The sequence below is a fragment of the Embleya sp. NPDC055664 genome (assembly GCF_053618075.1).
The window spans coordinates 1-56,848 of the sequence record NZ_JBSHGZ010000025.1 but is presented as its reverse complement, the minus strand read 5'-3'; the positions used below and the strand labels follow the sequence as shown (position 1 = coordinate 56,848).

The window sequence follows — 56,848 nt, the reverse complement described above, 5'->3', positions numbered from 1 at the left end:
GGACGGCATCCGAGCGAGGACACCCATGACCCACCGAACGCTCGACCCGCCACCCGCCCGGCCGCCGGCCGGATCGCCCTCGGTCCACACCGGACGGGGCTGAGGCCATGCTGAAGGCAACCCTGCGCGGGTTCCTCGCGCAGCGCGGGCGCATGGTGCTGTCCGGCCTGGCCGTGCTGCTGTCGGTGGCGTTCGTCGCCGGCACGCTCGTCCTCGCCGACACGGTGACCCGGGCCGCAGCCGAGTTTTCGGCGGCCGGCGCGGCCGACGTGACGGTGCAGGCGCCGACCCCGGACAGCGCGGCCGGCCTGCGCAGCGCCGCCCCTGGCGGGCCGCCGACGCTGCCGGTCGACGTGGTCGAGCTGGTGCGCCGCGTGCCGGGCGTGCGCGACGCACGCGCCGCGATCACGGTGGACAACGTCGCGCTGGTGGCCGCCGGCAACCGCCGGGTCGAGGGCGCGGCGGGCGGACCCACGACCGCCGCCGACTGGTCCCCCGACGCGCGCTCACCGGTACGCCTGGCCCAGGGTCGGGAACCGCACGGTCCGAGCGAGCTCCTCATGGACGCCGACTCGGCCCGGCGCGCGCACGTGCGCCTCGGCGATCGGGTACGGGTCGTCGCCGTCCCGGGGAGCTTCGAGGCGGCGGTGGTCGGCATCGTCGCGTATCGCACCGTCGACCCCGGGCACACGTCGGTTTTCCTGGACACGGCCGTCGCGAGCACGCGCCTGCTGGGCGTCCCCGGCGTCGTGACGTCGGTACGGGTGGAGGCGGGGGCGGGCGTGACCGACGACGAGTTGGCCGGGCGGATCGAGCGGGCGCCGGGGCTCGGTACGGATGCCGTGGTGCGTACTCGGGCCCAAGTCGCGGACGCGGAGACGGCGGAGACCGCCTCCGGCGTCGAGTTCGTGCGGTCCGCCATGCTCGGCTTCGGCGGGGTCTCGCTGCTCGTGGCCGGCTTCCTGATCGTCAACACGTTCTCGATGCTGGTGGCCCGCCGAACCCGCGAGTGCGGTTTGCTGCGGGCGTTGGGCGCGAGCCGTGCCCAGGTGCGCCGCTCGGTGTACGTCGAGGCGCTGCTGTTGGCGTCGATCGCGTCGGTCCTGGGGTTGGCCGCGGGCATCGGCCTGGCCGCCGGGCTCCGGGGCGCGATCGGCGGCGTGGGGGTGGGTCCGGCGGACGGGCCGCTCGTGATCACGGTGCGTACTCCGGTTGCCGCCCTGCTGGTCGGCGTGCTCGGCACGCTGCTCGCCGCGGCGGTGCCCGCGGCACGGGCGAGCCGGGTCCCGCCGATGGCGGCGTTGCGCAACGCCGCCGTCGGAGCGGGGTCGGGGTCGGGGTCGGGTCGGCCGGCCCGGCGGCGCGCCGTGGTCGGTGCGGTCCTGGTCACCCTCGGGATGGCGGCGGCGGTGGCCGGCGGACCGTTGGCGATCGTGGGCATCGTGCTCAGCCTGGTCGCCTTCGTGGTGCTGGGGCCGACCCTGGTCCGTACCGTGCTCCCGCCGATCGCGCGGGTCCTGGTGCGCTCCGGGGCGGTCGGGCGGCTGGGGCGCGGCAACCTGATGCGCGACCCGCGGCGGACCGGGGCCACCGCCGCCGCGCTGACCATCGGCGTCGCGGTGGTCGCGGCGACGGCGGTGGTCGCCGCGTCCGCGAGCGGTTCGATGGACGCGCGGATCGATCGCACGCTGGGTGGCGACATCACCGTGCGGAGCGACAAGAGCGGTGCGCCGTTGACCACCGAGGTATCCGACGCGGTCCGGCGCGCGCCGGGCGTGGGTCGGGTGGTTCGGCTGCGCGAGGCCCGGATCGAGGTGCTCGCCGACGGGCGCGCCGACCACGGGTGGGTGCAGGGCGCGGATCCCGAACTCCCGTCGGTACTGCGCCGGCGCTCGGCGTCGGGAGCGCCGGCACCCGCGCCGACGCCGGGCACGATCAGCCTGGGCGCCGGATACGCCCGCGACTTCCACCTGTCGATCGGCAGCGCCGTGCTCCTGCGCGGCCCGACGGGGACGGAACTGACGGTGACCGTGGCCGCGTTGCGCGAACCCGATCCCGCCGGGCAGTCCATCGGCCGCCGGGACGCGCCGCTGGTGGCCCTGGAGACGCTCACCGCGCTCGCTCCGGGTGCGCAGGATTCGATGATCTTCGTCGACGGCGCGCCGGGCACCGACCGCGCGAAGCTCAAGGCCGCGCTGAGGACCGCGCTCGCGCCGTTCCCGCAGGCGTCGGCACGGGACCGCGACGAATACAAGCGGCTCGTTCGCGGCGGGATCGACGGCGTGCTCGACCTGGTCTACGCACTGCTCGGTCTGGCCGTGTTGATCGCCGCGCTGGGCGTGGTCAATACGCTCACCCTCTCGGTTGTCGAACGCACCCGGGAAATCGGGCTGTTGCGCGCGCTCGGCACGTCACGCGGACAGATCCGGCGGATGGTCCGCGCCGAGTCGTTGGCGCTGTCGGTGTACGGCACGCTGCTCGGCCTGCTGCTCGGGGTCGGCTGGGGCGTCGTGGCGCAGCGCGGACTCGCGGACCGGGGCCTGGAGGTACTGGCGGTGCCGTGGGCAACCCTGGCCGCCCTGGTCGCGGGGGCCGGCGTGGTGGGCGTGCTCGCCGCGGTGCTGCCGGCTCGTCGGGCGGCCGGTACGGCGGTGCTGACCGCGATCGCGACGGAGTAGGCGACCCGGTCCGGGGGCGGGCCCGATCGCAGGAAGTCCGAAGAGATCGATTCACCGGGAAGAGATTCTCGATAGGGAGGAACCACCGTGCTGCACCGACGACTTCGCCTCGCCTGCCCGGCCTGCGCGTGCCTCGTGCTCGTGGCCTGCGGTACGTCCGGCTCGCCGAACCACACCACCACCCGCACCGCCCACTACGAGGTCGGCGGCCCCGTCCGCAGCGTGGTCGTCGCCGGCGCGGCAGGCGACGTCCGGGTCGGCCGGACCGAGTCCGCGAGCGTCGTGGTCACCGAGACCAAGCGCTTCGGTTCGGCCGAACCCGTCACCGAACACACCCTGACGGACGCGACGTTGACCCTGCGGCAGACCGTCCGCGACGGGGCCCAGGTGTCGTACGAGGTGGCCGTTCCCCAGGGGGTCGCGGTCGAGGCGGTGACGTCGTCGGGCCGCATCACCCTCGTCGGGTTGTCCGGCGACGTGTCCGCGCACACCACCGGTGGTTCGATCGAGGGCAAGGAGCTGACCGCGGGCACCGTCACCGCGAAGGCCGACGAGGACGCGCTCGACCTGTCCTTCGCGAGCCCGCCGGCCCGCGTCGACGCCGACGGCGACACCGCCCGCGTCCGGCTGCCGGCCGACGTCGGATACGTGGTCGACGCGACCAGCGACCGCGGCGCGGTCCAGGTCGAGGTCCCGCGGGACGCCGCCGCGCCGTATCACGTGAACGTGCACACGCGGTCCGGCGACGCGAGCATCCTGCGGGCATCGTGAGCGCCGGCCTCGGACGGCGCATCGGTCAGACGTCCCGGCGCCCCGGCAACCACCCGGCCGTACCGAAGGCGAGCACGAGGTAGACGCCGCAATCCACGGCCACCGTGAGCCGGGGGCGGCCGATAAGGGCATTCGCGCTTATGTGACGCAGGTCACATATTTTGGGTCATACCCATAGCCGTCACCGACCGTGTACGGGATGTCCACACATCGTGCTTCGAAGGGACATCGTCATGCGTCTCCGCAACTTCGTACTCGGGCTCGCCACCGGTGGCGCCATCCTCACCGGCACCGTGCTGGGTGCGGCTCCCGCCCAGGCCGCCCCCGCAACGGTCGCCTGCACCCACCCGTGCCACCCGCCGGCCAGCCCCGGCTACACCTACATCACCGACTACTACTGGGCCAGTGCGTGCAACGACACCGGCAACCAGGGGATCAACGCCCATCGCTGGTCGAGCTACCAGTGCACCGGCGGGGGCCAGTTCGAGAACTACGAACTGTGGGTGAAGTAGCCCTCGAATCCCTCAGGGCCCGCGCCCGGGACGTGCCACCGCCCACTCGAACGCCGTCCCCACCGCCACCGCACGCGGCGGGGACGGCACCGGGTTCCCGGTTTCACCAGCGCCGAACAGGCATCGTCTGCTGAACCGGGCGCGGAGCGCGAGCCACCGATCACGACAAACGGGGGACGTCGACCGGTCGACCGGCCCCACGTCGCGATTCCAGCGCGGCGCCGTTCCCCTCCGCGATCCGGACGACCCGTCCGGCCCGGTCGAACAGCGCCACGAGACACCCGGCGCGCTCCGCGAGCCATGCCAACACCCGTGCGGTGGAGGCTCGTTCGCGGCTCGTCGCCGAGTTCGACGCCGGCGGGGCGGTACAGCGGCGGTGGCCGTGATGGGTTCGATGATGTGTTCGGGGCGGTCGTGCTGCCGCTCGCCGGGTCGGATCAGGCGGCCGGGTCGGGGACGGACGCAAGGGTGGCCGATCGGGACGGGTTGCGCAGCAGGTCGAGGGTGATCTCCGCCGCCACGAGGTCTTGGGCCCCGAGTCCGATGAGCTTGGCGATGGTGATCTGCTCGCGGTTTTCCCGACCGACGTGCCTGGCCGACAGGAGTTCGCCGATCTCCGCGTGGATGTCGGCCTCGGAGATCGCGCCTTCGGCGATGGCGGCGGCCAGGTCGCCCGCGAATCGTGGCGCGTGCGCGCGGCTGTCGACGGCGATCAGGTCGGCGCGCCGGAAGCAGGCCGGGTCCAGTTCGGCCTTGGTGAGGTCGTCCGAGCCGATCGCGGTGATGTGTTGGCCCGGTCTCAGCCAGGAGCCCTCGACGATGGCACGCCTGCTGCCGGTCGCGGTCACGATGACGTCGGCGGCGCGTACGGCCCGTTCGGGGTCCTCCGCCACCGACACGGCGAGTCCGGGCGCGTCGTCTTCCAGCGCGGCACGCAGTGCCCGTGCCGCGTCGCGGTCACGGCCCCACACGATGACCGTGTCGAGGGGCCTGACCATGCGGGTGGCGAGAACCTGGAGGCGGGCCTGCGTTCCGGTGCCCAGGACGGTGAGCACTGTCGCGTCCGGCTCGGCCAACGACCGGGTCGCCACGGCACCGGCCGCGGCGGTGCGGATATCGGTGAGGTAGTGCTCGTCGAGCAGCAACGCGACCAGGTCACCGGTGGCCGCGTCGTGGACGGCGAGGTATCCGCTGTTTCCCGAACGATCGCCTGTCGCCCGGGCGGCGAACCAGGCAGCGACCTTCACGGTGAAGACCGAACGCCCGGGCAGCCAGGCCGACTTGACGTGTACGTCGCCCTCCTCCCCCGCAGGCGCGAATACCGAGATCGGCGCCTCGCCCAGGCCCCGGCTGACGTCGATGAAGGCCCTGGTCATCGGTTGGAGCAGGTCCGCGATCCCGACGGCCTTCCGGATGGACGCGGCGGTGAACACCTCGGGGCTCGGCGCCGCGCCGGCGGCGGTCTCGACTGCGCCCGCCGCGATCACCGCCGCCCCTCCGCCGGCAGGGTGCACAGCGTGCCGGTGCCCACCGGGGTCACCGTGCCGCCGACGGTCACCCGCTCGACGTCGTCCGGCCGACCGTACGCGGTGATCGTGATGGCGCTGGGCCGCCCCACGAATCGTCCCTGCTCCAGGGTCAGTCGACGACCGTCGACGGCGTGCCCGTGGCGCAGCAGATACGCGGCCACGCAGCCCGCGGCGCTTCCGGTCGCGACATCCTCCTGGACGCCGTCGTTGTTCCAGTGCCTGCCCTGGAGGGAGTCGACGTCGAGCACATAGACGAACTCGGCCCCGAACACGGCGATGAACGCGTCGAAGTCCGGGATGTCGATCCGCGCCCTGCCCAATACCTCGGCGTCGCGCACCGGCACGATCAGGTAGCGCAGGCCGGTGGAGTGCACCTCCGTCGGCAGGTCCGCCCGGAGGTCGTCCTCGCTCAGACCCAGCGAGCGGGCGACCGCCGCCCGGTCGATGGCGTGTTGATCGGTGACCAGTTCGGGACGGCCCTGGTCGAGCAGGGCGAACACCCTGCCCATGTCGTCGCCTCGGGTGTTGACCCGTACGGTCCGGGCGGGCAATACGAACGTCCACAGGAGTTCTGTGCCCGGGCCGACCGGGGTGCCCAGGTGGAGCACCGCCGCGGCACCGATGACCGGGTGCCCGGCGAAACCGAGTTCCTCCATCAGGTCGAACACGCGCGCGTGGTACACGTCGCCCACTCGGGTCACGAAGATCGACTCGAAGTGTCGAAGCTCCTGGGTGATCCGGAGCATCCGGTCCGCCGACAGCGGGGGCGGATCGACGAAGACGGCGAGACTGTTGCCCGTGTAGGGCTGTTCGGCAAATACGTCCACATGGTGGTAATCGACGAAAGAGGATGCCATGTGGTCAGCCTAGGTACGACTCCGATCATGGGGAACGGCAATATCGATGTGTTCGACATAATCGATCGTTATGGGCAACGATCTTCAGATCTCCGACCTGCGGGCCTTCGCCGCGGCGGTGCGGGCGGGCAGTCTCACCCGGGCCGCCGTCGCCCTGGAGTCGAGTCAGCCGGCGATCAGTCAGCGGATCCAGCGCTTGGAGCGAGCCGCCGGCAAACACCTCATGATTCGAGACACGCGCGGCGTGCGACTCACCGAAGCCGGTGAGTCGCTCCTGGCCTATGCCGAACGTATCCTCGCGCTCCACGAGGAGGCTCGCGCATCGGTCGGGCATCGCGGCGCGACACCCACCGGTCGACGCACCGTCGGCTTCCTGGAAGACCTCGCGATCACCACGCTGCCCACCGCACTCGCCGACTTCGCCATGCTCTACCCGCGCATCGACCTCGAAGTGCTCATCGGCCCGGCGAGGGAGCTGCGCCGGCATGCCGAACGCGGCAAACTGGACCTCGTGTTCGGCGACCCGAGCGTCATGGGCGAGGCCGAGCTGCGCTGGCAGCGTCGGGTGCCGCTGGTCTGGACCTGCGCTCCCGGCTTCGATCCACGGACCGATCCGCTGCCACTGGCACTGTTCTCCCAGCCGTGTCAATGGCGGCAGCCGGCACTGGACACGCTGAGCAGGCACGGCCGCCGCTGGCGGATCGCCTTCCAGAGCACCAGTCTGCACGCCGTACAGGCGGCGATCTCCGCCGGGATCGGAGTCGGCGCGCTGATGGCGGAGAACCTGCCCTCGGGCGCCGTGCGGCTCGGCGAACAGCACAACCTCCCGCCCGCGCCGACGGTCGAGATCGCCATCTCCCGGCGGGCCGACACGGACACCGATCGGTCCCTCGTCGCCCTGGAACGCATCCTGCGCCGTCTGGTGGCCGTCGCCGAGTGAACCGCTTCCGGCCATGTCGAACCGGTCCCGACCGTCACGGATCGCCGACGGCGCGGCGCAGGATCTCGCGGAGGTTCACCGGTTCGTCGCGGGTCGCGGTCCAGGCGAGATGCTGGTCGGGGCGCACCAGGGCGAGGGCGGTGGGCGGGTAACCTCCTCCCGGTCGCGGGGGCTACCTCGATTCGGCGTGGATGCCGGTCATCAATGCGGCCAGGTCCTCGGGGGCCAGGAAGGAAGGCGGGGGTGGCGGGCCCCAGTTGAACAGGCCCTTGGCTCCCTCCAGGACCTCCGGTGTCCACAGTTGGTCGTCGACCACGCAGTCCATGTCGGAGTAGTACTCGCTGAAGTTGCCCGCCGGGTCCTTGAGATACCAGAAGAAGTTCGACCCGGCGTGGTGGCGGCCCAGGCCCCAGACGTGGCGCTCGGGGTGGTCCTCCAGCATGGCGGCGGCGCCGCGGCCGACCTCGTCGATGTCGTCGACCTGCCACGAGGAATGGTGCAGGAACGCCACCGGCGCGGCCAGGACCAGGATGTTGTGGTGGTCGGTGGAACAGCGCAGGAACGCCCCGTGGTCCTTGATGTAGTCCGATGCCTTGAAGCCGAGCCCGTCACGGAAGAAGGCGGTGGTGGCGTCGAGGTCGGTGGTGCCGACGACGGCGTGTCCGAGCTTGCGGGGGCGGACCGGTTCGGTACGCAGGACGCCGGGTGCGCGGGAGCCCGTGCGCTCGACGCGGCCGGGACCGTTGTAGGCGGTGGGCGCGACCGGTTCCTGCGTCGGGCGTGGGGCGATTTCCAGGACGGCGCGCACGGCCGTGGGCGTGTCGTATGCGGTCAGTGCCCCGTCGGCGATGTGGCAGTCGACGCCGAGCCGCTTCAGGCGGGACGCGCTCGCCGCCAGGTCGTCGGGGGTGTCGACGCCGACCCTGACCTCCACCAGACGGCGGGTCGGCGCGTGCACGATCCTGAGCTGACGCCCGGCGTCCTGGGTGGTGAACCAGCCGTCTCCGTCCGGGGTCAGGCCGAAGTCCGCGTAGTAGGCGGCGGTCTCGGTGACATTGGGGACCCCCATGGTGATGGAGGTCAGTCGGTGCAGTGCCACGAGAGGACTCCCTTGTCGGTCGACGCCCGGTCTCAGGCCACGAAGGTCTGGCGCAGTTCGCCGATGCCTTCGATGGTGCTGACGAGTTCGTCGCCCGCGGCCAACCAGCGCTGCGGGTTCCGGCCGAGGCCGACGCCCGCGGGGGTGCCGGTGAAGATCACGTCGCCCGGCAGGAGCGGCAGCACGGCGGAGAGACGGGCGACAAGTGTGGGCACGGAGAAGATCAGGTCACGGGTGCGGCCCTTTTGGACCTGTTCCCCGTTGATCGCGCAACGCAGTTCGAGGTCGTCGGGATTGTCGAACTCGTCCGGTGTCACCAGCCACGGTCCCATGGGCGCGAACCCGGGATACGACTTGCCGAGGCTGAACTGCGGTGCCGGGCCCGCCAGTTGGATCACCCGTTCGGAGATGTCCTGGCCGACCGTCAGCCCGGCGACGTGGCTCCAGGCGTCCTCCTCGCGGACACCGTGAGCACGACGTCCGATGACCGCGACCAGTTCGACCTCCCAGTCGGTGTGGCCGTTTGCCGGCAACTTCACCTCGGTGACGGGTCCGCTGATGCTGGTGGCGAACTTGGTGAAGACCGGCGGGAGTTGCTCGGGCACGGTGAACCCCGACTCGGCGGCGTGGTCCCGGTAGTTCAGGCCGATCGCCAACGTCTGCCGCGGCGCCGGGGCCGGCGCGCCCAGTTCGCCGTGCTCGAACGCCACGCCGGCGGGAAGGTCGCCGGCGGCCCAGGTACAAAACTCCTCCCACCGCTCGTAGACGGCCTGGGGGTCGGCGGAGAAGCGGCCGTTGCTGCTCCGTTCGACGTCGACGGCCTTGCCGTCGACGATCAGGGCCAGTCGGCCGGAGAGGTTGGCGATGCGCATGACGGATCTCCCGGAGGAATGGGTGGGGCGGGTCACTCGCGCGCCTCACCCAATAATTAAGCATGATGATTATTCAGATTTTGCGGCGGCGAGAGCCACAGCGTCAAGAGCTGAGGCAGAATGAACATGGTGAATACAGCGGTCCGATACAGAGGGAGTGGACGTGCCAGTCGATCCGGACAGCCTCGCGCCGACCAGGAGGCCGGGAGCCGCCTCTCGTGACAGCCCCACCGCGGCCGGCCCGCGCCCGGGCGGCGGCTCGGCGGGCGCTCGAAACACCGGGAGATCTCCCCGACCGGCGGGCTCGGGGCGCGCCGAACGAGCGGCGCAGCAGGTCACGGAGTTGATCGAGACCGCGCCCCCCGGTTCCCGGCTCGGCACGAAGGAGGAACTGCGCACTCTCTGCGAGGTGTCCGTGGGCACCTTCAACGAGGCCCTGCGGCTCCTCCAGGCCCGGGGTCTGGTCAATGTGAAACCCGGCCCGGGCGGGGGGCTCTTCAGCGCCGAGCAGTCTCCCATGGTCCGTCTCGGCAACTCGGTCCTGGCACTCGACGCGCAGCAGAACGACGTCGCCGAGGCGGTGCGCATCCGTAACGCACTGGACCCGCTGCTCGTCGAGGACGCACTCTGGTACGCCTCCCCCGCCGAGATCGCCGCACTGCGCCCGCACATCACCGCCATGGAGAGCGCCGTGGGCGACGCCGACCCGGTCGCGTTCGTACACGCCAACTGGCGCCTGCACGCCGCGATCGCCGCGATCAGCCCGAATGCCTTGCTCGGTTCGCTGTACACGCACCTATTGGAACTGATCGAGACACACACCCTGTCGGTACTGCCGACCGGCGATCAACCCCTGGGCGAGTACATCGCCGACCGCCACGCACTGCACCGCGACCTGGTGGACGCCCTGGACCGACGCGACCGCGACGAGGCCCTTCGGCTCATCCACGAACACAACACCACCCACGACACCACTCCCGCGTATGCGGCGCCCCCCGAGGGGAGTTCGACCTCGCGCCGGCGGCCCTGAGCCCGTCCTCCGCCACGGATTCGGACTTACCGGCCGACCTCGAGACCGGGCGCCATTGGCTTGACGAGTTTCGGTTTGGTGGAACTTTGCCGGCCGGGTGTTCGATTTCGCCCTATTGGGTAGGACATGAGTCCATTGTCGACCGACTTTGAGCCCATTCCTCACCGGAGGTTTTGTCATGCGCCTGCATGCCATCACGTTTTATGCGCCCGCCGCTGCGGCCCTGCTCGCTCTGGCCGTACCACCGGGGACCGCTCACGCGGCCACCGGCAACTTCTTCTACCGGCAACAACCCGGAGACATCGAGCGCATCCTGACCAATCCCGTGAACGACGTGTGCATTCCCCTGGGAAACGGCGGAGGCCCGATCTCCAACCAAACCGACCGAGTGGCCAATGTGTACTTCGCGAACAACTGCACCGGCGGGATCTTCGGATTCTTCAACCCCGGCACCAACGGCACATTGCCCGAGTATCACAGTGTGAAGTTCACCGAGTTTCCGCCGTGATTGCCGTTGGATCGTCGGGGAGCGCCGTACCCGTGGGTGGTGGGTATCGGCGTGACCCGACGGTGTGAGAGGGCGCGTCGGCCGATCGGATGACTTCGGTGTCGACCGACCGTCGTCGGGGGATCGGCCGAGGCGCCGACGGCGGGTCGGGGGGACGGGCGCAGGATGGGAGACGCCATGCTGCCCCGTGGAGGAGCCCGTCATGACCGAACGTCCCCTGTCCCCGGCCGACCACGCCCTGTCGGATGCCGCCGGCCGCGGTGATCTCGACGGTGTGCGTGCCGCGCTCGCCGCGGGCGCCGATCCGGCGGCGCGGGACGACCGCGGTCACACGGCGCTGTTGTGCGCCGCCCTCGCCGATCACGTGGCCGTTGCCGAGGTGTTGGTCGAGGCCGGGGCGGACGTCGATGCCCGCGACGATCGACTGGACAGCCCGTGGCTGGTCACGGGGGTCACCGGCAGCGTGGCGATGATGCGCGCGCTGCTGGTGGGCGGGCCGGACGTCACGCTTCGGAACCGGTTCGGCGGGGTGTCGGTGATTCCGGCCGCCGAGCGTGGGCACGTCGGATACGTCCGCGCCGTGCTCGCCGAGACCGCCATCGACGTCGACCATGTCAACGACCTCGGCTGGACCGCCCTGCTGGAGGCCGTCATCCTCGGCGACGGTGGGCCGGCCCATCGTGAGGTGGTGGACGTCCTGCTCGCCCACGGCGCCGATCCGCTGCTGCCGGACGGCGACGGCGTCACCGCCCGGGCCCATGCCGAGCGTCGCGGCTTTCGGGAGATCGCCGCCGCTCTGCGGGCCGCGGAGCAACGCATCGACGACTCGCGCCGGGACGGGGCGTGACCGCCCGGGACCGCGCCGCTCGGGCCGGCGTACTCGCCGTGCCGGCCGCCGTCCTGCTCGCCGGCTGTGGTGGATCCACGCCCGCCCGGGCTCCGGCACCTGCCGCGACCTCCGCCGCCTCGGCCCCGGCCGCTCCGGGTTCGCCCGCGACGACCCTGCTCGTCACCGACTTCGGCGCCGACACCGTCACCTTCGTCGACCCCTCCCGCACCGGCCGCGCCGCCGACCTCGGCTCGGTCCGGGTCGGCACCGCGCCGTACGGGCTCGTGGTCGTCCCCGACGGCATCGCATGGGTGGCCACCGCCGAGGGCGTCGCCGTCGTCGACACCCGCACCCGCGCACTCGCAACGCGGATCCCCTACACGACCCGGACCGGCCGCGTCGGCACCGGCGAGTACCGGGGCGGCGGCATGGGCATCGCCCTCTCCCCCGACGGCCCCCGGATCCACGTCGGCGTCAACGTGCCCGGCGACGACGGCGCGCTGGAAGTCGTCGACAGCGCAACCCGCGCCGTCACCCGGGTCGTTCCGGTCGGCCGCCGCCCCTTCGACGTCGACGTCTCCGCCACCGGGCCGATCGACTCCGACGTCGACGCCGGCCCGTCGCTCACCATCCGCGCCCCCGACGGAGCCGAACACGTCGTCCCCCTCGACGGGCCCCACGAGAGCGTCACCCTCTCGCCCGACGGCCGCACGGCCTACGTCTTTGGCGGCTTCACGCGCGACGGCGGGTGGAATGGCCTCACCCTGGTCGACACCACCACCGGCACCACCACACGCCTACCCGTGGGCCGACTCCCGCTCGCCATCGCCGTGCTCCCGTGACGCCCGAGCCGCTCGGTGGGCCAGTACGTCGCCCATGTGCGCTTCGGCCCAGTGCTTGAGGTCGACCATGACGCGGTTCAGGGACAAGCCGAGGTCGGTCAGTTCGTAGGTGACGGTGACCGGCACCGTGGGTGTGACCGTACGCGTGACCAACCCGTCGACCTCCAGGGAGCGCAGGGTCTGGGTGAGCATCTTCTGGCTGGCGCCCGCGAGTCGGCGGGACAGTTCGGAGAAGCGCATCGACCGAGGGCCGTCTCCGTGGTCGACCCCGGGACGGTGCGGGCCGTCGCTGCCGAGCGCCGCGAGGATCAACGCGACCCACTTGTCGGAGATCCGGTCGAGCAGTTGGCGGCTGGGGCAGCCCGCCATGAACGCGTTGTAGCTCGCCTTCTCCTCGGCCCGTCGCTGGGCCGCCGTCCGGGTCGACATCGATCGCACCTTCCTCACCCGAGGGGGGCATAGGCACTTTCGAGTGCCTGCTTCCGCCAAGAGGTTAACGAAACCAGCATGGAGCTCGTAAACGATCACCCCTCCGCAAGGGAACAACGCCATGAATGCCGCCACTTTCCGCACCGCCGTCGTCCGCGTCCCGAACGGGCCCGACTCGATCGAGATCATCGACGTGCCCGTCGCCGAGCCCGGTCCCGGCCACGTCCGCGTCGCCGTCGCCGCGGCGACGGTCAACCCCACCGACCTCGGTGTCGCGGCCGGCTTCTTCCACACGATCGGACTGGTCAAGCAGCCCGAACACACCGGACTGGGCTGGGAGTTCGCCGGCGTCGTGGACGCGGTCGGGTCGGGGGTGGACCTGGCCGTCGGCACCCGGGTGGCCGGCCTGGTGGTCGGCTTCGACCGCGACTACGGCACCTACGCCGAGCAGATCGTGGTCGCGGCGGCCGACGTTGCCCGGGTCCCCGACGAACTGGACCTGGTCGCCGCGGCCACGGTCCCCCTCAACGGGTCGGCCGCCGCGCATGCCGTCGACCTGCTCGGCGACGCGCCCGCCGGCGCCGGCCGCCTGCTGGTGACCGGCGCGGCAGGGGCGGTCGGGGCGAACGTCGCGGTCCTCGCCCGGGAACGCGGTTGGCAGGTGACCGGGCTCGCCCGTACCGGCGACGAGGAGTTCGTCCGCGGCCTCGGCGCCGACTTCACCACACACGCCGAGCCGGAATGGGACGCGGTCGTCGACCCGGCGCAACTCAACGACCAGGCCCTCGCGTTGGTCCGCGACGGCGGCGCGTACGTCGGCCTGCGGCCCGGCCTCGAACCCGCCACCGAGCGCGGAATCTCGGTCGCCTCCGTGTTCACCGCCTCCGACCCCACCCGTCTCGCCGACCTCCTCACCCGCGCCGCCGCCGGCGAACTCCCGACCCGCGTCCACGCCGTCGTCCCGCTGGACCGGGCCGCCGAGGCACACCGGGCCACGGCCGAGAGCGGCCTCCGGGGCCGCTACGTCATCCGCCCCTGACCGGCCCGGCGCCGAGCGCACCACCCGCCCGCGATCACCGGCGCCGGCCGACCCTTGGCCTTGGCCGGCCACGACATCGGCGAATACGACTCCGTCGTCGTGTCACACCTCCAACGCGCCTGCCCTCCTTGGCCGGTCGGGGCAACCCATGCCGCTCCCGGGAGCCGATTCGGCGGCGCGTTCCGCTCCGTGCGGGGTGATCGCGGGCATGATGTGGGCCATGACCCACATCGCCCGTCGCATGTTCGAGCTCCTGGAGCCGATCTGCCTGGTCACCTTCTTCGCCGACGAGTGCAACGAGGAGTTGGCCGCGCTCGGCCACCGCACCTACTGGGACGGCTACTTCGCGAGCCGCGCCGCGCCGTTGGGGCGGGTGCCGGCGGAGGTCGTGCACGCGGCCTTCTACAGCTTCGCCGAGGGGGAGGCCGCGCGGCACATCCCGAGCGCATGGGAGACGATCCCGCCCGAGGCGTCCCTGGCCGCGCGCGAGCGGGGCAGCGCGGCATCCGTACGGCGCATCCTCGGCGACGAAATGGCCGACTCCCCGGGCCTGGTGCGCGCCGCCGACCTGGCCACGAAGGCCGCGACGAGCGCGCCCGTGGGAGGTCGGGTGATGTACGCCGGGATGCGCGCCCTTGCGGTGCCGAGCGACCCGGTCGCCCGGCTGTGGCATTCCGCGACCATGCTGCGCGAGCACCGTTGCGACGGGCACATCGCCTCGCTCGTCGGCGCGCGCATCGGCGGTACGGAAGCCCACTTGCTGGACGCGGCGGCGCAGGGCATCCATCCGCCGGAGTCGTTCGGGCGCGTCCACCACCTGCCGAAAGGGACACCTCCATCGAAGGCCGTAGCTCGTCGGCCCGGTACTTCGCCACAGGCGGTGGGCCCGTTCGATCGGGGCCTACAGATCAACAAGTGCGCGGTGGCGGCGATCGCGGAAGCGTCCGGCTCGTCGGGGTCGACGGTGCTCGCGTACACCGCCACCGACGCGCCATCCACGACGCCCCGGACCGGGTAAACGGCTTGTACATCACCGGGCCCGCGACCTCGATCGCGAACGCCCGTGCCGCGGCGGGGTTGTTCGTGATCAACGTACGCGGGACACTCAGCCCGCACTCGGCCGCCACGCGCAGTTGCAGCGGCTTGTACTCGGCGTCCGCCGCCTCGGCCGCGGCGCGGGCCGGATCGCTCGCAGTGGTCGGGGCGGGCGATCCGGCGGCCTGATCGGTGCTACGGCACGGTCAGGACGACCTTGCCGGTCACCCGTCCCGTGTCGCCCAGCATGTGGCCCTTGGCGGCCTCGGCGAGGGGGAACACGGCCTCCACGACGGGGCGCAGCGATCCGGCGTCGATCATGGCGGCGATCGCGCGCATCCCTTCCTGGTCGGCTTCGACGAGCATCGGCCGTACCCGGACACCCGCCGCGGCGCGTGTCGCCCGGTCGGCCAGGTCGTCGGGCAGTTGGGTCAGGGCGATCGACACGAGTTGTCCGCCCGGCGCGAGTACGCTCAGCGACCGCGCGGCGGTGTCGCCGCCGAGGGCGTCCAACACGATGTCGACGGGTTCGATCGTGGTGAAGTCCCGGGTCCGGTAGTCGATCATCTCGTCGGCGCCGAGCGAGCGGACCACGTCGTGCTTGGCGGCGCTCGCCGTCCCGATGACGTGGGCGCCGCGCGCCTTGGCGATCTGTACCGCGAAATGGCCCACCCCGCCGGCGGCCGCGTGCACCAGCACCCGCTGACCGGGCCGCACCCCGGCGGTGTCGACGAGGGCCTGCCACGCGGTGAGCGCGGCCAGCGGCACGGCCGCGGCCTGCGTGTGGTCGAGGCTTTTCGGCTTGGCGGCCATCGCCCGCGCGGGGGCCACGACGTACTCGGCGAAGGCCCCGGCTCCGGACGGGTACGGCAGCATGCCGAACACCTCGTCGCCCGGCTCGTGCAGCGTCACCCCGATGCCGATCGCCTCGACGGTGCCCGAGACGTCCCAGCCCAGCACCAGCGGAAGCCGGCCCAGGAAGCCGGCGAATCGGCGGTGCTTCCAGTCCGTCGGGTTCATGCCGGCCGCGTGTACCCGCACCAGGATCTCGGAGGGGCCCGGCACCGGCCGGGGGGATTCGATCTCGTGAACGACGTCGGGCCCGCCGTACACGTCCTGGCTCATCGCCTTCATGGTGCTCTTTGCTTCCTGTGCGGTGGTGGCATCCGTGCTTGTCATGGGACCCAGCATGTCCGCAATGCGACCAGGCAAAACAGTGGCCCGAAGGTCATCATGTGCAATGATCGGGCCATGGCCATCGTCGGTGCATCGCCCACTTCCGTTGCGCTCGGGTCGGACTCCGAGCCGTTCTCGTGCATCCCCGCGCCGGTCTCGGACGAGTCCGCGCCGGTTCCACACCGCGTCGTGGTGCTGGCCGTCGACGGCGTGATCCCGTTCGAGCTGAGTCTCGCCGCGCGCCTGTTCGGCGCCGCGACGGATGCCGCGAACCGGCCGCTGTACGACGTCGTGACCTGCTCGATCGACGGGCGCCCCGTGCGCACCGCGGCGGACTTCGCGATCACCGTCGAACACGACGCCGCGGTGCTCGCGACCGCGGGCACGGTGGTCATCCCGGCGTCCGAACGATTCGCGGAGATCGTCGACGGCGCCGCGATACCCGCGCCACTGGCCCGTGCGCTGCGCCTGATCCCGCCCGACGCCCGCATCGTCTCGATCTGCATCGCCACCTACGTACTGGCCGCCGCGGGCCTGCTCGACGGCCACCCGGCAACCACGCACTGGCGGCACGCGGAGCGCCTGGGCCACCTGTATCCGCAGGTCAGCGTGACCTCCGACGTGCTCTACGTGGACGCCGGCCGGGTCCTGACCTCGGCGGGCGCGGCCTCCGGGATCGACCTGCTCATGCATCTGATCCGGGTCGACCACGGCAGCGCGGTCGCCAACCTGGTCGCGCGCCGCTGCGTGGTGCCACCACAGCGCGAGGGCGGCCAGGCGCAATACGTCGAACGCCCCGTACCCCCGACCGCCGACACCGGCACATCCGCCACCCGGGCCTGGGCCCTGGAACGGCTGCACGAACCGCTGTCGCTGGAAGACCTCGCCCGACACGCGGGCATGAGCCGCCGCACCTTCACCCGCCGCTTCCGAGCCGAGGTGGGCCAAAGCCCCGGCCAATGGCTCACCCGGCAACGCGTGGACCTGGCCCGAGAGTTGCTGGAAACCAGCGACCTACCGGTATCCCGCATCGCCGAACGCGCCGGCTTCGGCACCGACGTCTCCCTACGCCAACACCTACACACCGCAATCGGCGTCTCCCCAGGCACATACCGCCGAACCTTCCGAACCTGACCCCTCCCCCTGCAGCGGCGCCGCTCCGGTCCTCCGAGGGAGTCACCGAAGCGGCGGCCCTCCGGCCCTGAGACGCCGACCGACGCCTCCGTGCGCTGGTGGGATTCACCCTGACGAGCACGTGGACGAGATGAGCAGGGGCCGGGTGTGTGGCCGGGGCCTCGAAGCGGGGAGTGGCTCATACGACATCGGTGGGCGGGGTGCGGGATCCGGCCGGTCGAGGTACCGAATAGTGCGTACTTCCGCCCCGGGCGGTCGCGATCTACGGTCGCATGGATCAATCGGTCGAACGAAACCGGCCGACCACCGCACCGTCTGCTGCCGTGGTTGCTCGGCGTTTTGGTATGAGAGGGAACAGCACATGAGGATCGGCGTACTGGGCACGGGCGAGGTCGGACGACGGCTCGCCGGCAAGCTCGCGTCACTGGGTCATCAGGTCACGCTCGGCTCCAGGACGGCGGACAACGCCGAGGCCAGGCAGTGGGCGGCGGACAACGGCGGCGCACACGGCACCTTCGCCGACGCGGCCGGCGCCGGCGAACTCGTGGTGAACGCGACCGGCGGCCTGGTGTCGGAGGCCGTGCTGGAGGCGGCGGGGGCCGACAATCTGCGCGGCAAGATCCTCGTCGACGTATCCAACGCACTTGACTTCTCCGAGGGGTTCCCGCCCAAGGTCTTCACCCCGGACGGCGGCAGCCTCGCCGAGCACCTGCAAAAGGCGTTCCCCGAAACCCGGGTCGTCAAGACCCTCAACACGATGAACAACACGGTCATGGTCGAGCCCGGTCTCGTACCCGGCCACCACAACGTATTCCTCAGCGGCGACGACGAGGCCGCCAAGGCCGAAGTGGCGACCCTGCTGGGCTCCTTCGGCTGGACCCCCGCCCAGATCATCGACCTCGGCGACCTGTCCAGTGCCCGCGCGACGGAACTCCTGATGCCTCTGTGGCTACGCCTGTACGGGGTCCTGGGCCCGGTCGACTTCAACATCGCGGTCGCCATCGCCCCCACCGCCGACCCGGCCTCGACCCACGCATGACCCGGGTCAGGCGCAACGGGTAACCGACCACCACCGTCGCCGGGGGCGCCGGGCCCACCCGGCCCGACGCCCCCGGTCACGCCGAAACCCGGTCGCCCCGTGGGAGACTGGGTTGGTGATCGGGCAAGGGGCCTCCCCGGGGGCGTTTGTGGCGACGTTGGATGCGTACGATCTCGGGGCGGGCTCGGGGGGCGTTCATCGTGGGCTGCCTTCGTCCACCGTGTCGATCACCATTCCCGAGGACGACTTTCTCGAGGTCGGGTGGGTCGCGCGTTCGGGCTCGCGCAGCCGCCACCGCGCGGTGGTGGCCGGCCTGCACTTGGATGCGGCCGAGTTGCGACAGCGAGGCTGCACCCGTGGTGTGTTCGTCACGCTCGATCCGCTGGGTGCCAGGGCGTTGCTGGGGCTGCCTGCGTCCGCCCTGGCCGGACACGTGGTCGACCTTGCCGACATCGTGCCCGCGCTCGCGGATCTCCCGGAGCGGCTGGCGGCCTGCCGGACCTGGCCGCAACGTCGCGCGCTGGTCGAACGGTCCCTGCTGGCCGGCCTGGCCCGGCACGGTGCGCGCGACAACGCCCGCGAATTGCGGGCCATGCTCACAGCCCTGGCCCGCACCGCCCGGGTGGACGAGGCCGCTCGCCGACTCGGATGTTCCAGGCGGCACCTGAGCACCAGGGTTCGTGCCGAGTGCGGGGTGACGCCGAAGGAGTACCAGCGTCTGGTCCGCTTCGAAACCGTCCGCCGCCGGCTCGCGGCCGTCGGCACCGCAGGGGCCGGTCTGGCGGACGTGGCCGCCGCGTCGGGGTTTGCCGATCAGGCGCATCTCTCCCGGGAGTGGCGGGCCATGGCCGGGTACACACCCACCCAGTGGCTGCGCGCCGAAGGCCCGTCCGCGAGGAAACCGTCCGCCCGCCACCGGTCCTCCGGCGAGGCGACCGCATCCGGTTGACTTCCGCCGGGCCGGAGACCGCGGCCGATCCCAAATGTTCAAGACTCGGCCGCCGCCCCGCCTCATGATCGGTACATGACACAGACCCGAATCCTCCCTCGCCTGATCGTGTCCGACCCCGACCGTGCGTCGGCCTTCTACCGCGAAGTCCTCGGCGCCGAGGAAGTGTTTCGTGCGCCGGGCGACGACGGCCGCCCCACCGTGGTGGAACTCCGCCTCGGCGGGTGGTCGTTCCGGGTCTCCCCCGCCGTTGCGGCATGGGGGTGGGTATCACCACGTGATCTGGGCGGCTCGCCGGTCCTGCTGGAGATCGAGGTCGACAACCCGGACGAGGTCGGCGAACGCATGACCGCCCACGGGGCCGAGGTGGTCGTGGCCATCGAGAACCGGCCGTACGGGAAACGTTCGGGTCGCATCCGTGACCCGTTCGACCATCTGTGGATCGTCACCGGAGAGCCCGCCCTCGACGACATCCACGCGAACTGACCACACCTCGCCCCGGAGTGGACCGGACGGAGGTGCATGCGCTCGCCCGCCCCACACAGTGGCCGATGCAACGCCAACCGCGGCGTTCCCAGCCCCGAGGGCACGTGCCTTCGCCCGCGTCCCCATAATGTCGCCGTGACCCTCCCCCTCCCCGAGCCCGCGCCGCTCGCGGCTTCCGCAACGCCGGCGATGCCCGCGATGCCCGCACCGCCCGCGACACCGGCCGCCCCGGTGGAGTCCACCGTGCGGGTGTCCACCCTGGAGCTGTTCTTCGACCTGGTCTTCGTGTTCACGGTGACCCAGCTGACCGCCGCGATCGCGCACGAGTTGAACCCGACCGGGATCACCCGGGTGGTGCTCATGCTCGCGCTCATCTGGTGGATGTACAGCGGCTACGTGTGGCTGACCAACACCGTGCCGCCGACCACGCCCCTGCGCCAGACGCTCCTGATGGTCGGGATGGCGGGCTTCCTCGTGGTCGCGTTGGCCGTTCCGCACGCCTTCGACGGGACCGGGGAGGCGTTCGGATTCGGGTACCTGATGTTGTCCGGCGTGCACTTCGCGATGTTCCTCGCCTCCGGCGGCACCCGGCAGGCGTTCATCCGGATCGCCCCGTTCAACATGTCCAGTACCGCCTTGATCGTGCTCGGCGGCTTCCTCGACACCAATGCGCAACTCGCGGCATGGGCCGCTGCGCTGGTCGTGCAGATCATCACGCCCTACGTCGCCGGCAACGACGGCTTCCGGTTGAGCGTCCCGCACTTCGTGGAACGGCACGGTCTGGTGGTGATCGTCGCGCTCGGCGAGTCGGTGATCGCGATCGGCGTCGGCGCGCAGGGCCTCGCGCTGAACGCGACCCTGATCGCGACGGCGGCATCGACCCTGACGGTGTGCTTCGCCATCTGGTGGGCGTACTTCGGCGCCGAGGACGACGAGCACGCCGTCGTCGCGGTCCTGGAACGCATGGAGCCCAGGGCCCGCAATCTGCGCGCGCTCAACATCCACGGGTACGTGCACTACGGACTGCTGCTCGGCATGCTGCTGTTCGCGGCCGGCGTCAAGGGCGCGATGGCGCATCCGTCGGACCACCTCGATACCGCGCATGCGGGCACGCTGGTGGGCGGACTCGCGCTCTTTCTGGCCTCGGTCGTCGTCATCCGTCGGACCTTCGGGATCACCCCGAACGGCTACCGGATCGGCGCCGTGCTGACCCTGCTCGCCACCATCCCGATCGGCCGCTTCGGCTCGGCCCTGGCCCAGATCGCCGCCATCGCCGCGATTCTGATCGCGTACGGCACGCTGGAAACCCACCATCGCCGGCGGCACCCGGCGGGTCCGCTCGACGTACACACCGGTTCCGTGACGTCGGTTCGGCCCGGGTAACCGCGCCCGGGAAACCGCGGCCCGGGAAGTGCGTCCGGGAACTCCGAACAGCGGGCCGGGCGTTGCGCCCATGAACCGGATCGTGCCCACGTCGGCGTGGGAACGGCGCAGACCGAGGAGGGCGCGATGACCCGGCGACACGTCGCCGTACGTCCTCCCCGCGTCGGCTCCCCCGGTACCCACCGGCGCCGCGGCGCACATGCCCGCGTCCGCACCGCGCGCTTCCGGCGCGATGGGTGGCTCGGGGCGTTGCTCGCCGTCGCCCTCGCCCTGCTCGGCGCGTTGGCCGCCCCCGCATCCGCCCACGCGGCCGACGGCCCGCCCGACCGCACCTCCACCTCCGTCTCCGCGCACACCGCCGCCGACCCGGGGCACGTACGCGACGTCGCCGACGAGGCGACCCGCGACGTGCGCCGTGGTCCGCCGGCACCGCTCGCGGCCCGCGACCTCCACGACGAGCGGCACCACCTCCACCACCCCCACGACGCGGCGCTCACCGGCCGCGCCGGCGCGCTGCCGCCGCCCCCGGGGCATCGAACCTCCGCGCTCGGCGCCGACGCCGATCCTTCGCCACGCCGTTTCGCGCTCCCGCCGGGCCGCGCTCCACCGTCTCCCCGGGCTCCAGACCTTCCCTGAGTCCGATCGCCGCGCGCCGACCACCGGCCGCGGTGTATCCGTGGAGACCATCCTTGCCACGTGCCACCAAGGTGCGGGCGTTGTTCGCCCTCGCCATCCTCGCCATGTCCACCTACATCGCCGCCACCATGCCACCGCGCCTGGGCCTCGACCTGCGCGGCGGTACCGAGATCGTGCTGGAGACCCGGGACTCGCCCACCGCGAAAGCCGACCGCGACGCCACCGATCGAACCCTGGAGGTGCTGCGTCGTCGCGTCGACGCGCTCGGCGTCTCCGAACCCACCCTGGTCCGCTCGGGCGAGCGACGCATCATCGTCGAACTCCCAGGCGTGCAGGACCCGCGCCGCGCCGCCGAGGTACTCGGCCGTACCGCACAACTCACCTTCCATCCCGTTCTCGACGTCGTCGACCCGACCGGCGCCCCGACCGCGGCCGACGCCGAGGGACGCCGGGTGTTGCCCGACGAGTCGGGCCGAATGCTGAAACTGGACGCGTCCCGGATGACCGGAGCCGACGTCGACCGCGCCCGGGCGCTGCTGGATCCGGCCGGTGGCTGGCACGTCACGCTCGACCTGCGCGGTCGGGGCGAACGGGCCTGGGCCGCACTCACCGCGGACGCCGCGTGCGCACCGTCGGGAAGCCCCGCGCGGCGCGTGGCGATCGCCCTGGACGGCAGGGTCGTCTCCTCGCCCCAGGTCGAGCAGTCGGTACGCTGCGGCACCGGCATCCTCGGCGGATCCACCCGTATCACCGGCGACTTCGACAAACGTGCGGCGCGCGAACTGGCGCTGTTGATCAACGGCGGCGCGCTGCCGGTACCGGTCGAGACCGTCGAACACCGCGCCGTGGGGCCCACGCTGGGCGAACGGGCCATCGAGGCCGCGATGTGGGCCGCGATCGTCGGCGCCGCGCTGACCGCGCTGTTCATCGCGTGCGTGTACCGCCTGCTCGGCGTCCTCGCCGCGCTTGCCCTGGTCGGCTACGGGCTGATCGCGTACGCCGCCCTGGTCGGCGTCGGCGCCACCCTCACCCTGCCGGGACTCGCCGGGTTCGTACTGGCCGTCGGGATGGCGGTCGACGCCAATGTGCTGGTGTTCGAACGGGCCCGGGAGGAATACCTCGCGCGAACCGCACCGGCCCTGCGTCCGTCGCTGACCCGAGGTTTTCGCAACGCGTTCGGCGCCGTCGCCGACTCCAACGTCACCACCCTGATCGCCGCCGGCCTGCTGTTCTTGCTGGCCGACGGCCCGGTGCGCGGATTCGGGGTGACGCTGGGCATCGGCGTGCTCGCGTCGATGGTCAGCGCGCTGGTGGTCACCCGGGTCCTGGCCGAGTTCGCCGTGACGCGCGCGGCGGTCCGGCGCCGGCCCCGAATCAGCGGCATCGCGCACGCGGGCCGGGTGCGCGAGTGGCTGGGCCGGCGCGATCCGAACCTCATGCGGCATCGCCGACGCATGATGGCCGTATCCGGCGTGCTCGCGCTGGGCCTGGCGGTGTCCGGCGTGGCGGTACGGGGCGTCGACTTCGGCGTGGAGTTCACCGGGGGCCGGCTCGTCGAGTACGCGACCACGCAGGCGGTCGATCCGGACCGGGCGCGGGCGGCACTCGCCGACGCCGGATTCCCCAAGGCCGTCGTACAGGCGTCGGGCGATCACGAACTCACGGTACGTACGGGCAAGCCGACCGACGCCGAGGAGGCGCGGATCACCGCGACGGTCGTCGAACTCGGCCACGGCGCGGAGAAGGTGCGCGACGAGTTCATCGGGCCGAGCCTGGGGAAGGAGCTGCGGCTCAAGGCCACGATCGCCCTCGGGGTGGCTCTCGCCGCCCAGATGGCATACCTCGCGGTGCGGTTCCGCTGGACCTTCGGGGTGGCCGCGGTCGTCGCGATGGCGCACGACGTGCTGATCGTGGTGGGCGCCTTCGCGTGGCTGGGACGTACCGTCGACGCGGTGTTCCTCGCCGCGCTGCTCACCGTGATCGGCTACTCGGTCAACGACTCCGTCGTCGTCTTCGACCGGATCCGCGAACTGCGCCGCGCACCGGGTGAGCGCTCGCTCGCCCGGATCGCCGACACGGCGGTGTTCCAGACCCTGCCGCGCACCGTCAACACCGGTTCGGGCGCGTTGTTCGTCCTGATCGCACTGGCGGTGTTGGGCGGCGACTCACTGGCCGACTTCGCACTGGCGCTGCTGATCGGCGTGGTCGCCGGTACGGTCTCCACGGTAACCGTCGCCACACCCGCGGCAGTCGCACTGGAGTCACGCACGACACCCGCGCCACCACGCACGCCCCGCCCCCAACCCTCCCCCGACCCCCACGGCGGGCGCGTCCCCCGCCCCGGCCGCACCCCACACGACAACGGCGCCCGTATCTGACCTCACCGACCGCCCCGCCGCGGCAGGCCCGCCCCCGGCGCAGCCTGCCGTGACGGTGCGCTCCACATGGCGGCTTCGAGCAGCGATCAACCGCCCGGTCGACGACGCGTGTCGAGCCGCCGGCCGAGCAACGCGACCGCCTCGCCCAGCAGGGCGATCTCGCGGGTGGTCAGGTTGGGGTCGGCGCGGCGGAAGCGTACGGCGTGGTCCAACGCGTCGGGAGGCACGGCGCCGACGGTGGCCAGGAACGCGGTGAGGAACTCGGCGGCGAGCGCGGCCTCCGTCCAGGCGGGGTCGACCGCGACCTGGGCAAGGATCAGCGCGGATACGGCGACGTCGAACTCGGGCCGGCCCTCTCGGGAGTTGCGCCAGTCGATCACCACCGGCCCGCGCGCTTCGAGCATGATGTTCGCCGGGTGCAGATCCAGGTGCACCGGATGCTCCCTCGGCCTGCCCGGGATTCGTGGCGGCAGCGCGTGGAGGCGGGCGAGCAGGTCGGCCAGCTGTTCCGCCGCCGCCGACGTGGTGATCTCCCCGCTGCCCAGCGCCTGCAACATGGTCGGACCGGTGAGTCGTTCGAGGACCAGATCGCCGCCCTCGGCCGAGTAGACCCGTGGTACCGGAAATCCCAACCCGCCCACGTGGGCCATCATCGAGGCCTCGGCGGCCACGTCGCCTCCGTCCCGATACCGGCGCAGGACGCGCTGCGCGTCGAGAGCGAAGACATCGGCATCACGGCCGGTCGCCACCATCACGAGGTCGGTCACAGCGCGACTGTACTGTCGTACGCCGAAGCGCGCGCAAGGCTTCGGCGCCCGGACGGCCGCCATCACCCTCACCTCCGGGTACCTGGGGCCGTGGCAGCCAAGTCGCCGACCTGGTTCGCGATTTCGGGCCACAGAGCGGCGGGGAGATCGTGGCCGACGCCCGGATAGGTCACCAGGCGGGCGCCGTCGACGGCCTTGGCGGTGGCACGGCCCGCGGCAACGCGCAGGATCGGGTCCTGCTCCCCGTGCAGGACCAGTGTGGGTCGGCGCAGTTCCGCGAGCTTGGCTCCGTGCCACTGGGCGCCGATCTGGCGGCTCTGCGCCTTGGTGTCGCGCGGGCCGCTGTCCACCTCGGCCTCGACCCACGCACGTGCCGCGGCCTCGTCGAACGGGTAGGCCGGTGAGGCGATTTCGCGCCAGACGGTGAGGGCGGCCTCGATGTCTCCCTCGCGACCCTCGGGGAACTTCGCGCGGGCGAGCCTGGCGAGCAGCCCGAAACGCAGGTAGCGCAGTACGCGCAGCCCCGAGACGTCGCTGGGGAGGGCGGCCGACGAGGTGACGCTGAGCACCCGGTCGGGGTGGCGCAGCGCGATGCGCTGCGCGATCACTCCGCCCAGGGAGTGGCCGAAGACGTGGGCGCGTTCCCAGCCGAGTTCGTCCATCACGGCGATGGCGTCGTCGGTCATGTCCTCCGAGGTGTAGGCGTCGCCGCGCTTGCCGAACAGGGCCTTGAACGGGTTGGTGGTGGCGGTGTCGGGCATCCGGGTCGACTCGCCGGCGTCGCGCTGGTCGTAGCGGGCCACCGCGAACCCGGCGTCGGCCAATGCCCGACACAGTCCGAGCGGCCACCAGAAACGGGCGGTGGCCAGGCCCATGACGAGCAGCAGCGGTTCGCCCTCGGAGCCCTCCAGCCGATCGAAGGCCACCTGCACGTCGCCGTTGTGCGCATACCGGGTCGGGGTCCAGTCCTGTTGCGGCCGGCTAGAGGGCATGTCGACTCCCTTTCATCTACTGCGATCGATGTTCGCAGTCCAGGTGTGCCCTAAGGTACTGCATACGTCGTTCGCAGAACAGGAGGGGTCATGACCGAGCCGGCCGCCCACAGCATCTGGCTGCGCCCCGAGCGCGCCACCCGCGGCCCCGTACCGACGTTCGACCGCGATCGCATCGCCGCCGCCGGCGTGGCCCTCGCCGACACGAACGGCCTGCCCGCCGTCACCATGCGCGCGGTGGCGGACGCCCTCGGGGCCGGACCGGCGTCCCTCTACCGCTATGTGGCCACCCGTGACGAACTGCTCGAGCTGATGATCGACCGGGTCAACGGCGAGATCTCCTACACCGAACTCGGCTCCGGACTCTGGCTCGACGACCTGCTCGCCCTCGCCCGGCAGAGCAGGAGCGTCCACCTCGCGCACCCGTGGCTGCTCGACGCCACCGCCACCAGAACACCGGTCGGACCGCACGCGGTCACCTACCTGGAACACGCCCTCACCGTGCTCACCGACCTCGACGTGGCCCCCCGTACCAAGCTGGAAGCCATTGCGATCCTCAACACCGTCATCGCCGCCCTGACCCGCGCCGAGGTGACCCGACATCTCGCCGGACAGACCATCCCCCAGTGGCAACAGGCCCAGGCGGAATACCTCACCCGGGTCGCCATGGCGGGCCGACACCCGCACCTCGCCGCCGCCCTGGCCGGACAGCCCCCGGAGGAGGAGTCGACGGACGCGCTCTTCGACCGCATCATCACCCGCCTGCTGATCGGACTCCTGAGCCCCGACGACATCGCGACGACCCCGGCACCCGACCTCACGGAGCCGGAGCCGGCCGGCGCCGACTGATGCGCTGCGGTCGTCGTCGACAGGGGCCGGATCGGCACTCGGTGCATCGTGGTGGTCGTCCGGACGTACCGGCCGGCCCGTCAGGGCGCGTCAGGGTGGGGGCAGGGTCGGGTCCTCGGCGACCGGGTTGCCGTTGGCGTCGAAGGTGGTTCTGCTCCAGCGTTTGTCCCACTTGTCGCCCACGGTTCGCGGCACCTTGCCGGCCGGATAGCGCACGGTGCCCGGCGGCGGATCCCGGTCGTCGGGCACACATTGTCTGCCCGTGGCGCTGCCGATCTGCTTGACCGGGTACTCCCCGCCACCGCAGACGTGCTCCTGGAAGGCGTCGCAGCCGGCGGTCGACGAGCCGGCGAGGATTGCGGCGAGCGCGACAGCGAGGAGTCGACCCGGGTGTCCCGCCGGGAGCCTGCGCACGATCGGGACCTCTCCTCCCCGTCGGTCGAATCATCGTGTCGCGAAGGTCTGCCCCCGACGTGGTTACGCATACTCGAATCGCGGTAAAAATCGGGCAGTTGGGCTTCGAACCACCGGGACGGCGTGGTGCGGGCCGGTCGCCCGGGGGTGTTCCGGTCGTTCACACATCCGGGTGTTTCGTGGCCAGATGGTAGCGGCCGGAGTGGAAGACCAGGGGTTCCCCGCCGGGCGCCTCGTAGTGTTCGACCTCGCCGATCATGACGACGTGGTCGCCGGCGTCGACGAACTGCACCGTCCGGCACTGAAATCGGGCAACGACCCCTTCCAGCAATGGAGTTCCGGCGATGCCGTCGGTGGTGGGGGTGTCCGCGAACTTGTCCTCGGCCGGGGTGGCGAACCGGCTGGAGAGCTGGTGCTGGTCGGCGGCCAGCACGTGAACCGCGAAGTGCGTGGCCGACCTGAAGTGGGGCAGGCTCGGCGCGTTCGCACCGGGACACCACAGCACCAGGGGCGGGTCCAGGGACACCGAGGTGAAGGAGTTCGCCGTCATCGCCACCCGCCGGCCGTCCGCGCCCCGGGCGGTGACCACGGTGACGCCGGTCGCGTACTGCCCGAAGGCCCGGCGCAGCGGATTCCCGGGCGGCCGCGCGTCGGCCTGCCCGGCCCCGGTCCGCCCCGGGCCGCCCTGCCCACCCCCGCCGACGACGGCCACGCCCGTCACGCGCTGCTCCCCACGGTCGCCGCCTGCTCGCCGCCCGCCCGAACCGCCTGCGCCGTGCCCGCCGACACCGCGGCGGCGTCGAGGTAGACCCGGGCCGCGTCCGGGTCCATGAACCAGTGGAAGAAGTCACGCGGATCGTCGAAGCCGTTGGCGAAACGGTGGGCGATCCGGGAATCGCCGCCCGCCGCGCCCAGGAGTTCGAGCACGTGCTCGGGCGGCGCGCCCAGCATGGCGTTGGTCCACGCCGCGACGTACTGCGCGTAGTCCCAGTACCGTTCGAACGTCCCCTGCAGGAAGGCGCCGTCGAAGGGTCGCTCGCCGTGCTCCAGGATGCTCGCCAGGTACGAGGCCGCGCACTTGCTCGCGTTGTTGGAACCCTGCCCGGTGATCGGGTCGTTGAGCACCACGACGTCGGCCATCCCCAAAACGAGGGCGCCGGAGGGCAGTTGCCCGACGGGCTTGCGCACCGTGGGCGGGAAGCGGCCGGCGAGCACACCGTTGGCGTCGGTCGGCGCGACGTCGGCGCAGCGCTCGGCCTCCCAGGGCAGGTGGGTACGCAGGATCCGCAGGGAGCGCTCGACGTGCTCCTCGGTCGAGGCGACGTCCGCCCAGCAGTCGAGCGGGCCGCCGGGAACACCCTCGAAGACCATGATGTCGCACGGTCCGGTGGTGGTCAGCGCCGGGAAGGTGAAGTATTCGCCGACTCCGGGAATCAGGTTGAAGGCGACCGCGGAGTACTCGTCCCTGGGGGTCATCCCGGTGACGTACGTGAGCGCCAGGGCGCGCTGCGGCCGGTCGAACGTCGAGCGCTGGGCGTCCCGTTCGAACAGGCCGGCGATCCTGCCCTTGCCCGCGGCGACGATCACCAGGTCGGACTCGCGGGCGTAGGACTCCAGATCGGTCACATCCGCCTCGCGCAGTTCGATCCGGCCGCCGCGCCGCTCGAATTCCGCCAGCCAGGCCGGCATCTTGACCCGCTGGTCGACCGAGCGGGCCGCGGCGTCCAGCCGTGAGGCCCAGGAGATCGCGGTGCCGCCGCGACCGTCCGGTACGACGAACGAGATGCCCTCGACGGGGGGACAGTCCCGGTCCCACAGGTTCAGGCCCAGGTTGTGTTCGTGGGCGAGCGCGGTACCGAACATGCACTGGCTGGACATGATGCGACCGTCGCGGATCTGCTCCGCGGTGCGGTCGGTCACCAGGGTCACCCGGTAGCCGTGCGTCAGCAGTCCGATGCCGAGCTGGAGGCCGGCCTGTCCGGCCCCGATGATGGTGATGTCGCGCATGGGCGTGTTCCTCCGGTCCTGAGGGTCCTGATTACTGGCTGATCACTGCTTGATCACTGCCTGTTCACTCTGCCTCGTCACTGCGTACTCACTCGGCGAGTTTCGCGATCGCGGGAACGAGACCTTCCGGGCCGATGGCCGAGTAGCCGCCGTCGACGGCCCAGTCGGCGCCGGTGACGAAGGACGCCTCGTCGGAGCAGAGGAAGACGACCACACGGGCGACCTCCTCCGGGTCGCCGACGCGGCCGAGAGGGTGGAAGGGCGCGGCGACGCGGTCCGTCTTGGCCCGGTCGCCGTCGGTGAGCGTGTCCATGACCTTCGACCAGGTCCAACCGGGACTCACCGAGTTGACCCGGATGTTGTCGCCGGCCAGGTCCACCGCCATATTGCGGGTCAGCTGCATCAGGGCGGCCTTGCTCACCGGATAGAGCCACCGCCCGGGCTGGGCGACCCGCCCGGAGATGGAGGTGAAGTTGACGATGGCCCCGCCGCCCTGCGCGAGCAGATGCGGATGTACGGCCCGGGCCAGCAGCGCCGCACTCGCCACGTTCACGTCGAGGGCCGTGTGCCACTGGTCGCGGGTCGAGGCGAAGCCGTCGTCGACGTACGAACAGGCCAGGTTCACCAGCACGTCCAACCGGCCGAACGCGTCGACCGCGCGGGCGACGCAGTCGGCGACCTGCGCGTCGTCGGTGATGTCGGTGCGCAGGAACAGAACACCGGCGTCCATTTCGTCCGTCAATTCACGGCCGCCGTCCTCGTCGATATCCGCGACGACGACATTCGCGCCCGTCGCACGGAATGCGCGAACGACCGCTTTCCCGATAATCGTCGACCCGCCGGTAATGAGCGCGGTCTTGACCGACAATCCACTCATGCTGTCTCCTGTGTCCTTGCCGGGAGTTGTCGAAAAAATAGGTGCGGGGCCCTGGGCCTGCCGTCCGCAACACGCTGCTCCCTGTCCGGATCGCGCTCTCGGCTGGAGGTCGGGATGGTCGACGCTCAACTCCCGCTCGACGCACGGCTCTCGCCCGGCGCGTCGCTCGCCCACGACGCACGCCTCTCACCCGACGTCCGGATCCCGTCCGACGCGCCACTCCCCCTCGGTGCGCACGAGCGGTTCCATACCTCCGACGTGGACGTGGCGCGTTCGCACGTCGGGCGCGCCTTCTGCGCCCACGACCTGCGGCTGATCGGGCGCGCCGCGCGCCTCGACGCGCGCATGCACGGCGTGGCGTTCGGCGAGACCGGCCTGTTCTACCTCGACTACGGCACGGAGGTGATGATCACCCCGGGTGCGCTGGAGGCCTTCTACCTGATCCAGATACCGCTCGCCGGGGCCGCGGAGATCACCTGCGGCCGGGCCCGGATCGCCTCGACTCCGCAGCGGGCCTCCGTACCGGCGCCGACCGACCCCCTGGCCATGCACTGGGGCGCGGGCAACCCGCAGCTGATCGTCTGGATCGACCGGATCGCGCTGGAGCACCACCTGGGCCGACTGCTCGGCCGCCGGCCCCGGACGCCCGTGCGCTTCGACCTCGGCATGGACCTCACCACCCCCGCCGCGCGTTCCTGGCTCGGCGTGGTCGACCTGCTCCGGCGCGAGGCGGACAACCCCGGCGGCATGCTCGACCAGCCGTTGATCCTCGGCCGGCTCGCCGATCTGCTGATCACCCAGTTCCTGCTCACCCAGCCGCACAACTTCAGCGCCGCGCTGCACGGCCGGCAGCCCCGGGTCGCACCGCCCGCGGTCCGCCGGGCGATGGAGCTGATCGAGTGCCACGCCGCCGAACCGCTGACCGTGGAGGACGTGGCGGAGGCGGTGGGGGTGAGCGTACGGGCCCTGCAGGACGGCTTCCGCCGGCACCTGGAGACCACGCCCGTGTCGTATCTGCGCACGGTGCGGCTCGACCGGGTCCGCGCCGATCTGACCGCGGCCGAGCCGGGCACGACGACGGTCACCGATGTCGCCTACCGCTGGGGCTTCTTCCACCCGGGGCGCTTCGCGATCGCCTACCGGGAGCAGTTCGGCGAACACCCCTCGCAGACGCTGCGCGCCTGAGCCGGGCGCCTGAGCCGGGCGCCTGAGCCGCACACGTGAACCGCGCATGGGAGCCACGCACCCGAGCCCGCACCCGAGTCCCCGCGCGTGTCCCGACCCCGGGTACCGGGCATGTACCCGGCGGAATGTGGATGGCCACCCGCGTTCCGCGGACGGTGCGGCATTTCGACTACCCGTAATTTCTTGGCAACCCCGTGACCGTCCGGGAAACCCGAAGATCACCCACGAGACGCCGAGACCGGCCGCGAGAAAAACGATCCCGAACGAATGAGCGGGCCGAATGATCGGTTCCATTCATTCCGCCGATCAACCGCCGCGCACCCCGACCCCGAGGAGTATCCATGGCACAGACCGTCGACGCGGTGGTCGTCGGATCCGGTGTGAACGGTCTGGTCGCGGCGGCCGAATTGGCGGATGCGGGCTGGTCGGTGGTGCTGGTCGAGGGCAACCGGCGCCTGGGCGGGTTCATCGCCACCGAGCAACGGACCCTGCCCGGCTACCTGCACGACACCTACTCCTCGTGGCATCCGCTGTTCGTGTCGGGCGGGGCCTACGCCACGCTCGGCGCGGACCTGCACCGCCACGGTCTGGAGTACCGCAACACCGAGGACTACGTCACCGGCACCGTCACCGACGACGGCCGCGTGGTCCTGGGTCACCGCGACGCCGACACCACCGCGCGGGCGTTCGCCCACGCCGAGGATCGCGCCGCGTACCTCGCCATGGTGCGGCGATTCCTCGACAGCGCCGAGGACATCGGCGCCCTCATGGGCGGCGAGCCACGCTCGCCCCGCGCCCTGCGGCCCGCGCTGCGCATGGTGCGCCGGGAGCGGTTGACCGGCACCGAGGCGTGGCTGCGCGCCACCGTCACCAGCGGACGCTCCTACTGCCGAAGCGAGTTCCGCGGCGACGAGGCGGATCTGCTGTGGGTTCCCTGGCTGTTGCACGCCGGGTTGTCGCCGGACCACGCCCAGGGCGGCCTGATGGTGCCGATCCTGTCCGCCACGATGCACGGCTTCGGTTTGCCGGTGGTCGCGGGCGGGGCGGGGAACTTCGTCCACGCCTTCGAGGCGCTGCTCGCCGAACGCGGCGTGGACGTGCGCACCGGCACGCCGGTGGAGCAACTGCTCGTGACCGACGGCAGGATCGGCGGGGTGGTCTGCGGCGGCGAGACCATCACGGCTCGCCACGCGGTGCTCGCCTCGGTCACCCCGACCGCGCTGTACGGGGACCTGCTGCCCGCGTCGGCCCCGGTACCGGCGACGGTCCGCGAGCAGGCCCGGCGCTACCGGTACGGACGCGCCGCGATGCAGATCCATGTCGCGTTGTCGGCCCCGCTCGACTGGCGGGACGAGCGCCTGGCGGGCGTACCGCTGCTGCACCTGAGCGACGGCTCGGCGAGTACCGCGATCGCCTGCGCGGAGGCCGAGGCAGGTCTGCTGCCCCGCCGGCCCACCGTGGTCGTCGGCCAACAACACGTGCTCGACCCCTCACGCGTGCCCGAGGGGGCCGCCGCGCTGTGGCTGCAACTCCAGGAACTGCCGTACGTCCCAGGGGGCGACGCTGCGGGAGAGCTGGACACCGGCGGCGGCTGGACCAAGGAGCTGACCCACGGGTACGTACGCCGGGTCCTGGCCCGCATCGCCCGCCACGCCCCCGGCCTGTCGAAGCGTGTCCTCGCGTGGGACGCCGTCACCCCGACCGACCTGGCCTCGGCCAACCCGAACGCCGTGGCCGGCGACCCGTACGGCGGCTCCGCCGAACTCGACCAGAACTTCCTGTGGCGCCCGCTGCCCGCCGCCGCCCGGCATGCCACCTCGGTGCCCGGGCTCTGGCACATCGGCGCCTCCACCCACCCCGGTCCCGGACTCGGCGCCGGATCGGGACACCTGGTGGCGCAACGACTCATCCGCACCGGACGGCGGCGCACCGGCACTCGCTGAGCCGCAAGCACACGCGCCCCCGGGCCACTTCGCGGGCCGGCGCCGCGCCCCCGCGTACCTACCCGCTTCCCGCCACACTTCGCGCCGACGATCACGGCCGCACCACGCCGCGCATCACGGCCCACCACGGACGAACGAACAGGAGCCGGCCATGGCCGAGCGGTCATTTGCCACCGAAGTCCGACAGTTGCGCCACGGCGCGGGCACCACGCTGCACGTCGAGGGCATCCTGGCGGTCACCAAGGCCCTGCTCCAGTCCGGCGTGGCCTATGTCGGCGGCTACCAGGGGGCGCCGATCTCGCACCTGATGGACGTACTCGGCGACGCCCACGACATCCTCGACGAACTCGACGTGTACTTCGAGAACAGCGCCTCCGAGGCCACCGCCGCCGCGATGTTGGGCGCGTCGGTGCACTATCCGCTGCGCGGCGCGGTCACGTTCAAGTCGACGGTCGGCCTCAACGTCGCCTCCGACGCGCTGGCCAACCTGGCCAGCGGCGGCGTCACCGGCGGCGCGTTGGTCATCCTCGGCGAGGACTACGGCGAGGGCTCCAGCATCATGCAGGAGCGCTCGCACGCCTTCGCGATGAAGTCGCAGATGTGGCTGCTCGATCCGCGGCCCAACCTCACCGCGATCGTCGAGGCGGTCGAGTCCGGCTTCGAGCTGTCCGAGGTCAGCAACACCCCGGTGCTGCTGCAACTGCGTTTGCGCTCCTGCCACTTGCACGGCGCGTTCGTGGCGAAGGACAACGTGCGCCCGCCGATGACCGTCACGTACGCGATCGAGAATCCTCGACGCGAGCTCGACCGCATCGTCCTGCCGCCGGCGAGTTTCCGGCACGAACGCGAGAAGATCGCCCAACGCCTGCCGGCCGCACTGGACTTCATTCGCGAACGCGGGCTCAACGAGGTGTTCGGCGCCGGGGAGGCCGACATCGGGATCATCGTCCAAGGCGGCCTGTACAACACCCTCAACCGGGCGCTGGAGCTGCTTGGTTGCTCGGATCCGTACGGTCGCACCCGGATACCGCTGTACGTCATGAACGTGACGTATCCGGTCGTGGACACGGAGATCGTCGAGTTCTGCGCGGACAAGCGCGCGGTGTTGCTCCTGGAGGAGGGGCAGCCCGACTACATCGAGCAGAATCTGAACACGATCCTGCGCCGTGCCGAGGTCGCCGCCGCGCTGCACGGCAAGGATCTGCTGCCGATGGCCGGCGAGTACACCGCGTCGGCGGTCACCCGAGGGGTGCACGCCTTCCTGTCCCGGTACCTGCCGGAGGTCCTGGCCGGCGAACCGGCGCTGCTGCTGCCCGAAACCGACCCGCGCAGCCCGTTCGCCGAGCGGGTCGATCCGCAAGCGGTCCAGGCCCGCCCGCCGGGCCTGTGTACCGGCTGCCCGGAGCGGCCCATCTTCAGCGCGCTCAAGCTCGCCGAACGCGAAACCGGCGCGCACCACATCAGCGCGGACATCGGCTGCCACCTGTTCTCGATCAACGAACCGTTCAACCTCGGTGCGACGACCATGGGTTACGGGCTCGGTTCGGCCGGCGCGGCGGCACTGAACTCCAAGGACGCCGACCGTCGGACCATCGCGATCATGGGTGACGGCGGGTTCTGGCACAACGGTCTGACCAGCGGTGTCGGCAACGCGGTCTTCAACGACAACGACCAACTCCTCGTCGTGGTCGACAACGCGTACAGCGCGGCCACCGGCGGACAGGACGTGCTCTCCTCCGCCGTCGACCATCCGCGACGCTCCACCGGGCATACGATCGAGAAGGCCGTGCGCGGTGTCGGCGTCAAGTGGACGAAAACCGTCACCGACACCTACCGGGTCGGGGAGTTGCGCGACCTGTTCGTGCGCGCGCTCACCACGAAGGAACCGGGGCCCAAGGTCATCGTCGCGCAGAGCGAATGCCAGTTGAACCGGCAGCGTCGGGAGCGGCCCCGGACGAACAAGGCGATCAAGGAGGGCAAACGGGTCGTCCGCGAGCGGTTCGGCGTCGACGCGGAAACCTGTACCGGCGACCACGCGTGCATCCGGATCTCCGGCTGCCCGTCGCTGACCCTGGCCGCCAACCCGGACCCCATGCGCACCGACCCGGTCGCCACGGTGACCGACACCTGTGTCGGCTGCGGGGTATGCGGCGCGAACGCGCACGCGGCGTCGTTGTGTCCGTCGTTCCACCGCACCGACGTGGTGATCAACCCGACCCGGCGGGACCGCGTCCTGGCGCGGATCCGCACGGCCTGGATCGCCGCGCTGTCCGCGCCCGTCGAGCGTCGCGCCGCGAAGTACGAGGTGGCCTGATGTCGAACCGGCAACCCGTACCGCGCCCGATCACCATCGCGATCCTGGCCATGGGTGGCGAGGGCGGCGGGGTCCTGGCGGACTGGATCGTCGCCGTGGCGGAGACGGCGAGGTACACCGCGCAAAGCACCTCCGTCGCCGGCGTCGCCCAGCGCACCGGCGCGACCGTCTACTACGTCGAGTTGTTCCCGGCGCCGGACGCCGAACTGCCAGAGGGGGGCCGCGCCGAGCCGATCCTCGCGCTGTTCCCGACGCCCGGCGAGGTCGACATCGTCATCGCGTCGGAACTCATGGAGGCGGGACGGGCAATCCAGCGCGGCTTCTGTACGCCGGACCGCACCGCGCTGATCGCCTCCACCCATCGGGTCTACGCGATCACCGAGCGCATCGCCATGGGCGACGGGCGCGTCGACGGCGACCTGCTGCTCGACGCGGCGCACCGGGGCGCGCGGCGTTTCGTGGGCGCCGACTTCCTGGAGTTGGCCGGGCAGGCGGGCAGCGTGATCAGCGCTTCGCTGTTCGGCGCGTTGGCCGGGATGGGGGAACTGCCCTTCGATCGTTCGCTGTTCGAGGACGCGGTGCGAGCGGCGGGCAAGGGGGTGGAGTCCTCGTTGGCCGCGTTCGCGCTGGGGTACGACGCGGCCCGGCAGCCGCCGCCGCGGCCTGGTCGCCCGCGCGCGGCGGGGGGCGGACCGGTGGCGGTGACGATCGGCAGCCGGCCCCCGGCGGATCCCGCGGTCGAGGCCGCGAACGCCGAGGAGCGGCGGCGGCGCGCGCTCGCCGACACCGATCCGACCCGGCTGGTCGGCCCCGCGCTGCGCGATCGGGCCGCGCGGGTCGCCGAGTTCCCGGAGGCGGCCCGTTCGATGCTGCTCCACGGCTGCGAGCGCACGGCGGTGTATCAGAACCCGTCGTACACCGACCGCTATCTCGATCGGGTGGCCCGGGTGGGCGCGCTGGAGCACGACCCGCGAGGTGAGGCGAGGCTGACCACGGAGACGGCCCGACACGCCGCGCTGTGGATGTGCTATCAGGACACCATCCAGGTCGGGTTGCAGAAAATCCGCCGACGGCGGATCGAGGACATCCGTGAACGGGCGCGGACCGAGCCGGGACAACCGATGCAGGTGCGGGAGTATCTGCACCCGCAACTGGAGGAAATCACCGACACGTTGCCCGCGCGGGTGGGCGATCCGCTGTCCCGGTCGGCGCTCTTCGGCAGGCTCGTCGCGAGGCTCACCCGCAACGGCATGGTCGTCAATACCACGGGCGTCGTGGGCTACACGATGTTGTGGACCATGGCCGGGATGCGCCCGCTGCGACCACGCTCGGGCCGGTTCGGTCGGGAACAGGCGGCCATCGACGCCTGGTTGGACCTGGTCGTGGAGACCGCGTCGAGCGACTACGCGCTGGCCTGCGAGATCGTCGAGTGCCGGCGGGTGGTCAAGGGCTACGGCGACACCTACCGGCACGGCAGCGAGAGTTTCGCCATTCTCCTCGACGCCGCCCGGGAGTTGCGCGGACGCGACGACGCCGCGACGGTACTCGCCGGCCTGACGTCGGCCGCACTCGCCGACGAGAACGGCACGGCACTGCGCGAGGCCGTGGCGGCTTTGGCAGCGAAGTCGCGGGCCCGCCCCGCCTGAGCACGCGAGTCACTTATTCGCGCAAAGCACGCACACACGCACGAACACCCCACGCCGCCCGACACCCCATTCCCGTCGCTCGACACCCATTCCCCACGCCCGATTCCCCACACATCCGGCAAGGAGCACGCATGGCCGATCTGACCGCCCTCGCGACCCACCTGCTCGACGGCTCGATCGAGGTCGTCGACCTGACCTCACCGCTGCACGCGGGCACGCCGCTGCTCGCCCTGCCGCCCGAGTACGGGCAGACGGCCCCGTTCGAGTTGGAGGAGATCAGCCGCTACGACGACCGAGGCCCGGCCTGGTACTGGAACAACTTCCGTACCGGCGAACACACCGGCACCCACTTCGACGCGCCGAACCACTGGATCAGCGGCCGGGACCTCGACGACGTGTCGCAGGTACCGGTGCAGCGCCTCGTCGGCCCCGCCGTCGTCATCGACAAGACCGCCGAAGTCGCCGTCGAACCGGACTACTTGCTCGACGTCGCGGACATCCGCGAGTGGGAATCCAAGCACGGCGCGCTGCCCGACCGCGGCTGGCTGATCTACCGCACCGGCTGGGCCGCTCGCGGCGACGACCCGGCGGACTTCGCGAACGCCGACGACGACGGCCCGCACACGCCGGGCCTGACACCGGACGCCGCCCGCCTGCTCGCCGACAGCGGCATCCTGGGCATGGGGGTGGAGACCGTGGGCACCGATGCCGGCCGCGCGTTCGCCTTCGATCCGCCCTTTCCGTGTCACGACTTCTTCCTGGGCGCCGACAAGTACGGCCTCACCCAACTACGCAACGTAGACCGACTGCCGATCACCGGCGCAATCGTCATCGCCGCCCCACTCCCCATCGTCAACGGCTCAGGCAGCCCCTGCCGAGTACTGGCCCTGATCACCCACTGACGCCCCACAACAAACCATCCGACAACATCCGCTCCCGGCTCGCTCGCAGCGTCCGAGCCGGGAACACAACTCACCGGTCCGCCTCGATCCGCCGAGGATGTCGCCGAACTACTCGGGCCGGTCGGGGGCGGGTGATGTCTCGGAAGGGTGGTGCCTTTCGCCTGCTTTCCACTTCTTGATCTCGTAGCGCAGGATTGCCACACCGCCCTTGGCCTCGTTGTAGGTGTTCGCGCCGAGGATCATCGTGTCGACCGATTCGATGAAGCCCATCATGTCGTTCTTGAAGGGGTCGTCGGTGACCTCGTCGTCGAACGGTTCCCCCGACACGAAGCCGAGGCCGCCGTCCTCCTCCGCCGCGATGTTGTCGACGGTGACCCACTGCTGGACCACCAGGACGCCGCCGGGCAACCGGATCGCCAAGTGGCGGCAGCCATCGCGTCGTTGGGCTCGTCCGATGCCGGGATTGCATGATGTGCCCGAGCGGGCTCACCCTGGAGATGGCACGACCGGGAGGAACCGGTCGCGACACGAATGTGCCGCTGGGAACGGAAGGACGGTCATGAATCTTCGTCGATGGGCCGCGTGTGCCATCCTCGCCTTCGTCGCGGGCGTGGCCTTCGCCGCCACCGCCCCGGGGGCGACGACGGTCGAGTACGGATCGACCCATGCGGTCGCCGCCACCGCCATCGAGTACGGCCTGTAGACGGGCCGAACCCGTGTAGCCACCGGGCCCGTTCCGCATCGGGGCGGGCCCGGCGACCGGCTGGGCAACGAAGGTCTTCGGGCGTCGCCGAGCCTGCCGGGTCACGGCCGGCCGGCAAGCTGTCCTCATGACAGGCGAAACCGGTGGGACTCGAGGCCGGTGGGTCGACCCGGGCAAGTACGCGCGCATCGAACGCGAGCGGCGGTTCCTCCTGGCCGCGCCCCCGGCACCATCGGACATCACGGACACCTGGACCATCGGCGACCGGTACCTGGTGGGGACCCGCCTGCGGCTGCGATGTGTCGAGCGGCCGGACGGCGGCCGCGAGTTCAAGCTCACCCAGAAGGTGCCGGTCGTTCGGCCGGGCGCGGTTCAGGGGCTGATCACGAACACATACCTGTCGCCGGCCGAGTACGACCTGCTCGCCTCGCTGCCGGCCGGTGTGCTGTCCAAGACGCGGTACCGCGTCCCGCCCGTGGGCGTCGACGTCTTCGACGGCCCGCTGCGGGGTCTGGTCCTCGCGGAAGCCGAATTCGCCGACGACGAGGAGGCCCGGTCGTTCGTGCCTCCTCCGGAGTGCGTGGCGGAGGTGACCGACGACCCCCGCTTCACCGGAGGCAGCCTCGTCGAGGCCACGCGCCGGGAACTGCTCCGCTGGTTGGCCGAGTACGGGCTCCATCCGGCGAATTCCCAGAGGAGTCGCGCGAGGAAGTCGCCGGCCGGAGGCGGTCCGTGCCGAGGAAAGGATCCTGTACCGCCATGGCGAATACGATTTCGCACGTCTCGTCTAAAGTCGGGGGTCCGGCGGACGAGGGAGTCGTGAATGACGCACGGATTCGGGGAGTTCTTCCACACGGCCACCGGCCATCGCCCCTATGCCTATCAGGCCGGGTTCGCGGAGAGCGGGCTGCCGCGGCTCGTTCGGGTTCCGTCGGGGGGCGGGAAGAGCGCCGCCGCCGTATTGGCGTGGCTGTACCGGCGGTTGGTGTCCGCGGTCGAGGTGACGCCGAGGCGATTGGTGTACGTATTGCCGCAGGGCAGCCTCGCGGAACCGACCCACGCGCGCATCGCCGAGTGGCTGCACCACCTCGGGTACACGGACGACGTGGACCTGCACCTGCTCGCCGGTCCGGAGTCGCAGAACGGCGCGTGGCGGCGGTTTCCCGAGCGGAACGCGATCCTGGTGGGTACGCACGACGGGCTGCTGAGCCGGGCGTTGATGCGTGGGTTCGCCGATGCGCGGGCGATGGCGCCCGTGTCGTTCGGACTGCTCAACACCGACACCCACTGGGTGTTCGACGAAATGCACTTGTTGGGACCGGGATTGCCGACGAGTACGCGACTGCAGTCGCTGCGCGAATCGTTCGGCACGACGGCGCCGACCGGCAGCACGTGGATGTCGTCGACGTCGGACGGGGTCACGACCGACGGCGGCGACGTGGCGGCCGGGCCCCGGCTCGCGGCGGTTCGGCGCATCAGGCGGTTGGATCCGGACCCGACACGGTACGTCGACGACCTCGTCGACGCGCTGGGCGCCGCGCACCTGCCCGGCACGCAGTCCATCGCCGTGCTCGGCTCCGCGCAGCGGGCGCGCGAGGTCTACGGCGCGCTGCGCGCGGCGCATCCGGGCCGGGAGATCGTGCTGGTGCACCCGTACGCGCGTTCGGCCGACCGCCGTGTTGGCGCGGCGTTTTCGGAGGAGGCCGGCCGGGACCGGATCCTGGTCACGACGCGGGCGCTGGACGTCGGATCCGACGCGTCCGGCCGTACACTCCTCACCGAACTCGCCCCCTGGAGCGCGATCGTGCAACGCGCCGGTCGCTGCAACCGACACGGCGAACACCCCGCTGGCGGCGACCTGTTGTGGTGTGTACCCCCGGACGGACCGGGGCCGAACGCGGGCGTCGCGGCCTGGCTGAACGCGCACGAGGGCGAGGCCGTCACGACCGTAGATCTGTTCCGGGCCCGTGTCGGCCGCAACCCGACGCCCTCCCAAGTCCTGGGCGAGCACGATGTGTTGGCGATGTTCGACAACGCGTACGGCGCGGTTCCGGCCGACGCGAGTCCGTGGATCTGCGCCGACGACGAGCGCACGGTCCTGGTCGCGTGGCGGGTGTGGGAGTCGGGGGAACCCGCCGAGGACGAGCCGGGACCCGGGCGCGGCGAGCAGTGTGAGGCGCCGCTCGCCGACGTCCGGAAGATGTTGGACGATCGCGGAGTGTGGCTGCGGGATCCCGTCGACGGCCGGTGGCGGCACGCGGCGGCCGACGATCTCCGTGCCGGAACGTCCGTGGTGCTCGACGCAGCGCGCGGCGGCTACCTTCCCGAGGTGGGATGGGCGCCCGAGAGCGGCGCGCCGGTGCCGTCGCTGTTCACCGGACGCACGCCGCCCGCGATCGCGTGTGTCGCGTGGGTGAGTCTCGACCGGCACCTGCTGGAGACCGAGGAGGAGGCACGTGCGGTCACGGCCGCCCTTCCGGGGCTGACCGAGGAGCAGCGCGAAGCCGTGGCCCGCGCCGCCAGGTTCCACGATCTCGGCAAGTGCCACGACGTGTTCCAGGCCATGCTGCGCGGCGGCGGTGGCGGCGAGCCGCCGGAGCACCTGTTGGCCAAGTCCAAGGCGCCGTGGAGCACCGGGGTTTCCACGCGGGCGTACTTCCGGCATGAACTGGTCAGCGCGCTCATTCTGTTGAACGGGGAGCACTGGCATGTCCCCCGGGTCGACCCGGAGTTGGTGACCTACCTGGTCGCCGCGCACCACGGTCGGGTCCGTGTGTCGGTGCGCCCGGAGGCCGACGAGGACGCGCGGACGCTGCTCGGCGTCCGCGACGGTGATCGCACGCCGCCGGTCGCCGTGTCCACGGGCGACCACTTCCCCGGGCAGTCGCTCGACACCGGGGCGTTCCGCCCGGGCGGTTCGTGGACGCCGCGAGCCCTGGCGCTGCGCGACCGCGACGACCTGGGACCGTTCCGGCTCGCGTACCTCGAGTCATTGGTCCGCGTCGCCGACTGGCGCTCCAGCGCCCGTCACGACGGCCCCGCGACGGGCCTCGTCCCCTGAAATCCCGCCACCGCGGCCCGGCGGGCTCAGGGACGGTCCGGCAACGCATCGGCGAGCTGTGCGAGGCGACGCCGTTCACGTCGTGCGGCCACCGGCGTCATCCGGCCCCCGTTCGAATTCGGTTGTCGCAGCGAGGAGTTCGGCGCACTGTGGGCCGATGGACACCAACGAGGTCTGCGCGCGGTGGTCGCGGGACGGGTTCGTCGTGTTGCCGGGGTTTTTCGCGGCCGAGGATCTGGCGTCCGCGCAGGCCGGTCTCGAAGCGCTCCACCCGACGGCCGCGGCTTTCCACGACGGACTCGACCCCCGGCGCCGACGATACGTCGGCGACGAGTTCGCGGGAATCGACACGTTCCCCTTCGCCTCCCCCGCGCTGAGCCTGTTGGCGGTACACCCCCGCCTGACGGACCTGGCCGCCGCGCTCGCGGGCGACGACGACCTGCGGATGTACCAGGCCGAGACGTGGGCGAAGTACACCGGTGTCGCCGACTACGACCAGGACCTGCACCGGGACTACCTCAACCACACCGTCCTGGTCCCCACCGACGCCGCCGGGTGCCGCCAGGTGGAGATGTTCGTCTACCTGTGCGACGTGCCGGAGGACCTGGGACCGCCGCACCTGGTCCCCCGCGAGCACACCCGGCACCTCCCCGCCAGGCCCAACTGGTACCTGCGCCCCGGCGCCGATCCCGGAGTCGCCCCCGCCGACGACCTGCGCGCGTTCGTCACCGCAGGCGACACCCGTGCGCTCTACGACGCCGCGGTATCCGCCGCCGGTCCGGCCGGCACCGTCGTCGCCTTCGGACTCGACACCTTCCATCGCGGCACCGGAGTGACCCGCCCCCGCGGGGCACGCTTCACCATGCACGTCAACTACCGTCCGGCATCCGCCGATTGGGCCCTGTGCGGACCGTGGGCGGACCGCAGCCACGACACCGCCTGGTACCGGTTCGTCGAACGCGCGACGGCGAGCCGACTCACCCTGTTCGGATTCCCGCCCGCCGGGCACCCGTTCTGGAACCCCGACACGCTGCGCGCCATGGCACAGCGCTACCCGACCCTCGACCTCTCGCCCTGGGAAAAGCCCCTCGCGCCGTGATCCGCGGCCCGTCGCCCCGCGGCCGTCAGAGGCGGTCCAGGTGGAGTGGGCGAGCGGCGGCATACCGTGCGCGAACGGCCGCCGCGCCGCCGCGCACCGGCAGGTATGTCGTGCCGGGGACCGGCCACTCCGGAGGATGCGGGTCCTCCGCCAGGGCCCACGCGGCCTGCCGGGCCGCGCCCCACGCGGCGAGTTCGCCGGTCGCGGGGACCGTGACGGGGCGGTCGAGCAGTTCCGCGGCGATGGCCGCGACCGCCGGCGAGCGGGCCGCGCCGCCGACCAGCCGGATGCCCGCGACATCGGTGGCCGTGGTGTCGAGCACGGCGTCGAGGGCGTCGGCCAGGCCGCACACCATACCCTCGACGTAGGCGCGGGCCAGGTGGGCGGGGGTGGCGTTGGCCGTGGTCAGGCCGTGCAGGGCGCCGGCGGCGTTCGGGAGGTTGGGGGTGCGTTCGCCGTCCAGGTACGGGACGAGGACCAGGCCGTCGGCGCCGGACGGTGCGGCCGTGGCGAGTTCGGCGAGCCGCTCGTGCGACACGCCGAGCATGCCCGCCGCCGCGTCCGGGACGCGGGCCGCGTTGAGCGTACAGGCCAGCGGCAGGAACGCGCCGGTGGCGTCGGCGAATCCCGCCACGGTCCCGGACGGGTCCGCCGTCGGGGACGCCGACCGCACGAACACCGTCCCGGACGTCCCGAGCGACACGACGGCCTCCCCCGGCGCGACGTGCACGCCGAGCGCCGCCGCCATGTTGTCGCCCGTGCCCGCCGCGACCAGCACGCCCGACGCCGTACGGCCCGCCGCGTCCCGCGGACCGAGCACCCGCGGCAACACCGGCCGGGCGCCGAACGCCGCGCCGAGCAGGTCCGGCCGGTATGCCTCCTCGCGGGGCGACCAGTAGCCGGTCCCGGAGGCATCGCCGCGATCGGTGGTCAGCCCGCCGATGTCACCGCCGCCGGTCAGCCGCCACGTGAGGTAGTCGTGCGGCAGGCACACCGCCGCCGTCCGCGCCGCCGACCGCGGCTCGTGCTCGGCGATCCAGCGCAGCTTGCTCACGGTGAACGACGCGACCGGCACACTCCCGACCGCGCGCGCCCACGCCTCGGGCCCGCCGTACTCGGCGCACAACGCCGCCGCCGCGCCGGCCGACCGGGTGTCGTTCCACAACAGCGCGTCGCGGACGACCGCGCCGTCCTCGTCGAGGCAAACCGCGCCGTGCTGCTGCGCGGATACCGCCACCGCCGCGACGTCGTCCAGTCCCCCGGCCTCGGCCGAGGCCGTCCGCAGCGCTTGCCACCAGGCCTCCGGAGGGACTTCGGCGCCGTCCGGGTGCGGCGCCCGTCCCTGCCGCAACACCGCGCCGCTCACCGCGTCGCAGACGAGCACCTTGCACGACTGGGTCCCGGAGTCGATGCCCGCGACCAGGGTCCGCCCCGGCATGTCAGCGCGCGCCCAGGAGGTGTTCCACGGCCAGCTGGTCGAGCCGCTCGTAGCCGGACCCGCGGACCGCGGCCGCGTCGGGGTCGAACGTGTCGCCGGCGAGGTCGGCATACGTCTCGCCCGGCGCGAGTGTCGGTACGGCCAGCTCGTCCAGCCCGGCGGCGGCCCTGGCCTCGCGCACCTCGGGGTCGGCGCGAAACGCGCGGGCACGTTCGCGGAGCAGCAGGTAGGTGCGCATGTTGGCGGCGGCGCCCGCCCACACCCCGGCGGTGTCCTCGGTGCGCATCGGCTTGAAGTCGAAGTGCCGGGGCCCGTCGTAGCCGCCGTGCTCCAGCAGGTCGACGAGGAAGAACGCGCTCTTGACGTCGCCGTGGCCGAACACCAGGTCCTGGTCGTACTTGGGCCCGTGCTGGCCGTTGAGGTCGATGTGGAAGAGCTTGCCCTCCCACAGGGCCTGCGCCGCCGCATGCACCATGTTCATCCCGGCCATCTGCTCGTGACCGACCTCGGGGTTGAGCCCGACCATGTCGGGGTGTTCCAGGCGGGCGATGAACGCGAGCATGTGGCCCACGGTGGGCAGGAAGATGTCGCCGCGCGGCTCGTTCGGTTTGGGCTCCAGCGCGAACCGGAGGTCGTGGCCCCGGTCCCGGACGTACGCGCACAGGATGTCGATCGCCTCCTTGTAGCGGTCGAGCGCGACCCGCACGTCCTTGCCGGCGTCCGTCTCGGAACCCTCCCGGCCGCCCCAGAACACGTAGGTTCGCGCCCCGAGTTCGGCGGCGAGGTCGAGGTTGCGCATGACCTTGCGCAGCGCGAACCGGCGGATGCCGCGGTCGTTGGCGGTGAACGCGCCGTCCTTGAAGACCGGATGGGCCGTGAGGTTCGTCGTGACCATCGGGACGATCATGCCGGTCGCGTCGAGCGCGGCCCGGAAGGCGGCGATCCGCTTCGCCCGCTCCGCCTCCTCGGCACCGAACGGGATCAGGTCGTCGTCGTGGAACGTGACGCCGTGCGCGCCGAGTTCGGCCAGCCGGTACACCGCCTCGGCCGGCTCCAGCGGGGCGCGGGTGGCGTCCCCGAACGGGTCGCGCGCCTGCCATCCGACCGTCCACAGCCCGAAGCTGAAACGGTCTTCCGGGGTCGGGACGAGGTCGATCATCGCGCCTCCCTGAGCGAATCGAACCGATTCGAATCGAACCGATTCGAATCGGCACCCAATTAGTTAGGACTCTGGACTAAACTCGAAAACGAGCCAACCGCGCACCCGGGCAACTGTCAATAGCCGCCCGCGGGAAGACCGTCCGTCCGCAGGTGAGAGGATCCGCGCCATGAGCACGCCGGACGGCCCCACCGATCTGGCCGGGATGCGCGAACGCAACCTGGCACTGGTGCTGGCCGAGATCGACCGCAGCCAGCCGATCACCCGCGCGCGGCTGGCCGCGCTCACCGGGCTCACGAAGACCACCGTGTCGGCGCGAGTCGCCGCGCTGACCGCGCTCGGGCTGGTGCGTGCCGAGGACCCGGTCCGCGCCGGACGCGGGCGGCCCGGCGCTCCGGTGTCGGTGGCGTCGGGGCCGATCGCCGGGCTCGGCCTGGAGATCAACGTCGGTTACCTGTCCGCGTGCGTCCTCGACCTCACCCGGCGGGTGCGCATCCGCCGCAGCGTCCTTCGCGCCGGCGCCGGTTCCGACCCGGACCGGGACGTCGCGGCCCTCGGCCGGCTCGCCCACGCGGTCACCGGGCTGGCGCGCCGTGCCGGGCTCACCCTCGTCGGGACGACGGTGGCGGTCCCGGGCGTGCTGCACGGCGGGGCGGTGAACGCGCCGAACCTGGGCTGGGACGCACTGCCCGCCGCCGAACTCCTCGCCGAGGCACTGCCGTCCCAACCGCTGCCGGTGACGGTGGACAACGAGGCCAATCTCGCCGCTCTCGGCGAGTTGTGGTTCGGCGCGGGCGCGGGGCTGGGCGACTACGTGTACGTGTCCGGCGAAACCGGCATCGGCGCGGGAATCGTCGTCGCCGGCGCACTGTTCCGCGGTACGCACGGCGCGGCCGGCGAACTCGGCCACGTCGTCGTCGCCCCCGGCGGACCCGCGTGCCGCTGCGGCGGGCGCGGCTGCCTGGAACAGGTCGCCGGGCTGGACGCGGTCCTGCGGGCGGCCGACGTGCCGGACACCGCCCCCGCCGGACCCGACGTCCGGGACTCCGCCGACCTGCTCGGCGCCGGCGCCGCCGAACTCGTGCGCCGCTTGGAGGCGAAGGACCGCCGCGCCCTCGCGGCCGCGAAGCGGGCCGGCGAAGGACTGGGCATCGCCCTGGTCGCCGTCACGAACCTCTTCGACCCCGCGGCCCTCGTCCTCGGCGGCCTTCCCGCCCGCATGGCCCCCTGGCTCACCCCGCACATCACCGCTGCCCTCGAAGCCGGCGGCGGCAGACTCCGCGGCCGCACCCCGACGATATGGCGCTCGGAACTCACGGACGGCGCGGTGCTGGGCGCCGCCGGCGAAGTCGTCGCCCGAGTACTCGCCGCCCCCAGCGCCGTGGCGTAAAACCCGTCAGAGGCGGCCCCGGCCACGTCCCAGGCGACGGCGGCGCTCTCACCGGGCCGGTTCCGCCGGGGACTGGGGGCGCGGGGTTGGTGGGTTGGGCATCGGCGGGGGGCTTGCGGGATGCTTCCCGTGGGCGTCGTAGAGCCAGAACGGGCGTACGGCCAGGGCGCCGACCATGACCAGGACGATGCACAGCATGGCGCTGCCCGACCAGGCGATGCCGAGGGTGGTGGTCGCCGCCATGGCTCCCGCCCGCAGGTCGCCGAGTCGGGGGCCGCCGCTGACGACGACGGTGAACACGCCCTGCATACGTCCGCGCATCTGGTCCGGGGCCCACGTCTGCAGGATCGTCTGCCGGTAGACGGCGCTGACGAGGTCGGCGGCGCCGGCGAGGACGAGGAGGGCGACGGCGAGCCACAGGGCGCGGGTGAAGCCGGCCAGCGTGATGGCGCTCGCCCACGCGACCACCGCGAGGGTGAGCGCGACGCCTTGGCGGCGTATGCGCGCGATCCATCCGCTGCACAGGCCGGCCAGCAGGGATCCGATGGCGACCGCCGAGTACAGGACGCCGATCCCGCCGTGGAAGCGGGTGGCGGCGGCCTCGGGGAACAGGGCGTTCGGCATGGCCAGCACCATGGCCGCGATGTCCACGGCGAACGACATCAGCAGTATCGGACTGCCGCCGATGAAGCGCAGGCCCTCGAACACGGCGCCGATCCCCGTGCCCGTCGCGGCCCCCGCCGGCGGGATCGGCGGAAGTCTCCATGTCGAGTAGAGGGACAGGGTGAACAGGAGGGCGTCGGCGGCGTAGGCGTAGGCGAACCCGTGCGGCAGGGTGAGCAGGACGCCCGCGACCAGCGGTCCCGCGATCTGGCCGATGTTGCCCACCGTGAAACTCAGGGTGTTGGCGGCGGGGATCAACTCGTGCGGCACGATGCGCGGAATGATCGCGCCGCGCGCCGAGGAGGCCGTGGCGAACCCGGCCCCCTGGACGGCGACGAGGCCGAGCAGGAGGAACTCCGAGCGGGCGTGCAGGAGGGTCTGGGCGAGCAGCGCGATGGTCACCGCCCAGGTCACCAGCGACGACCACAGGCACAGCCGGCGGCGATCGACCCGGTCGGCGACGGCGCCGCCGTACAGGCCGAACACCACGATGGGCACGAAGCCGAAGAGTCCGGCGAGGCCCACGTAGAACGACGAGTTCGTGATGGAGTAGATCTGCACCGGGACGGTGACCTCGGTGACCATCGTGCCCACCAGCGAGGCCCCCTGGCCGACCAGCACCCGCCGATAGGCCGGCACGGCGAACGGACGCGTGTCCACCGCCGCGCGACGTATCCGGGCCCCGATGCCCCGGGATGCCTTCGGTGCGGGCGTCGCGGGCGGCTCCGCCCCTGGACGGGGACGATGCCGCCGGCGACGCGAATCCCCCGGTGTCTTGCTCATGGGGTCACGTTGTCATGAGGGCGCAATGGCTCTCTTCCATTAATCTGCCTACTTGTGTCGCAAAACAGCCAACATCCGTCGGCGTGAGCTCGCCGGGTTCCGGCCGGAGCAGGGGCTCGTCCGTCTGGCCGGAAAAGCATTGGACGGGTGGGGCCCACGCCTATACCTTGCACTCGACCGTGACACCGCCCGAGGAGGTGAGACCCATGAACGCTGTAGCGATATGGGTGCTCCCCCTTGCGGTCACGGCCGGCGATTGACGTAGGTATCGCCGGGAGCGCCTCGCCGACAAGGCACTCCCGAAAGGCAATACCCATGCAATCTCCACAAGCCACCCCCGAACTCCGCGCCTCGGCCGCCGGCGGCACCGATCGTGCGCCCCTCGGGTTCGACGTGATCATCGCCGGCTGCGGGCCGACCGGCGCCATGCTGGCCGCCGAACTGCGGCTGCACGACGTGCGGGTGCTCGTTCTGGAAAAGGAAACCGAGCCCGTATCGTTCGTCCGCATCGTCGGTCTGCACATTCGCAGTCTCGAACTGATGGCCATGCGCGGACTGCTGGATCGCCTGCTCGAACGCGGCCGGCGGCGTCCGGCCGGCGGCTTCTTCGCCGCCATCGACAAACCCGCGCCCCGGGGCCTGGATTCCGCGCACGCCTATCTGCTGGGCATCCCGCAGCCGGTCATCGAGCGTCTGCTCGAAGAGCACGCGACCCGACTGGGCGCGCAGGTCCGGCGCGGCTGTGCGGTGGCCGGTTTCGAGCAGGACGACGAGGGTGTGACCGTCGAACTGGCCGATGGCGAACGGCTGCGTTCGCGCTATCTCGTCGGCTGTGACGGCGCCCGCAGCACGGTGCGCAAACGGCTCGGCGTCGGCTTCCCCGGCGAGCCCTCGCGAAACGACACGCTGATGGGCGAGATGCACGTGGGCGCGCCGCAGGAGGAGATCGCCGCCAAGGTGAGCGAAATCAGCCGCACCAACAGGCGATTCCGGCTCCAACCCTTCGGCGAGGGGGTGTACAGCGTCCTGGTCCCGGCCGCGGGCGTCGCCGATCGCACGGAACCGCCCACCCTCGAGGATTTCAGACAACAGCTGCGCACCATCGCCGGAACCGATTTCGGCGTGCACTCCCCGCGCTGGTTGTCCCGCTTCGGCGATGCCACCCGGCTGGCCGAACGTTACCGCGTCGGGCGGGTGTTGCTGGCCGGCGACGCGGCGCACATCCACCCGCCCACCGGCGGGCAGGGCCTCAACCTGGGCGTTCAGGACGCCGTCAACCTCGGCTGGAAACTGGCCGCGCACATCCGCGGCCGGGCACCGGAGACCTTGCTGGACACCTACCACAGCGAACGCCATCCGGTCGCCGCGGACGTACTGGACAACACCCGCGCCCAGACCGAACTGCACTCCACCGACCCGGGCCCGCAGGCCGTACGCAGGCTCCTCACCGAACTGATGGACATCGACGAGGTGAACCGCCGGCTCATCGAGAAGATCACCGCGATCGACATCCGCTACGACTTCGGCGACGGCCCCGATCTCCTGGGCCGCCGCATGCGCGACATCGACGTAAAGGACGGCCGCCTCTACACCCTGCTGCACCACGGCCGCGGCCTACTCCTGGACCGCACCGAACACCTGACCACCGGCGCCTGGTCGGACCGCGTCGACCACGTCGCGGACCCCACCGCGGCACTGGACGCCCCATGCGTCCTCCTGCGCCCCGACGGCCACATCGCCTGGATCGGCGACAACCAACAGGACCTGAACACCCACCTCTCCCGCTGGTTCGGCCACCCCAGCCCCTGATTCCACCCCGACAGCCGAGGCACCATCAGCCGTGGTGCTCCGACGCCGAACTCGACCCGGTCGGCGGCCTCGCCCGCCGACCGGCCGGGTGCGGCGAGTCGTCGGTGGAGGGCTCGCGGGTGGGGAAGTTGTGGGGGTGTGTTCAAGCTCTGGTATATCAGACACGCTTAGACTCGGAATCGCGGCGCAGCACGGGGCTCGCCGGGCGAGGGGACGAGCGTGAGCAACCGGATGGGCTCCCAGCCGGCCAACGGGTGGACGCAGACCGACGAATTCCTCTGGTACACCTGCGACATCGTGGCCGATGTCGTCACCGGCCAGGCGGACCGCCGCCCGCTCGTGGCGAGTACGGCCCGGATCGCGCCGGGGGAGCGCGTACTCGCGACCGGGGTGGGAGAGCAGTTCCGGCTGCGCGCCGTGGGCAACGGCAGTTACCGCAGCACGGGGGTGGCCGCGATCGGCAGGCCCGGGTTCGTGGTGGGCGCGCTTGCCGTGAACGCCCTGGGCAACGCGGCGCGCCGCAAGCGCGCGCAGCAGGACACCGTGCCGCGCTGGGTCAACGACGGCGGCGGCGAACTGACCATCACGCACCTGACCGCGTATCTCGCGCATCCCCGCAACCCGCTGAGTCTCGGCTTCACCGGTCTCGACCAGATCGACCTGCCCGAGCCCGGCGTCTTCGAGGCCCGCTACCACGACATGTACGGCAAGGGGTACATGTGCGTGCGCCTCGCCACCCCGTGGGCGTCCCTGGTGTTCGCGCTGGCGGCCCTCGCGGCGTTTCCGTCCCATCCGCGGCTGCTCGGCGGCACGTGGCTCCCGCCGGGGTTCGAGGAGCGCTGCGCCCACTTCGGCCGACCGGTGCGCCCCGCCCAGCGGTTGGTGCTGGAGCGCTAGCCGGAAGCGCCACGCCGCGACCGCGAAGTGCCATCGCGCGCTCGGGTCAGCGGGTTGTCCATGGGCGGAGTTTGTCCGGGTTGCGGACCGTCCAGATGTGGTGGATGCGCTCGCCCACCACGTGGAAGGCGAATACGGTCACGGCGCGGCCGTTCTGCTGGACCACCAGGCCGGGCAGGCCGTTGACCGTACGCTCCAGCAGCGTGTAGTCGGGTGCGACGGTGGCGAGTTGCAGGTAGGTGTGGGCGATCCGCTCGCCGCCGATGATCGGATCCAGGATGGTGACGGCCTTGCCGCCGCCGTCCGCGACCCAGGTGGCGTTCGGGTCGAGCAGGCCGATCAGCGCGCCGATGTTCTTCGCGTCCCAGGCCGCCTTGAAGTCGCGGACCACCGCGGCGTGGCCGGCGCTCGGGTCCGCGTCGACCCGTGACTCGCGAATCCGCCGCCGAGCCGACGAGGCCAACTGGCGGCAGGCCGCGGGGGTACGCCCGACGATCGTGGCGACCTCCGTGAACGGGTAGCGGAAGATGTCGTGCAGGACGAACGCCACCCGCTCGGCCGGGGTCATCGACTCGAACACGACGAGGAAGGCCATGCTGACCGACTCGTCCAGGGTGATGCGATCGGCCGGATCCATGCCGCCGCCGGCCGCTCCCCCGGTGATCCACTCGGTCGGCTCGGGCAGCGGCTCGGGGAGCCATTCACCCACGTAGGTCTCCCGCCTGGCCCGCGCCGAGCCGAGCAGGGTCAGACACACCCGGCCCGCCACCTTCGTCAGCCAGGCCGCCGGGACCTCGATCTCGTCGCGTTGCGCGTCGGTCATCGCGTACCAGCGGGCGTAGGTCTCCTGGACCACGTCCTCGGCGTCGGCGAGCGATCCGAGCAGCCGATAGGCCAGGTTGATCAGCCGCTGCCGCTCCTCCATGACCGCCTCCACGCCGCTCTCGTACATCGTGTCCCCGTCCGTCGCTCTCATCCGTTCGATCACACCTGTTCGACCGGACAGGCCGCCGAAACGTCAGGTCGGCCGCAGACCGGCCGCGCCGCCTCACATTCCGAGCGACTGCCTGGTCGAAGGGGTGGCGGCGAGTACACCACATCCCGAGTTCGCGGCCCGCCGACCAGACCCCCATGATCCGGAGGAAGCATGAGCACGCCCACCGCCACCCCGACCCCGACCACGACCACGACCACCATCACCGCGGACTTCGCCGAACCCGCGCCCGTGTCGCGCCTCGAACGGGCGGCCGCAGCGCTGCGGGAGAACGGCTTCGCCGTCGAGATCCTGGCCGACGCGGCCGCCGCGCGCAGCCGCGTGGGCGAGCTGATTCCCGAGGGTGCGTCGGTGTTCACCGGGGCCGGCGAGACACTGCGGCTGTCCGGCATCGAGGAGGACCTCAACACCGGCGGCCGCTACGACGCGATCCGACCTCGCGTGCTGACCATGGACCGGGCCACCGAGAGCGACGAGATCCGACGGCTGACCAGCACCCCGGACGTGGTCGTCGGCAGCGTCGCCGCGGTCACCGAAACCGGCTCGCTGGTGGTCGCCTCCGGCAGCGGCAGTCAACTGCCCGCCTACTCCGGCGGCGCCCGCCGGGCGATCTGGATCGTCGGCGCGCAGAAGGTCGTCCCCGACCTGCCGACCGCGATGCACCGCCTCGAGGAGCACGTCCTGCCGCTGGAGGACGAACGCACCCGCAAGGTCTACGGTGCGCCGAGCGCGATCAACCGCCTGCTCGTGTTGCACGCCGAGCCCTATCCCGGTCGGGTCACCGTACTGCTCCTGCGCGAGGCCATCGGGTTCTGATACCGACCCGACCACCCGCAACGAACCCGGGCCCGAGCAGGGCCGACCGGCCGGCCCCATAGCCCGCGAAGCATGGCCGGCCGATCGGTTCGAGGTCGTGCGCCCGCATCTGCGGACGGTGGCGTACGGCATGCTCGGCTCGCGTACGGACGCCGAGGACGCGATCCAGGAGACCTGGCTGCGGGTGTTGCGCAACGAGCACCAGGACGTCCGCGACCTCCGGGCGTGGCCGACCACGGCCGTCGAGCGGATCTGCCTCGACATGCTCCGCGCCCGGCGCCTGCGTCTGCCTGAACCTCCTCGACGGCCGTCGCCCCACCCCGTGATGCCCGGACACCATCCCATCTTGCTTTCGGAGCCCCCATGTCCACCGATACATCCGCATCACCCGATCCGACGAAGGCGAAATCGCCGACAGGGACACCCGCGGCCGCGGCCGACGCCACCGCCGACCGGCGACCATTCGCAGCCGAGGCGCTCAAGGTCGTCGGTGCGATCGACCGATGATCCCGGCGTGAACCACTCCTCGCATACACCCCGTCTCAACCGCTTCCGCAGACCAGCGACGACCCGGTTCCGCTCGGCGATGCCCGGCCGTCGGCGACGGTGGACCGGCATCGTCGTCGCGGCTGCCGCGGCATCGACCCTGGTGACGGGCTCGGCAAGTCCGAGTCCGAACCCGGCCCCGCGGCGACAGGCGACCTCGCTCGTGTCGACCGGCGCCGAGCAGGCGGCGGGCATCAGGCTCGACGGTGATCATCTGACCCTCGCCCAGATGAAGGCCGTACTGCACGGAAACGCCGGCGCGGTGCACCTGGCCCCGACCTCCGCCGCCCGTATGCGCACCGCCCGCGCGGGAGCACTGGCGGCCCTCGAACGCGGGCAGCGTGTATACGGCTGGAACCAGGCACTGGGCCCGCTCAAGGACCACCCCCTCACCGACGACGAACAAGTCGACTTCCAACGCCGGGTCCTGCGCTCGCACGCCGCCGGCATCGGTGAGGAACTCTCCCCCGGTATCGCCCGGTTGGCCCTGGTGTTGCGGGCCAACGCCATGGCCCGCGCCAGGATGGGCGTACGGCCCGAAATGGTCGAGCGCATGCTCGCGCTGGTCAATGCCGGCGTGACCCCGGTGATGCCCTCGATCGGCTCGCTGGGCACGGGAGACCTTCAGCCGATGGCCGCCGCGGGACTCGTACTCACCGGCGACGCGGGCACCGCCCGGTTTCACGAGGGGCCCGCGCGCGACGCCCGCGAGGTGCTTCGACAGGCGGGCCTGCCGCTCGAATTCCCCCTGGAGGCCGGCGAGACCCTGCCGCTGATCAGCGGCAGCGGCGTGCTCACCGCCCGCTATACGGCGTCGGTGGATCGTTCGGAACGGTTCCTGGACCAATTCCGCGGCGCCTTCGGGCTGTTCCTGGAGGCAACCCGAGCCGAGGCGAGTTCCCTGGACGAACGTACGCATGCCGAACGGCGCATCCCCGCCGAGGAGCACGAGGCGGCCAGGCTGCGGGAGTTGACCGACGGCAGCGAATGGATGACCGAACCGGGCCGAGCACGGTTCGGCGAGACGTCCCCGCGGGTCCAGGACGCCGTCTCCGTACGCGCCGCCCCGCACATCGTCGCGACCGTTCGGCAAACCCTGGAGGAGGCCGCAACCATCATCACCCGCGAGGCCAACGCCTCGACCTCCAACCCACTGCTGTTCGAACGCCCGGACCACACCTGGGAGTTCCTGATGGGTGGTAACTGGGACGGCGCGCAGATCGGGCATGCGATCGACACCCTCAATGCCCAGATCACCGATGTCTCCGTGCTCTCCCACGAGTTGTCGGGACGGCTGATCGCGTCCAAGTGGAGCTACGGGCTCCCCGACAACCTGGCCGGTCCGCCGGTCGGGCTCAACTCCGGCATGGTGCAGGTGCAGACCGTCGGCGCGGCGCTGATCCCGGAGATGCAGGCGCGTGCCATGCCCGCCGGAGTCCTGTCGCGACCGGAGAAGTTCGGGCAGGAGGATCACAACACCATGGCGATGGCCTCGGTGCGCAACCTCGACGACAACCTGCACCGCGCCGAGATCGTGCTTGCCGTGCAATTCCTGCTGGCCGCCCAGGGCATCGACCTGGTCCGTCCGGCCATGGGCGAGCTGTCACCGGCCAAGGCCACCGACGAATTGCACCGTCGATTCCGGGAACGGGTACCCGTTCTCGGCGACGACCGCTGGATGACCCCGGACGTGGACGCCGCCGTCGACATGGTCGCCCGCGGGGCCCTTCGCCCCGAGGGCGGCTGACCCATCCGGTCCCGGTGCGGCGGCCTCGGCTCGGGTCGAGGCCGGCGCACCGGCGGGATGCCGTGTCTTCAGGGTTTGCGTGCCAGCAGTCCGTAGCAGCCGATGTCGGCCGGGTCCGGGAATTCGGCGTCGGGTTCGGGGTGCCATCGGGAGACGAGTTCGACGCCCGGTTCGAGCAGTTCCCAGCCCTGCGGCACCAGTGCCTCCACCTCGGCGCGGCTGCGCAGTTGCATCGGGATACCCGATTTGCGGTACACGTTGGCGCCGCCGCCGGTGCCGATCGGGTCGAAGTCGCCGGTCAGGTGCGAGAGCACCAGGTGGCTGCCGGAGGGGAGCCGCTCGGTCAACCGGCGCACGAGGTCCGCCGGTTTCTCGTCGTCCGGGACGAAGTGCAGTATCGCGAGCAGCATGACCGCGAGCGGCCGGTCGAGGTCCAGGGACCGCACGAGTGCGGGGTGGTCGAGGATGGCGTCCGGGTCGCGGACGTCGGCGTCGATGTACGCGGTCTCGCCGTCGGGGTGGCTGCTCAGCAGCGCACGGGCGTGTACGAGGACGATGGGGTCGTTGTCGACGTACACCACTCGGGAGTTCGGCGCGATCCCCTGGGCGGCGTCGTGCGTGTTGCGGCCCTCGACGGGGATGCCGGTGCCGAGATCGAGGAACTGCCGTATCCCGAGCCGGGCGAGGTGTGCGACCGCCCGCAACAGGAACGCCCGGTTCGCCCGCGCGGCGGTACGCGCGTACGGAACGGCGAGCAACGTCTGTTCGGCGGCTTCCCGGTCGGGGGCGAAGTTCGTCTTGCCACCGAGGAAGTAGTCGTAAATGCGCGCCGAGTGCGGCTTGGTGGTGTCGATCCCCGGCGGAGTCCAGTCCGCGATGAGAGCCTCCTGCTCGGGTGAACGCTCGAACCCGGAGTCCATCGAGTCGCCACCTCCGTTTCCAACCGACCACACCGGGACGGCCCCTTGTGCGCGTCCCTTGATCGCATCATGCAAGGGGCATGCTACCCGGCCGTCGCACGCTCGTTCCCCTCGGCGTCGCTTCGCTGCGCGGTTCGGGAGGTTGCGCAACGGGCGATCGGGCGATTCGTACGTCAGTACGATGCTCGGGTGACGAGTGACGTGGCGACCGGCCGGCCGACCCGTGCGCAACCGCCGGAGAAGGATGGGGAGTTCCCCGACACCCCCGACGACACGGGGACCGCACGTCCGGAGCCGCGTGGTTGGGCATGGTCACTGGCTCGGTTCGGGTATCGGGATCGGCCGCCGACGTCGTTGCGTGAGCGGTTGGTGCCGTCGTACACCGACAACAGCGCCTACACCGGCGGCGGCTGGCTGCCGTGCATCCTGGTGACGCTCCTGGCCGGATTCATCCGATTCTGGAACCTCGGCAAGCCCAAATCGGTGATATTCGACGAGACGTACTACGCCAAGGACGCCTGGTCGCTGCTGAAACTCGGCTACGAGGGCACCTGGCCCAAGGAGGCCAACGACCAGATCCTCGCCGGCAACGCCGACAGCCTCCAGACGCAGGGCTCGTACATCGTCCATCCGCCCATCGGGAAATGGACGATCGCGCTCGGCGAACAACTCTTCGGGCTCACCCCGTTCGGGTGGCGCTTCGCCCTCGCCGTCCTGGGCACCCTGTCCGTCCTCATGCTCTGCCGCATCGGCCGCCGCCTCTTCCGCTCCACCCT

General features: G+C 71.6%; 51 protein-coding genes and 2 pseudogenes. 34 read left to right on the top strand and 19 right to left on the bottom strand.

Annotation, left to right across the window (positions count from 1 at the left end):
* Positions 1-107 precede the first annotated feature (107 nt).
* The 3 genes from ACWGR4_RS31960 (at position 108) to ACWGR4_RS31950 (ending at position 3,961) form a co-directional block, all read left to right on the top strand.
* Positions 108-2,678 (top strand): ABC transporter permease, encoded by a 2,571-nt coding sequence (locus tag ACWGR4_RS31960; RefSeq protein ID WP_452132164.1) that lies wholly within the window; start codon positions 108-110, stop codon positions 2,676-2,678.
* A gap of 87 nt (positions 2,679-2,765) precedes the next feature.
* On the top strand, positions 2,766-3,449 hold the full coding sequence (locus ACWGR4_RS31955; RefSeq protein ID WP_380010839.1) for a DUF4097 family beta strand repeat-containing protein: 684 nt from the start codon (positions 2,766-2,768) through the stop codon (positions 3,447-3,449).
* Between the two features lie 233 nt (positions 3,450-3,682).
* A complete protein-coding gene (locus ACWGR4_RS31950; protein WP_380010842.1) occupies positions 3,683-3,961 on the top strand; it encodes a hypothetical protein in 279 nt (92 codons plus the stop codon).
* Positions 3,962-4,398: 437 nt separating this feature from the next.
* Here the strand turns inward: ACWGR4_RS31950 and ACWGR4_RS31945 are convergent, their stop codons facing one another.
* Positions 4,399-5,448 carry an ornithine cyclodeaminase family protein gene (locus tag ACWGR4_RS31945; protein WP_452132165.1) on the bottom strand — a complete coding sequence of 350 codons (1,050 nt, stop codon included), beginning with the start codon at positions 5,446-5,448 and terminating at the stop codon, positions 4,399-4,401.
* Positions 5,445-6,347, bottom strand: a complete 903-nt coding sequence (locus ACWGR4_RS31940) for a PhzF family phenazine biosynthesis protein (RefSeq protein WP_452132166.1) — start codon at positions 6,345-6,347, stop codon at positions 5,445-5,447. Before ACWGR4_RS31940 ends, ACWGR4_RS31945 begins: the two co-directional genes overlap by 4 nt.
* A gap of 70 nt (positions 6,348-6,417) precedes the next feature.
* Between ACWGR4_RS31940 and ACWGR4_RS31935 the strand changes: the two genes are divergently transcribed.
* The gene (locus tag ACWGR4_RS31935; protein ID WP_452132167.1) at positions 6,418-7,287 is read left to right on the top strand and encodes a LysR substrate-binding domain-containing protein; all 870 of its coding nucleotides are present in this window, start codon (positions 6,418-6,420) and stop codon (positions 7,285-7,287) included.
* A 34-nt stretch (positions 7,288-7,321) separates the two neighbouring features.
* On the opposite strand, the pseudogene ACWGR4_RS31930 reads toward ACWGR4_RS31935, so the two are convergent.
* The 3 genes and pseudogenes from ACWGR4_RS31930 to ACWGR4_RS31920 all read right to left on the bottom strand — a co-directional run.
* A pseudogene (locus tag ACWGR4_RS31930) lies at positions 7,322-7,426 on the bottom strand (aromatic-ring hydroxylase C-terminal domain-containing protein); the annotation flags it as partial.
* A 33-nt stretch (positions 7,427-7,459) separates the two neighbouring features.
* Positions 7,460-8,386 (bottom strand): VOC family protein, encoded by a 927-nt coding sequence (locus ACWGR4_RS31925; RefSeq protein ID WP_380010854.1) that lies wholly within the window; start codon positions 8,384-8,386, stop codon positions 7,460-7,462.
* Between the two features lie 32 nt (positions 8,387-8,418).
* Entirely contained in the window at positions 8,419-9,258 is an 840-nt protein-coding gene (locus ACWGR4_RS31920) for a fumarylacetoacetate hydrolase family protein (RefSeq protein WP_380010857.1), read from the bottom strand.
* A 163-nt stretch (positions 9,259-9,421) separates the two neighbouring features.
* On the opposite strand from ACWGR4_RS31920, the gene ACWGR4_RS31915 reads away from it, so the two are divergent.
* From ACWGR4_RS31915 to ACWGR4_RS31900, 4 genes are all read left to right on the top strand, one after another.
* Positions 9,422-10,288: a FadR/GntR family transcriptional regulator gene (locus ACWGR4_RS31915; RefSeq protein ID WP_452132168.1), complete on the top strand. Its 867-nt coding sequence runs from the start codon at positions 9,422-9,424 to the stop codon at positions 10,286-10,288.
* 178 nt (positions 10,289-10,466) lie between these two features.
* Positions 10,467-10,796, top strand: a complete 330-nt coding sequence (locus ACWGR4_RS31910; RefSeq protein ID WP_380010863.1) for a hypothetical protein — start codon at positions 10,467-10,469, stop codon at positions 10,794-10,796.
* A gap of 202 nt (positions 10,797-10,998) precedes the next feature.
* Positions 10,999-11,643 carry an ankyrin repeat domain-containing protein gene (locus ACWGR4_RS31905; RefSeq protein WP_452132169.1) on the top strand — a complete coding sequence of 215 codons (645 nt, stop codon included), beginning with the start codon at positions 10,999-11,001 and terminating at the stop codon, positions 11,641-11,643.
* Positions 11,640-12,467 carry a YncE family protein gene (locus ACWGR4_RS31900; protein WP_452132170.1) on the top strand — a complete coding sequence of 276 codons (828 nt, stop codon included), beginning with the start codon at positions 11,640-11,642 and terminating at the stop codon, positions 12,465-12,467. The genes ACWGR4_RS31905 and ACWGR4_RS31900 overlap by 4 nt, the downstream gene beginning before the upstream one ends.
* Here ACWGR4_RS31900 and ACWGR4_RS31895 read toward each other — a convergent pair.
* The gene (locus tag ACWGR4_RS31895) at positions 12,423-12,896 is read right to left on the bottom strand and encodes a winged helix-turn-helix transcriptional regulator (RefSeq protein WP_452132171.1); all 474 of its coding nucleotides are present in this window, start codon (positions 12,894-12,896) and stop codon (positions 12,423-12,425) included. The genes ACWGR4_RS31900 and ACWGR4_RS31895 overlap by 45 nt on opposite strands.
* Before the next feature lie 121 nt (positions 12,897-13,017).
* On the opposite strand from ACWGR4_RS31895, the gene ACWGR4_RS31890 reads away from it, so the two are divergent.
* Together ACWGR4_RS31890 and ACWGR4_RS31885 are read left to right on the top strand one after the other, a co-directional pair.
* Positions 13,018-13,935 (top strand): alcohol dehydrogenase catalytic domain-containing protein, encoded by a 918-nt coding sequence (locus ACWGR4_RS31890; protein ID WP_452132172.1) that lies wholly within the window; start codon positions 13,018-13,020, stop codon positions 13,933-13,935.
* 220 nt (positions 13,936-14,155) lie between these two features.
* Positions 14,156-14,953 (top strand): SCO6745 family protein, encoded by a 798-nt coding sequence (locus ACWGR4_RS31885; protein WP_452132173.1) that lies wholly within the window; start codon positions 14,156-14,158, stop codon positions 14,951-14,953.
* Positions 14,954-15,165: 212 nt separating this feature from the next.
* On the opposite strand, the gene ACWGR4_RS31880 is transcribed toward ACWGR4_RS31885, so the two are convergent.
* Positions 15,166-16,104: an NADP-dependent oxidoreductase gene (locus ACWGR4_RS31880; RefSeq protein WP_452132175.1), complete on the bottom strand. Its 939-nt coding sequence runs from the start codon at positions 16,102-16,104 to the stop codon at positions 15,166-15,168.
* Between the two features lie 117 nt (positions 16,105-16,221).
* On the opposite strand from ACWGR4_RS31880, the gene ACWGR4_RS31875 reads away from it, so the two are divergent.
* The 7 genes from ACWGR4_RS31875 (at position 16,222) to secD (ending at position 24,151) form a co-directional block, all read left to right on the top strand.
* Entirely contained in the window at positions 16,222-17,280 is a 1,059-nt protein-coding gene (locus tag ACWGR4_RS31875) for a GlxA family transcriptional regulator (RefSeq protein WP_452132174.1), read from the top strand.
* A gap of 361 nt (positions 17,281-17,641) precedes the next feature.
* Positions 17,642-18,319, top strand: a complete 678-nt coding sequence (locus ACWGR4_RS31870; protein ID WP_380010878.1) for an NADPH-dependent F420 reductase — start codon at positions 17,642-17,644, stop codon at positions 18,317-18,319.
* Positions 18,320-18,539: 220 nt separating this feature from the next.
* Positions 18,540-19,268, top strand: coding sequence for a helix-turn-helix domain-containing protein (locus ACWGR4_RS31865; protein ID WP_452131432.1), 729 nt, complete (start codon positions 18,540-18,542; stop codon positions 19,266-19,268).
* 75 nt (positions 19,269-19,343) lie between these two features.
* A complete protein-coding gene (locus tag ACWGR4_RS31860) occupies positions 19,344-19,754 on the top strand; it encodes a VOC family protein (RefSeq protein ID WP_452131431.1) in 411 nt (136 codons plus the stop codon).
* A 135-nt stretch (positions 19,755-19,889) separates the two neighbouring features.
* On the top strand, positions 19,890-21,137 hold the full coding sequence (locus ACWGR4_RS31855; protein ID WP_452131430.1) for a low temperature requirement protein A: 1,248 nt from the start codon (positions 19,890-19,892) through the stop codon (positions 21,135-21,137).
* Positions 21,138-21,263: 126 nt separating this feature from the next.
* The gene (locus tag ACWGR4_RS31850; protein ID WP_452131429.1) at positions 21,264-21,773 is read left to right on the top strand and encodes a hypothetical protein; all 510 of its coding nucleotides are present in this window, start codon (positions 21,264-21,266) and stop codon (positions 21,771-21,773) included.
* A 53-nt stretch (positions 21,774-21,826) separates the two neighbouring features.
* Positions 21,827-24,151 carry a protein translocase subunit SecD gene (gene secD / locus ACWGR4_RS31845; protein WP_452131428.1) on the top strand — a complete coding sequence of 775 codons (2,325 nt, stop codon included), beginning with the start codon at positions 21,827-21,829 and terminating at the stop codon, positions 24,149-24,151.
* An 86-nt stretch (positions 24,152-24,237) separates the two neighbouring features.
* Here the strand turns inward: secD and ACWGR4_RS31840 are convergent, their stop codons facing one another.
* Positions 24,238-24,918: a phosphotransferase gene (locus tag ACWGR4_RS31840; protein ID WP_452131427.1), complete on the bottom strand. Its 681-nt coding sequence runs from the start codon at positions 24,916-24,918 to the stop codon at positions 24,238-24,240.
* 68 nt (positions 24,919-24,986) lie between these two features.
* A complete protein-coding gene (locus ACWGR4_RS31835) occupies positions 24,987-25,910 on the bottom strand; it encodes an alpha/beta fold hydrolase (RefSeq protein WP_380010899.1) in 924 nt (307 codons plus the stop codon).
* A 90-nt stretch (positions 25,911-26,000) separates the two neighbouring features.
* Between ACWGR4_RS31835 and ACWGR4_RS31830 the strand changes: the two genes are divergently transcribed.
* The gene (locus ACWGR4_RS31830; protein ID WP_452131426.1) at positions 26,001-26,759 is read left to right on the top strand and encodes a TetR/AcrR family transcriptional regulator; all 759 of its coding nucleotides are present in this window, start codon (positions 26,001-26,003) and stop codon (positions 26,757-26,759) included.
* Between the two features lie 90 nt (positions 26,760-26,849).
* Here the strand turns inward: ACWGR4_RS31830 and ACWGR4_RS31825 are convergent, their stop codons facing one another.
* The 4 genes from ACWGR4_RS31825 to ACWGR4_RS31810 form a co-directional block, all read right to left on the bottom strand.
* A complete protein-coding gene (locus tag ACWGR4_RS31825) occupies positions 26,850-27,173 on the bottom strand; it encodes an SCO0607 family lipoprotein (protein WP_452131425.1) in 324 nt (107 codons plus the stop codon).
* Between the two features lie 160 nt (positions 27,174-27,333).
* Positions 27,334-27,894, bottom strand: coding sequence for a flavin reductase family protein (locus ACWGR4_RS31820; protein WP_452131424.1), 561 nt, complete (start codon positions 27,892-27,894; stop codon positions 27,334-27,336).
* Positions 27,891-29,180, bottom strand: a complete 1,290-nt coding sequence (locus ACWGR4_RS31815) for a styrene monooxygenase/indole monooxygenase family protein (RefSeq protein WP_452131423.1) — start codon at positions 29,178-29,180, stop codon at positions 27,891-27,893. The genes ACWGR4_RS31820 and ACWGR4_RS31815 overlap by 4 nt, the downstream gene beginning before the upstream one ends.
* An 88-nt stretch (positions 29,181-29,268) precedes the next feature.
* Entirely contained in the window at positions 29,269-30,057 is a 789-nt protein-coding gene (locus ACWGR4_RS31810) for an SDR family oxidoreductase (protein WP_380010914.1), read from the bottom strand.
* A gap of 114 nt (positions 30,058-30,171) precedes the next feature.
* Between ACWGR4_RS31810 and ACWGR4_RS31805 the strand changes: the two genes are divergently transcribed.
* The 5 genes from ACWGR4_RS31805 (at position 30,172) to ACWGR4_RS31785 (ending at position 38,047) form a co-directional block, all read left to right on the top strand.
* On the top strand, positions 30,172-31,242 hold the full coding sequence (locus ACWGR4_RS31805) for an AraC family transcriptional regulator (RefSeq protein ID WP_380010917.1): 1,071 nt from the start codon (positions 30,172-30,174) through the stop codon (positions 31,240-31,242).
* A 341-nt stretch (positions 31,243-31,583) separates the two neighbouring features.
* On the top strand, positions 31,584-33,185 hold the full coding sequence (locus ACWGR4_RS31800) for a phytoene desaturase family protein (protein WP_452131422.1): 1,602 nt from the start codon (positions 31,584-31,586) through the stop codon (positions 33,183-33,185).
* Between the two features lie 151 nt (positions 33,186-33,336).
* Complete coding sequence (locus ACWGR4_RS31795) at positions 33,337-35,499, top strand: thiamine pyrophosphate-dependent enzyme (protein ID WP_452131421.1); 2,163 nt, start codon at positions 33,337-33,339, stop codon at positions 35,497-35,499.
* Positions 35,499-37,145, top strand: coding sequence for an indolepyruvate oxidoreductase subunit beta family protein (locus ACWGR4_RS31790; protein ID WP_452131420.1), 1,647 nt, complete (start codon positions 35,499-35,501; stop codon positions 37,143-37,145). The genes ACWGR4_RS31795 and ACWGR4_RS31790 overlap by 1 nt, the downstream gene beginning before the upstream one ends.
* A gap of 131 nt (positions 37,146-37,276) precedes the next feature.
* Positions 37,277-38,047, top strand: coding sequence for a cyclase family protein (locus tag ACWGR4_RS31785; protein WP_380010929.1), 771 nt, complete (start codon positions 37,277-37,279; stop codon positions 38,045-38,047).
* A 108-nt stretch (positions 38,048-38,155) separates the two neighbouring features.
* Here the strand turns inward: ACWGR4_RS31785 and ACWGR4_RS31780 are convergent, their stop codons facing one another.
* A complete protein-coding gene (locus ACWGR4_RS31780) occupies positions 38,156-38,467 on the bottom strand; it encodes a hypothetical protein (protein WP_452131419.1) in 312 nt (103 codons plus the stop codon).
* Positions 38,468-38,606: 139 nt separating this feature from the next.
* Here ACWGR4_RS31780 and ACWGR4_RS31775 point away from each other — a divergent pair, with 139 nt between their 5' ends.
* The 4 genes from ACWGR4_RS31775 to ACWGR4_RS31760 all read left to right on the top strand — a co-directional run bounded on the left by ACWGR4_RS31775 (position 38,607) and on the right by ACWGR4_RS31760 (position 42,910).
* Positions 38,607-38,750 (top strand): hypothetical protein, encoded by a 144-nt coding sequence (locus ACWGR4_RS31775; protein WP_380010932.1) that lies wholly within the window; start codon positions 38,607-38,609, stop codon positions 38,748-38,750.
* 127 nt (positions 38,751-38,877) lie between these two features.
* The gene (locus ACWGR4_RS31770) at positions 38,878-39,573 is read left to right on the top strand and encodes a hypothetical protein (protein ID WP_452131418.1); all 696 of its coding nucleotides are present in this window, start codon (positions 38,878-38,880) and stop codon (positions 39,571-39,573) included.
* Positions 39,574-41,811: a CRISPR-associated endonuclease Cas3'' gene (locus ACWGR4_RS31765; RefSeq protein ID WP_452131417.1), complete on the top strand. Its 2,238-nt coding sequence runs from the start codon at positions 39,574-39,576 to the stop codon at positions 41,809-41,811. It abuts the gene before it with no gap.
* Positions 41,812-41,968: 157 nt separating this feature from the next.
* Positions 41,969-42,910, top strand: a complete 942-nt coding sequence (locus ACWGR4_RS31760) for a phytanoyl-CoA dioxygenase family protein (RefSeq protein ID WP_452131416.1) — start codon at positions 41,969-41,971, stop codon at positions 42,908-42,910.
* Positions 42,911-42,935: 25 nt separating this feature from the next.
* Here the strand turns inward: ACWGR4_RS31760 and xylB are convergent, their stop codons facing one another.
* Both xylB and xylA read right to left on the bottom strand, forming a co-directional pair.
* Positions 42,936-44,348, bottom strand: a complete 1,413-nt coding sequence (gene xylB, locus ACWGR4_RS31755; protein WP_452131415.1) for a xylulokinase — start codon at positions 44,346-44,348, stop codon at positions 42,936-42,938.
* A 1-nt stretch (position 44,349) separates the two neighbouring features.
* Positions 44,350-45,507, bottom strand: a complete 1,158-nt coding sequence (gene xylA / locus ACWGR4_RS31750; RefSeq protein WP_452131414.1) for a xylose isomerase — start codon at positions 45,505-45,507, stop codon at positions 44,350-44,352.
* A 169-nt stretch (positions 45,508-45,676) separates the two neighbouring features.
* Here xylA and ACWGR4_RS31745 point away from each other — a divergent pair, with 169 nt between their 5' ends.
* The gene (locus ACWGR4_RS31745) at positions 45,677-46,897 is read left to right on the top strand and encodes an ROK family transcriptional regulator (protein WP_452131413.1); all 1,221 of its coding nucleotides are present in this window, start codon (positions 45,677-45,679) and stop codon (positions 46,895-46,897) included.
* A gap of 48 nt (positions 46,898-46,945) precedes the next feature.
* On the opposite strand, the gene ACWGR4_RS31740 is transcribed toward ACWGR4_RS31745, so the two are convergent.
* Positions 46,946-48,220, bottom strand: coding sequence for an MFS transporter (locus ACWGR4_RS31740; RefSeq protein ID WP_452131412.1), 1,275 nt, complete (start codon positions 48,218-48,220; stop codon positions 46,946-46,948).
* Between the two features lie 438 nt (positions 48,221-48,658).
* Here ACWGR4_RS31740 and rox point away from each other — a divergent pair, with 438 nt between their 5' ends.
* Together rox and ACWGR4_RS31730 are read left to right on the top strand one after the other, a co-directional pair.
* Positions 48,659-50,152, top strand: a complete 1,494-nt coding sequence (gene rox, locus ACWGR4_RS31735) for a rifampin monooxygenase (RefSeq protein ID WP_452131411.1) — start codon at positions 48,659-48,661, stop codon at positions 50,150-50,152.
* A 219-nt stretch (positions 50,153-50,371) separates the two neighbouring features.
* Positions 50,372-51,049 carry a hypothetical protein gene (locus ACWGR4_RS31730; RefSeq protein ID WP_380010958.1) on the top strand — a complete coding sequence of 226 codons (678 nt, stop codon included), beginning with the start codon at positions 50,372-50,374 and terminating at the stop codon, positions 51,047-51,049.
* A gap of 46 nt (positions 51,050-51,095) precedes the next feature.
* On the opposite strand, the gene sigJ is transcribed toward ACWGR4_RS31730, so the two are convergent.
* A complete protein-coding gene (sigJ, locus tag ACWGR4_RS31725; protein ID WP_452131410.1) occupies positions 51,096-52,025 on the bottom strand; it encodes an RNA polymerase sigma factor SigJ in 930 nt (309 codons plus the stop codon).
* Positions 52,026-52,196: 171 nt separating this feature from the next.
* Here sigJ and ACWGR4_RS31720 point away from each other — a divergent pair, with 171 nt between their 5' ends.
* The 3 genes and pseudogenes from ACWGR4_RS31720 (at position 52,197) to ACWGR4_RS31710 (ending at position 55,152) form a co-directional block, all read left to right on the top strand.
* A complete protein-coding gene (locus ACWGR4_RS31720) occupies positions 52,197-52,859 on the top strand; it encodes an LUD domain-containing protein (protein WP_452131409.1) in 663 nt (220 codons plus the stop codon).
* Positions 52,762-53,127, top strand: a pseudogene (locus ACWGR4_RS31715) (sigma factor); the annotation flags it as partial. The gene ACWGR4_RS31720 and the pseudogene ACWGR4_RS31715, both read left to right, overlap by 98 nt.
* Before the next feature lie 441 nt (positions 53,128-53,568).
* Positions 53,569-55,152: an HAL/PAL/TAL family ammonia-lyase gene (locus tag ACWGR4_RS31710; protein ID WP_452131433.1), complete on the top strand. Its 1,584-nt coding sequence runs from the start codon at positions 53,569-53,571 to the stop codon at positions 55,150-55,152.
* A gap of 68 nt (positions 55,153-55,220) precedes the next feature.
* Here ACWGR4_RS31710 and ACWGR4_RS31705 read toward each other — a convergent pair whose 3' ends face one another.
* Positions 55,221-56,072 carry an SAM-dependent methyltransferase gene (locus ACWGR4_RS31705; RefSeq protein WP_452131408.1) on the bottom strand — a complete coding sequence of 284 codons (852 nt, stop codon included), beginning with the start codon at positions 56,070-56,072 and terminating at the stop codon, positions 55,221-55,223.
* 189 nt (positions 56,073-56,261) lie between these two features.
* Between ACWGR4_RS31705 and ACWGR4_RS31700 the strand changes: the two genes are divergently transcribed.
* Positions 56,262-56,848, top strand: a 587-nt coding sequence (locus tag ACWGR4_RS31700) for a glycosyltransferase family 39 protein (protein WP_452134285.1), incomplete at its 3' end; no start/stop codon positions are given.

Coding starts and splice junctions, on each gene's coding strand:
- ACWGR4_RS31905 (WP_452132169.1), top strand. CDS start 10,999: ATGACCGAACGTCCCCTGTCCCCGGCCGACCACGCCCTGTCGGATGCC.
- ACWGR4_RS31775 (WP_380010932.1), top strand. CDS start 38,607: ATGAATCTTCGTCGATGGGCCGCGTGTGCCATCCTCGCCTTCGTCGCG.
- ACWGR4_RS31810 (WP_380010914.1), bottom strand. CDS start 30,057: ATGAGTGGATTGTCGGTCAAGACCGCGCTCATTACCGGCGGGTCGACG.
- xylA (WP_452131414.1), bottom strand. CDS start 45,507: ATGATCGACCTCGTCCCGACCCCGGAAGACCGTTTCAGCTTCGGGCTG.
- ACWGR4_RS31885 (WP_452132173.1), top strand. CDS start 14,156: ATGACCCACATCGCCCGTCGCATGTTCGAGCTCCTGGAGCCGATCTGC.
- ACWGR4_RS31830 (WP_452131426.1), top strand. CDS start 26,001: ATGACCGAGCCGGCCGCCCACAGCATCTGGCTGCGCCCCGAGCGCGCC.
- xylB (WP_452131415.1), bottom strand. CDS start 44,348: ATGCCGGGGCGGACCCTGGTCGCGGGCATCGACTCCGGGACCCAGTCG.
- ACWGR4_RS31760 (WP_452131416.1), top strand. CDS start 41,969: ATGGACACCAACGAGGTCTGCGCGCGGTGGTCGCGGGACGGGTTCGTC.
- ACWGR4_RS31950 (WP_380010842.1), top strand. CDS start 3,683: ATGCGTCTCCGCAACTTCGTACTCGGGCTCGCCACCGGTGGCGCCATC.
- ACWGR4_RS31835 (WP_380010899.1), bottom strand. CDS start 25,910: ATGCCCTCTAGCCGGCCGCAACAGGACTGGACCCCGACCCGGTATGCG.
- ACWGR4_RS31795 (WP_452131421.1), top strand. CDS start 33,337: ATGGCCGAGCGGTCATTTGCCACCGAAGTCCGACAGTTGCGCCACGGC.
- ACWGR4_RS31935 (WP_452132167.1), top strand. CDS start 6,418: ATGGGCAACGATCTTCAGATCTCCGACCTGCGGGCCTTCGCCGCGGCG.
- ACWGR4_RS31805 (WP_380010917.1), top strand. CDS start 30,172: ATGGTCGACGCTCAACTCCCGCTCGACGCACGGCTCTCGCCCGGCGCG.
- ACWGR4_RS31705 (WP_452131408.1), bottom strand. CDS start 56,072: ATGGACTCCGGGTTCGAGCGTTCACCCGAGCAGGAGGCTCTCATCGCG.
- ACWGR4_RS31860 (WP_452131431.1), top strand. CDS start 19,344: ATGACACAGACCCGAATCCTCCCTCGCCTGATCGTGTCCGACCCCGAC.
- ACWGR4_RS31875 (WP_452132174.1), top strand. CDS start 16,222: ATGGCCATCGTCGGTGCATCGCCCACTTCCGTTGCGCTCGGGTCGGAC.
- ACWGR4_RS31870 (WP_380010878.1), top strand. CDS start 17,642: ATGAGGATCGGCGTACTGGGCACGGGCGAGGTCGGACGACGGCTCGCC.
- ACWGR4_RS31890 (WP_452132172.1), top strand. CDS start 13,018: ATGAATGCCGCCACTTTCCGCACCGCCGTCGTCCGCGTCCCGAACGGG.
- ACWGR4_RS31895 (WP_452132171.1), bottom strand. CDS start 12,896: ATGTCGACCCGGACGGCGGCCCAGCGACGGGCCGAGGAGAAGGCGAGC.
- ACWGR4_RS31785 (WP_380010929.1), top strand. CDS start 37,277: ATGGCCGATCTGACCGCCCTCGCGACCCACCTGCTCGACGGCTCGATC.
- ACWGR4_RS31880 (WP_452132175.1), bottom strand. CDS start 16,104: ATGAAGGCGATGAGCCAGGACGTGTACGGCGGGCCCGACGTCGTTCAC.
- ACWGR4_RS31790 (WP_452131420.1), top strand. CDS start 35,499: ATGTCGAACCGGCAACCCGTACCGCGCCCGATCACCATCGCGATCCTG.
- ACWGR4_RS31910 (WP_380010863.1), top strand. CDS start 10,467: ATGCGCCTGCATGCCATCACGTTTTATGCGCCCGCCGCTGCGGCCCTG.
- ACWGR4_RS31745 (WP_452131413.1), top strand. CDS start 45,677: ATGAGCACGCCGGACGGCCCCACCGATCTGGCCGGGATGCGCGAACGC.
- ACWGR4_RS31765 (WP_452131417.1), top strand. CDS start 39,574: ATGACGCACGGATTCGGGGAGTTCTTCCACACGGCCACCGGCCATCGC.
- ACWGR4_RS31940 (WP_452132166.1), bottom strand. CDS start 6,347: ATGGCATCCTCTTTCGTCGATTACCACCATGTGGACGTATTTGCCGAA.
- ACWGR4_RS31770 (WP_452131418.1), top strand. CDS start 38,878: ATGACAGGCGAAACCGGTGGGACTCGAGGCCGGTGGGTCGACCCGGGC.
- ACWGR4_RS31720 (WP_452131409.1), top strand. CDS start 52,197: ATGAGCACGCCCACCGCCACCCCGACCCCGACCACGACCACGACCACC.
- ACWGR4_RS31920 (WP_380010857.1), bottom strand. CDS start 9,258: ATGCGCATCGCCAACCTCTCCGGCCGACTGGCCCTGATCGTCGACGGC.
- ACWGR4_RS31960 (WP_452132164.1), top strand. CDS start 108: ATGCTGAAGGCAACCCTGCGCGGGTTCCTCGCGCAGCGCGGGCGCATG.
- rox (WP_452131411.1), top strand. CDS start 48,659: ATGCAATCTCCACAAGCCACCCCCGAACTCCGCGCCTCGGCCGCCGGC.
- sigJ (WP_452131410.1), bottom strand. CDS start 52,025: ATGAGAGCGACGGACGGGGACACGATGTACGAGAGCGGCGTGGAGGCG.
- ACWGR4_RS31850 (WP_452131429.1), top strand. CDS start 21,264: ATGACCCGGCGACACGTCGCCGTACGTCCTCCCCGCGTCGGCTCCCCC.
- ACWGR4_RS31815 (WP_452131423.1), bottom strand. CDS start 29,180: ATGCGCGACATCACCATCATCGGGGCCGGACAGGCCGGCCTCCAGCTC.
- ACWGR4_RS31800 (WP_452131422.1), top strand. CDS start 31,584: ATGGCACAGACCGTCGACGCGGTGGTCGTCGGATCCGGTGTGAACGGT.